Annotated in this window: 50 protein-coding genes (2 of these 50 only partly in view); 23 read left to right on the top strand and 27 right to left on the bottom strand. The window is 61.8% G+C overall.

The genetic code is table 11. From position 1 onward, the window contains the following. From ACZYR5_RS07060 to ACZYR5_RS07040, 5 genes are all read left to right on the top strand, one after another. Positions 1 to 833: the 3' portion of a FecR domain-containing protein gene (locus ACZYR5_RS07060; RefSeq protein ID WP_489088574.1), read on the top strand. Its footprint begins 151 nt before the window's first position; the window shows 833 of its 984 coding nt (coding positions 152-984); its start codon lies beyond the left edge, outside the window; its stop codon occupies positions 831 to 833. Between the two features lie 219 nt (positions 834 to 1,052). Further along, positions 1,053 to 3,479 carry a TonB-dependent siderophore receptor gene (locus ACZYR5_RS07055; protein ID WP_489088575.1) on the top strand — a complete coding sequence of 809 codons (2,427 nt, stop codon included), beginning with the start codon at positions 1,053 to 1,055 and terminating at the stop codon, positions 3,477 to 3,479. Positions 3,480 to 3,551: 72 nt separating this feature from the next. Then, entirely contained in the window at positions 3,552 to 4,682 is a 1,131-nt protein-coding gene (locus ACZYR5_RS07050; protein WP_489088576.1) for a PepSY-associated TM helix domain-containing protein, read from the top strand. Further along, positions 4,679 to 4,858, top strand: coding sequence for a hypothetical protein (locus ACZYR5_RS07045; protein WP_027617117.1), 180 nt, complete (start codon positions 4,679 to 4,681; stop codon positions 4,856 to 4,858). Before ACZYR5_RS07050 ends, ACZYR5_RS07045 begins: the two co-directional genes overlap by 4 nt. A gap of 239 nt (positions 4,859 to 5,097) precedes the next feature. Next, positions 5,098 to 5,727 carry a glutathione S-transferase gene (locus ACZYR5_RS07040; RefSeq protein ID WP_489088577.1) on the top strand — a complete coding sequence of 210 codons (630 nt, stop codon included), beginning with the start codon at positions 5,098 to 5,100 and terminating at the stop codon, positions 5,725 to 5,727. A 123-nt stretch (positions 5,728 to 5,850) separates the two neighbouring features. Here ACZYR5_RS07040 and creD read toward each other — a convergent pair whose 3' ends face one another. The 3 genes from creD to creB all read right to left on the bottom strand — a co-directional run bounded on the left by creD (position 5,851) and on the right by creB (position 9,393). Continuing rightward, positions 5,851 to 7,203, bottom strand: a complete 1,353-nt coding sequence (gene creD / locus ACZYR5_RS07035; RefSeq protein WP_489088578.1) for a cell envelope integrity protein CreD — start codon at positions 7,201 to 7,203, stop codon at positions 5,851 to 5,853. Between the two features lie 88 nt (positions 7,204 to 7,291). Continuing rightward, on the bottom strand, positions 7,292 to 8,713 hold the full coding sequence (gene creC / locus ACZYR5_RS07030; protein ID WP_489088579.1) for a two-component system sensor histidine kinase CreC: 1,422 nt from the start codon (positions 8,711 to 8,713) through the stop codon (positions 7,292 to 7,294). Next, entirely contained in the window at positions 8,713 to 9,393 is a 681-nt protein-coding gene (creB, locus tag ACZYR5_RS07025; protein ID WP_489088580.1) for a two-component system response regulator CreB, read from the bottom strand. Before creB ends, creC begins: the two co-directional genes overlap by 1 nt. Before the next feature lie 179 nt (positions 9,394 to 9,572). Between creB and ACZYR5_RS07020 the strand changes: the two genes are divergently transcribed. Beyond that, positions 9,573 to 10,613 carry an RHS repeat-associated core domain-containing protein gene (locus tag ACZYR5_RS07020; RefSeq protein WP_489088581.1) on the top strand — a complete coding sequence of 347 codons (1,041 nt, stop codon included), beginning with the start codon at positions 9,573 to 9,575 and terminating at the stop codon, positions 10,611 to 10,613. Positions 10,614 to 10,714: 101 nt separating this feature from the next. On the opposite strand, the gene rloA2 is transcribed toward ACZYR5_RS07020, so the two are convergent. Then, the gene (gene rloA2 / locus ACZYR5_RS07015; protein ID WP_489088582.1) at positions 10,715 to 11,218 is read right to left on the bottom strand and encodes a retropepsin-like aspartic peptidase RloA2; all 504 of its coding nucleotides are present in this window, start codon (positions 11,216 to 11,218) and stop codon (positions 10,715 to 10,717) included. Between the two features lie 311 nt (positions 11,219 to 11,529). Here rloA2 and yihG point away from each other — a divergent pair, with 311 nt between their 5' ends. Continuing rightward, positions 11,530 to 12,417 (top strand): 1-acylglycerol-3-phosphate O-acyltransferase, YihG family, encoded by an 888-nt coding sequence (gene yihG, locus ACZYR5_RS07010; RefSeq protein WP_489088583.1) that lies wholly within the window; start codon positions 11,530 to 11,532, stop codon positions 12,415 to 12,417. Positions 12,418 to 12,423: 6 nt separating this feature from the next. Here the strand turns inward: yihG and ACZYR5_RS07005 are convergent, their stop codons facing one another. Next, positions 12,424 to 12,969: a DUF2780 domain-containing protein gene (locus ACZYR5_RS07005; protein ID WP_489088584.1), complete on the bottom strand. Its 546-nt coding sequence runs from the start codon at positions 12,967 to 12,969 to the stop codon at positions 12,424 to 12,426. Between the two features lie 517 nt (positions 12,970 to 13,486). Here ACZYR5_RS07005 and ACZYR5_RS07000 point away from each other — a divergent pair. From ACZYR5_RS07000 to ACZYR5_RS06990, 3 genes are all read left to right on the top strand, one after another. Next, positions 13,487 to 13,759 (top strand): hypothetical protein, encoded by a 273-nt coding sequence (locus tag ACZYR5_RS07000; RefSeq protein ID WP_489088585.1) that lies wholly within the window; start codon positions 13,487 to 13,489, stop codon positions 13,757 to 13,759. Positions 13,760 to 13,865: 106 nt separating this feature from the next. Beyond that, entirely contained in the window at positions 13,866 to 14,888 is a 1,023-nt protein-coding gene (locus ACZYR5_RS06995; RefSeq protein WP_489088586.1) for an RHS repeat-associated core domain-containing protein, read from the top strand. 317 nt (positions 14,889 to 15,205) lie between these two features. Next, complete coding sequence (locus ACZYR5_RS06990) at positions 15,206 to 16,279, top strand: RHS repeat-associated core domain-containing protein (RefSeq protein ID WP_489088587.1); 1,074 nt, start codon at positions 15,206 to 15,208, stop codon at positions 16,277 to 16,279. Positions 16,280 to 16,333: 54 nt separating this feature from the next. Here ACZYR5_RS06990 and fdhA read toward each other — a convergent pair whose 3' ends face one another. From fdhA to ACZYR5_RS06950, 8 genes are all read right to left on the bottom strand, one after another. Then, the gene (gene fdhA / locus ACZYR5_RS06985; protein WP_489088588.1) at positions 16,334 to 17,533 is read right to left on the bottom strand and encodes a formaldehyde dehydrogenase, glutathione-independent; all 1,200 of its coding nucleotides are present in this window, start codon (positions 17,531 to 17,533) and stop codon (positions 16,334 to 16,336) included. Between the two features lie 196 nt (positions 17,534 to 17,729). Beyond that, positions 17,730 to 18,587 (bottom strand): formyltetrahydrofolate deformylase, encoded by an 858-nt coding sequence (gene purU, locus ACZYR5_RS06980; protein WP_489088589.1) that lies wholly within the window; start codon positions 18,585 to 18,587, stop codon positions 17,730 to 17,732. A 129-nt stretch (positions 18,588 to 18,716) separates the two neighbouring features. Continuing rightward, positions 18,717 to 19,349 carry a sarcosine oxidase subunit gamma gene (locus tag ACZYR5_RS06975; RefSeq protein WP_489088590.1) on the bottom strand — a complete coding sequence of 211 codons (633 nt, stop codon included), beginning with the start codon at positions 19,347 to 19,349 and terminating at the stop codon, positions 18,717 to 18,719. 147 nt (positions 19,350 to 19,496) lie between these two features. After that, on the bottom strand, positions 19,497 to 22,514 hold the full coding sequence (locus ACZYR5_RS06970) for a sarcosine oxidase subunit alpha (protein WP_489088591.1): 3,018 nt from the start codon (positions 22,512 to 22,514) through the stop codon (positions 19,497 to 19,499). Next, complete coding sequence (locus ACZYR5_RS06965) at positions 22,511 to 22,840, bottom strand: sarcosine oxidase subunit delta (RefSeq protein ID WP_489088592.1); 330 nt, start codon at positions 22,838 to 22,840, stop codon at positions 22,511 to 22,513. Before ACZYR5_RS06965 ends, ACZYR5_RS06970 begins: the two co-directional genes overlap by 4 nt. Positions 22,841 to 22,854: 14 nt before the next feature. Then, entirely contained in the window at positions 22,855 to 24,105 is a 1,251-nt protein-coding gene (locus tag ACZYR5_RS06960; RefSeq protein ID WP_003206307.1) for a sarcosine oxidase subunit beta, read from the bottom strand. 22 nt (positions 24,106 to 24,127) lie between these two features. Beyond that, on the bottom strand, positions 24,128 to 25,381 hold the full coding sequence (locus ACZYR5_RS06955; RefSeq protein WP_027617101.1) for a serine hydroxymethyltransferase: 1,254 nt from the start codon (positions 25,379 to 25,381) through the stop codon (positions 24,128 to 24,130). A gap of 320 nt (positions 25,382 to 25,701) precedes the next feature. Continuing rightward, positions 25,702 to 26,418: a TraX family protein gene (locus ACZYR5_RS06950; RefSeq protein ID WP_489088593.1), complete on the bottom strand. Its 717-nt coding sequence runs from the start codon at positions 26,416 to 26,418 to the stop codon at positions 25,702 to 25,704. 127 nt (positions 26,419 to 26,545) lie between these two features. Between ACZYR5_RS06950 and ACZYR5_RS06945 the strand changes: the two genes are divergently transcribed. Next, positions 26,546 to 27,586, top strand: a complete 1,041-nt coding sequence (locus ACZYR5_RS06945; protein ID WP_489088594.1) for a threonine aldolase family protein — start codon at positions 26,546 to 26,548, stop codon at positions 27,584 to 27,586. Positions 27,587 to 27,769: 183 nt separating this feature from the next. Further along, complete coding sequence (locus ACZYR5_RS06940) at positions 27,770 to 28,594, top strand: SDR family oxidoreductase (protein WP_489088595.1); 825 nt, start codon at positions 27,770 to 27,772, stop codon at positions 28,592 to 28,594. A 131-nt stretch (positions 28,595 to 28,725) separates the two neighbouring features. On the opposite strand, the gene gbcB is transcribed toward ACZYR5_RS06940, so the two are convergent. After that, positions 28,726 to 29,826, bottom strand: coding sequence for a glycine-betaine demethylase subunit GbcB (gene gbcB / locus ACZYR5_RS06935; protein WP_489088596.1), 1,101 nt, complete (start codon positions 29,824 to 29,826; stop codon positions 28,726 to 28,728). Between the two features lie 296 nt (positions 29,827 to 30,122). Between gbcB and gbcA the strand changes: the two genes are divergently transcribed. Beyond that, the gene (gbcA, locus tag ACZYR5_RS06930; protein ID WP_489088597.1) at positions 30,123 to 31,418 is read left to right on the top strand and encodes a glycine-betaine demethylase subunit GbcA; all 1,296 of its coding nucleotides are present in this window, start codon (positions 30,123 to 30,125) and stop codon (positions 31,416 to 31,418) included. A gap of 642 nt (positions 31,419 to 32,060) precedes the next feature. Here the strand turns inward: gbcA and ACZYR5_RS06925 are convergent. From ACZYR5_RS06925 to ACZYR5_RS06895, 7 genes are all read right to left on the bottom strand, one after another. After that, on the bottom strand, positions 32,061 to 32,990 hold the full coding sequence (locus ACZYR5_RS06925; protein WP_489088598.1) for an RHS repeat-associated core domain-containing protein: 930 nt from the start codon (positions 32,988 to 32,990) through the stop codon (positions 32,061 to 32,063). Between the two features lie 109 nt (positions 32,991 to 33,099). Beyond that, positions 33,100 to 33,870 (bottom strand): electron transfer flavoprotein subunit beta, encoded by a 771-nt coding sequence (gene etfB / locus ACZYR5_RS06920; protein WP_489088599.1) that lies wholly within the window; start codon positions 33,868 to 33,870, stop codon positions 33,100 to 33,102. Between the two features lie 15 nt (positions 33,871 to 33,885). Then, the gene (etfA, locus tag ACZYR5_RS06915; RefSeq protein WP_489088600.1) at positions 33,886 to 35,106 is read right to left on the bottom strand and encodes an electron transfer flavoprotein subunit alpha; all 1,221 of its coding nucleotides are present in this window, start codon (positions 35,104 to 35,106) and stop codon (positions 33,886 to 33,888) included. Further along, positions 35,106 to 37,049, bottom strand: coding sequence for a dimethylglycine demethylation protein DgcB (gene dgcB / locus ACZYR5_RS06910; protein ID WP_489088601.1), 1,944 nt, complete (start codon positions 37,047 to 37,049; stop codon positions 35,106 to 35,108). The genes etfA and dgcB overlap by 1 nt, the downstream gene beginning before the upstream one ends. A gap of 166 nt (positions 37,050 to 37,215) precedes the next feature. Next, positions 37,216 to 39,276, bottom strand: a complete 2,061-nt coding sequence (gene dgcA / locus ACZYR5_RS06905; protein ID WP_489088602.1) for a dimethylglycine demethylation protein DgcA — start codon at positions 39,274 to 39,276, stop codon at positions 37,216 to 37,218. 15 nt (positions 39,277 to 39,291) lie between these two features. After that, positions 39,292 to 39,822 carry a DUF5943 domain-containing protein gene (locus tag ACZYR5_RS06900; protein WP_027617090.1) on the bottom strand — a complete coding sequence of 177 codons (531 nt, stop codon included), beginning with the start codon at positions 39,820 to 39,822 and terminating at the stop codon, positions 39,292 to 39,294. Positions 39,823 to 39,900: 78 nt separating this feature from the next. Further along, positions 39,901 to 40,878 (bottom strand): dipeptidase, encoded by a 978-nt coding sequence (locus tag ACZYR5_RS06895; RefSeq protein ID WP_060542339.1) that lies wholly within the window; start codon positions 40,876 to 40,878, stop codon positions 39,901 to 39,903. Between the two features lie 232 nt (positions 40,879 to 41,110). Between ACZYR5_RS06895 and ACZYR5_RS06890 the strand changes: the two genes are divergently transcribed. Next, the gene (locus ACZYR5_RS06890) at positions 41,111 to 41,509 is read left to right on the top strand and encodes a lysozyme inhibitor LprI family protein (RefSeq protein ID WP_489088603.1); all 399 of its coding nucleotides are present in this window, start codon (positions 41,111 to 41,113) and stop codon (positions 41,507 to 41,509) included. A gap of 21 nt (positions 41,510 to 41,530) precedes the next feature. Here ACZYR5_RS06890 and ACZYR5_RS06885 read toward each other — a convergent pair whose 3' ends face one another. From ACZYR5_RS06885 to ACZYR5_RS06875, 3 genes are read right to left on the bottom strand one after another with little or no spacing between them, the layout of a single operon-like run. Continuing rightward, the gene (locus ACZYR5_RS06885) at positions 41,531 to 41,869 is read right to left on the bottom strand and encodes a hydroxyisourate hydrolase (protein ID WP_489088604.1); all 339 of its coding nucleotides are present in this window, start codon (positions 41,867 to 41,869) and stop codon (positions 41,531 to 41,533) included. 8 nt (positions 41,870 to 41,877) lie between these two features. Further along, positions 41,878 to 42,387, bottom strand: coding sequence for a nucleoside deaminase (locus ACZYR5_RS06880; protein ID WP_489088605.1), 510 nt, complete (start codon positions 42,385 to 42,387; stop codon positions 41,878 to 41,880). A gap of 59 nt (positions 42,388 to 42,446) precedes the next feature. Then, complete coding sequence (locus ACZYR5_RS06875; RefSeq protein WP_489088606.1) at positions 42,447 to 43,784, bottom strand: nucleobase:cation symporter-2 family protein; 1,338 nt, start codon at positions 43,782 to 43,784, stop codon at positions 42,447 to 42,449. 152 nt (positions 43,785 to 43,936) lie between these two features. On the opposite strand from ACZYR5_RS06875, the gene ACZYR5_RS06870 reads away from it, so the two are divergent. Then, positions 43,937 to 44,851, top strand: a complete 915-nt coding sequence (locus ACZYR5_RS06870) for a LysR family transcriptional regulator (protein WP_489088607.1) — start codon at positions 43,937 to 43,939, stop codon at positions 44,849 to 44,851. A 31-nt stretch (positions 44,852 to 44,882) separates the two neighbouring features. Next, positions 44,883 to 45,299: a DUF3010 family protein gene (locus ACZYR5_RS06865; RefSeq protein WP_489088608.1), complete on the top strand. Its 417-nt coding sequence runs from the start codon at positions 44,883 to 44,885 to the stop codon at positions 45,297 to 45,299. Positions 45,300 to 45,875: 576 nt separating this feature from the next. Here ACZYR5_RS06865 and ACZYR5_RS06860 read toward each other — a convergent pair. Next, complete coding sequence (locus ACZYR5_RS06860) at positions 45,876 to 46,820, bottom strand: GlxA family transcriptional regulator (RefSeq protein WP_489088609.1); 945 nt, start codon at positions 46,818 to 46,820, stop codon at positions 45,876 to 45,878. Positions 46,821 to 47,022: 202 nt separating this feature from the next. Between ACZYR5_RS06860 and ACZYR5_RS06855 the strand changes: the two genes are divergently transcribed. The 6 genes from ACZYR5_RS06855 to ACZYR5_RS06830 all read left to right on the top strand — a co-directional run bounded on the left by ACZYR5_RS06855 (position 47,023) and on the right by ACZYR5_RS06830 (position 52,510). Next, the gene (locus ACZYR5_RS06855; protein ID WP_489088610.1) at positions 47,023 to 47,967 is read left to right on the top strand and encodes a choline ABC transporter substrate-binding protein; all 945 of its coding nucleotides are present in this window, start codon (positions 47,023 to 47,025) and stop codon (positions 47,965 to 47,967) included. Positions 47,968 to 48,042: 75 nt separating this feature from the next. Next, positions 48,043 to 48,930, top strand: a complete 888-nt coding sequence (gene cdhC, locus ACZYR5_RS06850) for a 3-dehydrocarnitine:acetyl-CoA trimethylamine transferase CdhC (protein ID WP_027617084.1) — start codon at positions 48,043 to 48,045, stop codon at positions 48,928 to 48,930. Positions 48,931 to 49,069: 139 nt separating this feature from the next. Further along, positions 49,070 to 50,035 (top strand): L-carnitine dehydrogenase, encoded by a 966-nt coding sequence (locus ACZYR5_RS06845; protein ID WP_489088611.1) that lies wholly within the window; start codon positions 49,070 to 49,072, stop codon positions 50,033 to 50,035. A gap of 147 nt (positions 50,036 to 50,182) precedes the next feature. Next, positions 50,183 to 50,659 carry a thioesterase family protein gene (locus ACZYR5_RS06840; RefSeq protein ID WP_489088612.1) on the top strand — a complete coding sequence of 159 codons (477 nt, stop codon included), beginning with the start codon at positions 50,183 to 50,185 and terminating at the stop codon, positions 50,657 to 50,659. A 24-nt stretch (positions 50,660 to 50,683) separates the two neighbouring features. Next, a complete protein-coding gene (locus ACZYR5_RS06835; protein ID WP_489088613.1) occupies positions 50,684 to 51,847 on the top strand; it encodes a gamma-butyrobetaine dioxygenase in 1,164 nt (387 codons plus the stop codon). 396 nt (positions 51,848 to 52,243) lie between these two features. After that, on the top strand, positions 52,244 to 52,510 hold the full coding sequence (locus ACZYR5_RS06830) for a hypothetical protein (protein WP_489088614.1): 267 nt from the start codon (positions 52,244 to 52,246) through the stop codon (positions 52,508 to 52,510). Between the two features lie 96 nt (positions 52,511 to 52,606). On the opposite strand, the gene gbdR is transcribed toward ACZYR5_RS06830, so the two are convergent. Continuing rightward, positions 52,607 to 53,710, bottom strand: coding sequence for a choline metabolism transcriptional regulator GbdR (gbdR, locus tag ACZYR5_RS06825; protein ID WP_027617079.1), 1,104 nt, complete (start codon positions 53,708 to 53,710; stop codon positions 52,607 to 52,609). A 545-nt stretch (positions 53,711 to 54,255) separates the two neighbouring features. Next, positions 54,256 to 55,632 (bottom strand): L-serine ammonia-lyase, encoded by a 1,377-nt coding sequence (locus ACZYR5_RS06820; RefSeq protein WP_489088615.1) that lies wholly within the window; start codon positions 55,630 to 55,632, stop codon positions 54,256 to 54,258. A 437-nt stretch (positions 55,633 to 56,069) separates the two neighbouring features. Between ACZYR5_RS06820 and ACZYR5_RS06815 the strand changes: the two genes are divergently transcribed. Next, positions 56,070 to 56,533 carry the beginning of a choline ABC transporter substrate-binding protein gene (locus tag ACZYR5_RS06815; RefSeq protein WP_027617077.1) on the top strand. 478 nt of this gene lie beyond the right edge of the window, so 464 of the gene's 942 nt are visible here — the first part of the coding sequence; the start codon lies at positions 56,070 to 56,072; the stop codon falls past the right edge of the window.

Raw genomic sequence — 56,533 nt, 5'->3', positions numbered from 1 at the left:
GGCGCCAACTGGGCATGCTCGACCAGCGCTTCAACGTGGCCAGTGGCCCGGCCCGGGTCGCCCTGTTGCAATCGCGCGAAAGTATCCGTCGTCGCATACGAAAAATCGGCAGTGGCGCAGCCAGCGTGATGCTGGCACTGGGCGTGGCACTGTTCGCCGGCGAGCGCTACCTGCCGATCGGCTATTGGCTGGCCGACCAGCGCACCGCCACCGGCGAACAACGCACCCTGCGCCTGACGGATGGCACGCTGATCAACCTCAATACCCATAGCGCGCTGGATGTGCGCTTCGATGAGAAAGAACGGCGGATCGTCCTCCAGGAAGGCGAAATTCTGATCGAGACCGGGCACAACGACGCCCGGCCGTTCATCGTCGAGACCCGCGACGGGCACCTGCGCGCCCTCGGCACCCGCTTCCTGGTCAAGCGTGAAGACCAGGGCACGCGCTTGAGCGTGTTGCAGTCGGCGGTGGCCGCGCGTCCCGAAACCCGTTCTGACGAGCAGATTCTCAAGCAGGGCCAGCAAGTGCTGATGCGTGCCGACGGCCTCGGTCCGCTGCTGGCGATCAACCCCGGCGCGGACGCCTGGACCCGCGGCATGCTGGTGGTGGACAACGCGCGCCTGGAAGACCTGGTCGCCGAACTCGCCCGCTACCGCCCCGGCCACCTGGGCGTGGCGCCAGAAGTCGCCAACCTGCGCATCACCGGCAGCTTCCCGCTGCACAACACCGACCTGGCACTGACCACCCTGCTGCCGACCCTGCCGGTGCAGATCGAAAAACATACACAGTGGTGGGTGACGGTGGGCGCCAGGACCAGCGCGCAGGCTGAATAAAAGGCCTCTTCGCTGGCAAGCCCGCTCCTACAGGACCGCGTCGTACATTCACCGCCGAATCTGTAGGAGCCGGCTTGCCGGCGAAGAGGCCATCTGCCACAGCGCAATCTGCTGCATCCTTTTCGCGAAATAAAAATTATTTTCATCCAGCCCTATCACTTTTCCAGTTTCGTTCGGCACACAGGCAATTGAGAAATATTTCCATTCAGGAGCCGCCGTATGTCACGCTCGCTAAACACCTTGTTGCGCCCCAGTCTGCTGGCCCTGGCCATTGCCTTCGGCACCCCGCTGACCAGCACCCTGCTGGTGGCCGCCGAGCAGACGTCCAGTGTGCGTGCCTACAACCTGCCCGCCGCGCCGCTGGCCACCACCCTCAACCAGATCGCCAGCCAGGCCGGCCTCGCGCTGAGCCTCAACCCGTCGCTGGCGGCCGGTAAAACTTCCGCCCCGGTTATCGGCCAGTACGATGCAGCCGGCGCCCTGAGCCAGGCCCTGCGCGGCACCGGCCTGCAACTGGAACAAAGCAGCGCCGGTACCTACAGCCTGGTGGCGGTGCCCGAGGGTGTGCTGGCGCTGCCGGAAACCGCGGTGATCGGCGTAGAAAACAGCGAAACCGCCTGGGGCCCGGTCGATGGCTACCTCGCCACCCGCACCGCCGCCGGCACCAAGACTGACACCTCGCTGCTCGAAGCACCGCGCTCGATCTCCGTGGCAACCCGCCAGCAAATGGACGACCGTGCCGTACAAAACCTGGATGACGCCGTGCGCTACATGCCCGGTATCGTCGCCAGCAGTTACGGCAGCGACACCCGTGCCGACTGGCTGCGGGTGCGTGGCTTCGAGCCAACCCAGTTCCTCGACGGCCTGCCGCTGCCCAAAGGCGTCTACGCCAACCCGAAAATGGAAACCTGGAACCTCGACCGCATCGCCCTGCTGCGCGGTCCTGCCTCCTCGGTATACGGCCAGACCCCACCGGGCGGCCTGCTGGACATGGTCAGCCGCCGTCCCAGTGAAGAAGCCAGCAGCGAAGTGCAGGTCCAGTACGGTAGCGACAACCATCGCCAGATCAACTTCGCCAGCACCGGCAAGATCGACGACGAGGGTCAGTTCCTCTACGGCTTCAGCGGCGTGGTGCGCGACAGCGACACGCAGATCGACGACGTTCCCGACAAGCGCTACAACATCGCGCCCAGCCTGACCTGGAACATCGATCCCGACACCAAGCTGACTTTCCTCTCGCAATTCACCCGCGACGACACAGGTATCACCAGCCAGTTTCTGCCGATCCAGGGCACCAAGATCGACATGCCGTTCGGCGATATCTCCCACAGCAAAAACCTCGGCGATCCCGAGTGGGAATACTACGACCGTACCTACTACGCACTGGGTTATGCCTTCGAACATCGCCTGAACGATGTCTGGCAATTCCGTCAGAACCTGCGCTACACCAAGTCGGATCTTTCCTTCCAGGCCATCACTGTCGGTTCCTACCCGTTCACTGAGGTGGATGACGCAGGCAACGTCGGGCGTACCACCACCAGCACCGACGAAGACATCAGCCAGTTCGCCGTGGACAACAACTTCCAGGCCGACTTCGACACCGGCGAGATCCGCCACACCGTGCTGCTGGGCCTCGACCACCAGCGCACCAACACTAACTACACCTCGATCTTCGGCAGCGCACCGCCAATCAATGTCAACGACCCGGCCCACGGCCTGCCGATCACCCGGCCGCCGCGCTCCAGTGCGTTCTATGACTACAACCAGAAGACCTACCAGACCGGCCTCTACGTCCAGGACCAGATGGCCCTCGATCAATGGCGCCTGACCCTCGGCGGACGTGAAGACTGGGTCCATACCGGCACCCAATACTTCAACAAGAACGACGCGACCAACACCGATCGCAACAAGAATTTCAGCGGCAACGCGGCGATCAGCTACGTCTTCGACAATGGTTTTGTGCCGTACCTGTCCTACGCCGAATCGTTCCAGCCGGCGAGCAACGCCAGCACCTCGCCGGACGACTCGTTCAAACCCACCGAAGGCAAGCAGTGGGAACTGGGTATCAAGTACCAGCCACCGGGCACCAACACCCTGTTGAGCGCGGCGGTGTATGACCTGACCCAGAAAAACGTCGACGTCACCACCAACGTCGGCGGCGTCAACATCACCAGCCAGACCGGTGAAGTGAAAGTGAAGGGCCTGGAGCTGGAGGCTGTCTCCGACGTCACCGAAAACCTCAAAGTGATTGCCGCCTACACCCTGGCCAAATCCGAAGTCCAGGAGGGCATCTACAAAGGCAATCGCCTGCAACTGATGCCGAACCAGCAAGCCTCGCTGTGGGCCGACTACACCTGGCACAGCGGTGCCCTCGACGGCTTCGGCGTGGGTGGTGGCGCGCGCTACACCGGCAACACCTACGGCGACCAGGCCAACACCTGGCTGGGCAAGGCCGACGCCTACACCGTGTTCGACGCCGCCGTGCACTTCGACCTCGGTCGCCTGGACAACAGCCTCAAGGGGGCCTCGGTCGCGCTCAACGCCACCAACGTGTTCGACAAGGACTACATCTCCACCTGCGACAGCTTCTATTGCTACTACGGTGACGAGCGCAGCGTCGTCGCCAGCGCCACCTACAAGTGGTAATCCACTGACGTCATCAGCGTCACGACCGGGCCGCCCTCAATAGGCGGCTTTGGTCTTTTCAAAGGCCATGAGATGAAAAGCAAAACCATCCGCTGCTGGTCCCTGATCCACACCTGGACCAGCCTGATCTGCACTCTGTTCCTGTTGCTGCTGGCCCTGACCGGCCTGCCGCTGATCTTCCATCACGAGATCGATCACCTGCTCGGCGATGCCCCTGAGCTTCGGCAGATGCCCGCCGACACCCCGCACCTCGACCTGCAGCAGTTGGTGGCCAAGGCCGAGGCTCATCGTCCCGGCGAAGTCATGCAGTACTTTGGCTGGGATGAAGACGAGCGCAATGGCGTGATCGCGATCATGGCCAAAACCGCCGGCACCGAGCCCAACCTGTCCCACACCTTCATGCTCGACGCGCGCACCGGCGAGGCCGTGGAAATGCCCTCGGCCAACGGCGGCCTGATGATGGTCATGCTGCGCCTGCACGTCGACATGTTCGCCGGCCTGCCCGGCAAGTTGCTGCTGGCGTTCATGGGCCTGTTGTTCGTCATTGCGATTGTCTCGGGGACGGTGCTGTACCTGCCGTTCATGCGTCGCCTGGACTTCGGCACCGTGCGCCAGGACAAATCCACCCGCCTGCGCTGGCTCGACCTGCACAACCTGATAGGCGTAGTGACCTTGACCTGGGCCCTGGTGGTTGGCGTCACCGGGGTCATCAGCGCCTGCGCCGACCTGCTGATCGCCGCCTGGCGCAACGACGCCCTGAGCGCGATGATCGAACCCTATCGCGATGCGCCGCCGCTGACCCAGTTGGCTCCCGCCAGCCATCTGCTCGACATCGCCAAGCGGGCCACGCCGGAGATGACGCCGGACTTCATCGCCTTCCCCGGCACCCGCTTCTCCAGCGAGCACCACTACGCGGTGTTCATGAAAGGCAGCACCCACCTGACCTCGCACCTGCTGACCCCGGTGCTGATCGACGCCACCACCCTCGACGTCACCGCCATCGCCGAACGGCCGTGGTACATGGACGCCATGGGCATGTCGCAGCCGCTGCATTTCGGCGACTACGGCGGCATGCCGATGAAGATCCTCTGGGCGGCGCTGGATGTGCTGACCATCATTGTCCTCGGCAGTGGTGTGTACCTGTGGATCGTGCGGCGCAAGGCGGCGAAACCGCTGACAGTCAAAGCGCAGGCCCCGGCATGAGACCGCGCCAGTCGAACTTCTGGAAAGTCTTCACCACCCCGCTGGTCATCGCCCTGCTCAGCGCCGCCGGGCTGTTTTCGGCACTGCTGGGTGACGGCATCTGGGATGGCCTGAGTTGGCTAGGATTGGGTGTGCCGGCGGTGTTGGGGTTGCGCGGGTTGTTGCGCCGACGCTGATCTGTGTGGCTGATGACCCCTTCGCGAGCAAGCTCGCTCCTACAGGGGGATGAGGGTGGTTACAGAATCCGGGATCTACCCGGATCTGTAGGAGCTGGCTTGCCAGCGAAGCGGACACCAAGGCCCACCTGGCACACCATCGCCCCGACAGTTTTGATCGCTGTCAAACACCCCCTCGCCAGCCACCCCGCAACTGTTTACCCTACCCCTCTGCTCCCCGATGACCGCCGAGGAATGCCATGTCCACGCCCAGCATGACCCTGTTCCACAACCCCGCCTCGCCCTTCGTGCGCAAAGTGATGGTGCTGCTGCACGAGACCGGGCAGACCGACCGTGTCGCCCTGCAACTCAGCCAACTGAGCCCGGTCAGCCCCGATGCCGTACTGAACCAGGACAACCCGCTGGGCAAGATCCCGGCCCTGCGCCTGGCCGACGGCAACGTGCTGTACGACAGCCGGGTGATCCTCGACTACCTCGACCAGCAGCACGTCGGCAACCCGCTGATCCCCGCCGAAGGCGCGGCCCGCTGGCGGCGCCTGACCCTCGCGGCACTGGCCGACGGGATCATGGACGCGGCGGTGATGGTGCGCTACGAACTGGCCCTGCGCGCTCCGGAAAAACACTGGCCGGAGTGGCTCGACGCCCAGCGCGAAAAAATCCGCCGCGCCCTCGCGGTGCTGGAAGCCGAGGCCATCGCCGAACTGACCTGCCACTTCGACGTCGCCGCCATCAGCGTCGCCTGCGCCCTGGGCTACCTCGACCTGCGCCACCCCGACCTCAACTGGCGCGACGCCCAACCACAACTGGCGGCCTGGTATTCCGAGGTCAGCCAGCGGCCGTCGATGCTGGCGACGGTGCCGAAGGTCTAACCCTCCGGGTGCAGCGCGGCGTGTCGGGCAACGGCACGCCGCGCTGCGCCACCAGCCAGCCGCTGATTTGCAGCAGCAGTCTTTCTACCTGCACCCGCTCCTCACGCAAGCCCAACGACCGGCTCATGCTGCCACCTGCGACTTGCTCGTCTTGCCCACCCCATACCAATCCAGACGACGGGTCAGCACCATGAACACACCGAGCAACCCGAACAGCAGCAACGAGCCCATTAACAGCGCGTAATCCTCGGCGCTCAGCAGGCCATACAACAAGCCGTACAACGCCGCCAATCCCGCGGAAAAACCCAGGCCGTGGGCCACGCTGCGCAGCACATGGCAGACATAAAAGCCAATCAGTAGCACGCAGGCGCTGGCCGACAACAGGTAGGCCAGAGCGAAACCCAAGTGCTCGGACAGCGATAACAACAGCAAGTAAAAGAACGCCAACGCCACACCTACCAGGGCGTATTGCACCGGATGCACCGCCAGGCTCTTCAGAACTTCGAAGAGGAAGAAGCCAGCGAAGGTCAGAACGATAAACAACAGCGCATATTTGATCGCCCGGTCGCTCTTGAGGTACTGGTCCACCGGGTCGATGAAGCTCACGCCAAAACTGCGGCCCCTGAATGCTTCACAGCGGGCGAAGGCCACGCAGTTATCCAGCGCCTCTTGCAGGTTGGTGGAGAAGAACGAAGTCTGCCATTGCGCAGTAAAACCCTCGGCAGTGATCTCGCGCTGGGCCGGTAAGTAGTTGCCGATGAAACTTGGATGGGGCCAGTTGGCAGCCAAACTGACCTGGCTGGTTTTGCCCACCGGGGTCACCTGCAATTGCCCGGTGCCCTGCAACCGCAGGTCGAAGGCAAACGGCAACTCCGTGACCTTGCTCGCATCCAGCGCCGGCAACGTCACGTGCACCCCTTCCCCCAGCCAACCCACCTGACTGCCCGGGACGAAGTCCAAACGCTGGGTCCCGAATTCAAGCTGCAAGGCATTTTCGATGCCGCGGATATCGCTGATGCCGACGGCCAGATAGGGCCTGTCGAATTGATAGTCAGCGAAGTCCTGGCGGATCCCCAGTTGTTCGGGGATCGAGAAGTGCCCGCTGATACGGTTGTCGGCATGAAACAACCGTGCTTCATAAATGCCCCGGGCGCGCAGCTCGGTGCTGACATTGCCATTGAGTTCGAAGCGCTCCGGCAGGAAGTACAGCCGCCCACTTTCCTCGCTCGGCTCCTGATAGCGCTCATTGGTTTTTTCGTTGAGTTTCCAGATACGCACGGTCTTGCGGTACGGCACCACCAGCAACGGCCCGCTCAATTGCTGGCTGTAGCTGGAGCTGCGCGCGATGTCGTCGAGCACGCCATCGCGCAACTGCTGACGGTCGCTGATCACCCCGCCGATCATCAACAGCGGGATCAGCAACAACAGAATCAATAGGGCAATGGCCCCGAGTTTTATAGCCAGGCTGCGGTTCATATGGGCTCTCCCTGTTCGAATGAGGGAGAGTCTGGCGGCGCTGTGTGGAGGCTTTATGCAGACAGTGTGCAGAGTCTGTGGAGAAGCTTCAGGCGGGCAGTCGCAACGTCACTTCGACGCCGCCTGCGACGTTGCCGATCTGCAAACCACCGCCGTGCAGTTGCAGCACTTCCTCGACGAAATTCAGCCCCAGCCCGGTGCTTTTGCGTCCACTGTCCGGGCGCGGCAGCGAATAGAAGCGCTCACTCAGACGCGTCAGGGCATAGTCGGGAATCGGCTCAGCCTGGTTGAACAGACTGAATTCGATCTGCTCGCCGCGCCGCTCCGCCGTGAAGCGCAACACGCCTTGAGATGGGCAGAAATCCAGGGCGTTTTCCAGCAGATTGGCCAGCGCCTGGCGCAGCAGAAAAGCCTCACCCAGCAGGTTGAGGTCGGGGGCGATCTGCCGCTCGATGCGCAACTGTTTGCGCTCGATGCGCGCGTGCTGGGCGTCGAGCAACTCGTCCACCAGGGCTGCCAGCGGCACCATCACTCGTTCTTCCAAACCCTGGCGTTGCTCGACCTGAGCAAGGTTCAACAGCCGTTCGATCAACTGCTGCATTCGCGCACTTTCGCCGTCGATATTGCTGATGAAACGCTGGCGCTGGCTGGTCGGCATCTCCTCCTGCAGCAGCTCGGCGGCGCCGCGAATTGCCGCCAGCGGACTTTTCAATTCGTGGGTCAGGGTGTGCACGTAGCGCTCGACGTAGGCCTTGCCTTCCAGTTGCGTGCGCATGTGCTCCACCGCCGTCGCCAGTTGCTCCAGCTCGCCGCCGCGATAATGCGGCAGCTCGGCGCGATGGCCGTCACTGACCGTCTGGGCGTAAGCAGTCAGGCGGCGCAATGCGCGGCTCAGCCACCAGGACAGCAGCGCGCCGAACAGCAAGCCCAAGCCGATCAACCCGGCGCCGTAAACCAACAAGCGGCGCTCGGTGCGGTCGACATAGGGCTGCAACGAGCTGTTGGGCTTGGCCACGGTGACGGCGCCAATGATCTGCCCGTTGTCACGAATCGGCGCGCCGACGTGCATCACTGACGAAGCCGGGTCGTCCGGATCGCTGCGAGTCGAGCGCGCGCCGTATTCGCCGCGCAAGGTCAGGTACACATCGTTCCAGCGCGAGTAATCCTGGCCCACGGCCGTGGCGCTGGAATCGAGCACGACAATGCCCTGGGCGTCGGTCACGTAGATGCGATGATTGACCTGATTTTTCGCCAGGCCCCAGATGCTCGCCGCCGGCTGTCGCTCACCATAGGCCTTGAGCAGTTCGGGCCAGCGATTCTGATTGAGAGTGCCGGCCTTGAAATCGTCGCGCAGTATTTCCGCCATCAGGTTGGCGGTATCCACCAGGGTCTCTTCGGTGGACTGCCGCACGCCGGGGCGGATTTCTTCCATCACCGTGTTCAACACGAAGTAACCGGTGAGGCCGACGAACAGCAGGTAGACCAGGAAGATGCGAATCGCCAGAGGCATCAGCTGTGGCTCGGACTGTGGCTGTAGCCCAGGCCGCGATGGGTCTGGATCGGCTCGACGTTGGCCGCCACCAACCGCAACTTGGCGCGCACACTCTTGATGTGACTGTCGATGCTGCGCTCGTAACCGGCATCGCGGGCGACCCCCAGCGCATCGAGCAATTGCTCGCGGCTGAATACCCGCTCGGGTTGCTCGAGCAAGCACTGCAACAGGCGAAATTCGTGACGGGTCAGGTTCAGTGGCTGGCCGCGATAGGTAATCAGCACCCGGTCACTGTCGATCACGAACAAGGCGCTGCTGGACTCGATCCCCGGACGCGGCGCCATGCGCTTGAGAATGGCCCGCACCCGGGCCGCGACTTCCCGTGGGCTGAAGGGTTTGACCACATAATCGTCAGCACCGATTTCCAGGCCCACCACCCGGTCGATCTCGGCATCGCGGGCACTCAGGAACAGCACCGGCACTTCACTGAACCGGCGCAACTGGCGACAGGTTTCAAAGCCGCTGATGTCCGGCAGGCCGATGTCGAGAATGATCAAATCCGCCGGCTTCGTTCGCTGCAGGTCAAGCGCCGACAGGCCCAGGCTCGTCCAGGTGGTGGTGAAGCCTTCGCCCTGCAAAGCGAAAATCAGGGTGTCGGCAATCGCCGCTTCGTCTTCGACAATCAGGATATGAGGCATGGCATACGGGCCCGGTGGAGAGGTGGGCGAACGGTGCCCCAGGTGGGGGGCGGCGTCAATCGGGCAAATCTGAAATGGCGGCTCGGTCTGTAATACCTAGCAGTTCTGCTAGTAGGCAAAGGCTGACAAAGCGCCGATGCTTGAGGCAATGCCACTGGCCCCTGCACGGAGCGTTGCCCATGCCTGACTCACCCAAGAGTACCGAGCTGTGCCGCTATCACTACGACCCTCTGGACCGCCAGAGCGGCTGTACGATAGTTCAGCAACCCGCCCTCCAGCGCTTTCTTTGCAAGAATCGCCTGGCCACGGAAATGCAGGGCGCTGCACGCTGGAGCATCTTCCAGCACGACGACCAATTGCTGGCTCAGCAACATCGTCTAGGCACGGACGCGACCACCACCTTGCTGGCAACCAATCAACCGCGCTCCGTACTCAATGCCCTGGAGGGCAATCGACTCAACCCTATCGCCTATTCGGCCTACGGCCATCGTCCGGCGCTCAATGGTTTGCTCAACTTGCTCGGGTTCAATGGCGAAAACCCCGACCCGGTGACCAGGCATTATCACTTGGGCAATGGCTATCGGCAGTTCAATCCGATATTGATGCGGTTTAACAGCCCGGATGGTTTGAGTCCATTTGGAGAGGGCGGGATTAACGCCTACGGGTATTGTGGGGGAGATCCTGTTAATGGAGTCGATCCATCGGGGCATGTTAAGGGTTTTTGGAACAAGTTGTTGTTTTGGCGCACATCCAAAAAACCAACTCAAGCACCAGCGTCACCCATGATTACTCGGACACGCCTTAATCGAGAATCTAACCTGTACACCGCTGGCCCAACACGCGACCCCAGCGCTCCCTCGCTTGCAGACTTTCCCAGTGCCCCCCCGCGTTCAGTCATGAGGAGTGGTTCGTATGAGAGTCTCGACCGGATCGCGCCACCTAAACGTCCTCCCCAATGGAAAAGAGATGGGTTTGCGTCAAAGGAAGACTGGAAAGCTTACTGGGCTGATAAACCAACATTGAATTCTAAAGGCGCACTCAAAGTACCCTTCGAAACGAAACCCGCCGCCCCTGCTAAAAAACCGCTCACCGAAGAAGCAAGAAAACGATACGGCAAATATGAATCAGCAAAGCGCCTTGCACGCCACAGTCACAACGATTCAAAGGTCGATAAAATTAGAAATGGACTGGTAGCCGACGGCTACGACTACTTATTTTAAGAGTTGAGTGATGATAGGCAGTCGCCGATCACCTTGTTCGGCGGCTGCAGCCATTGTCAGCCGTCAACCGCCGAGCCGGATTCGGCCCTCGCTCTGTCCACTCAACACTCCGGCTTATCCGCCGTAAACCGCCGCGCCGGATTCACCGCCGCGCCAAACTCGCGCAGCGCCTTGGCGCCAATCAACAGCGGGTAGTTGAAGCTGCTGCGGTCAGTCAGGTTGACCTCGACCGTGCGCTTGACGTCGCCCAGGCACAGTTCCAGGTCGACCACCGGGCGCTTGCTCGGTGCGACCACTTCTTCGTCCTGGTCCTCTTCGGAGCGGGTCTTGATCTTGCTGATCCGCGCGATCTTGTGTTCGTAGACCTTGTTGCTCGCGTCCTTGGTGGCCAGGCGGAAGCGCACCCAATCCTCGCCATCGCGGGTGAAGGTCTCGATGTCCTTGGCCGACAGCGAAGCCGTAAGGGCGCCGGTGTCCATCTTGGCCTTGAGCACCTCGCCGCCGATTTCCGGCAACTTGATGTATTCGTAGCGGCCATACAGGGTCGGCTCGGCGGCCATCACCGGGAGGGCCAGGAGGGATAACAGTGCGAGAACGGATTTCACGTGGTGGATTCCCTGAAAGTAGGACAGCGGGATTTTAGACCGTCCGAAATGGATTGGTTCGTTCTTTGGATCGCATCGTCGGAACGCCGCCCGGAGCAGGCTCGCTCCTACAGGTGATCCGCAACACACACGGATTGACTGTAGGAGCGAGCCTGCTCGCGAAGAGGCCGGCACATTCACCACAGCCACCCAACCCATGAACATCACCCCAACATACCCCCCAACCTGTGAAACATTCGTCAGCCCGCTGATTTGGCCTAATCACCGAAGCTGCTTATCATGACCCGTCCACCCGCTTGCAAGAGTTCCCTATGCGCCGCCTGCTCACCGGCTGTTTCGTCACCCTGCTGCTGTTGCTCAACACCCTGGTCCTGATCGGTCCGTTACTGGTGTTTGCCCTGCTCAAATTGATCCTGCCCGGCCGTGGTCGCGATGTCGCCAGCGGCGCAGTGATGTGGATCGCCGAAACCTGGGCGGAAATCGACAAGCTGATTTTTGCCCTGTGCATTCCCACCCAGTGGGACATCCGTGGCGGTGAAGGCCTGCAGGTCGACACCTCGTACCTGGTGGTCAGCAACCATCAGTCGTGGGTCGACATTCCGGCGCTGATCCAGACCCTCAACCGGCGCACGCCGTTCTTCAAGTTCTTCCTGAAAAAGGAACTGATCTGGGTGCCCTTCCTCGGCCTGGCCTGGTGGGCGCTGGATTACCCGTTCATGAAGCGCTACAGCAAGGCCTTCCTGCAAAAGCACCCGCACCTGCAAGGCAAGGACCTGGAAATCACCAAGGCCGCCTGCGAGCTGTTCAAGCGCCAACCGGTGACGGTGGTCAATTACCTCGAAGGCACGCGCTTCACCCTGGCCAAGCGCGACCAGCAGCAGTCGCCGTTCACGCATTTGCTCAAACCCAAGGCGGGTGGCGTGGCGTTTGTGTTGGCGGCGATGGGTGAGCAGCTGGACGCCATGCTCGACGTCACCGTGGTTTATCCACAGGCGAAGATTCCGGGGTTCTGGGAGTTGATCAGCGGCGCGGTGCCCCGGGTGATCATCGACATCAAGACCCGCGAGCTGGACCCGGCGCTGTGGCAGGGCGATTACGAAAGCGATCCGGCGTTTCGCCAACGTCTCCAGAACTGGGTCAACCAGCTCTGGAGCGAGAAAGACGCACGCATCGACGCCTTGCGCGCCGAGCGTGACTGAGGCGAATTACACGCCCCAGATGCTGCCCAGGCTGGTCAACAGGTTGCCGGCGACGCCTTGGTTACCCAGGTACTGCAGGAGGATCGGGGCAAACTGGCCGACCATGCCGCTGTCCATGCCCAGGGCGCTGAAGGCGGTGTTCAGGTCATTGGTGTCCTTGACGTTGCCCAGGGCGTTTTCCAGGCCGGCGGCCTTGCCCGACGATCCGAGCAGGCCGGCCAGTTGGCCAAGGTTGCCACTGCCACCGGAGAGCTTGTCGATGCCCGGTACGCTCTTGGCCAGTTCGGCGTAGTCATTGGCGCTCAGCTTGTTTTTCGCCAGGCCGAGCATCGCGCTGGTGCCTCCGATGGCTTGCCCCGGCTCAACGTTCAGCGCTGTCAGGGCGCTCAACAGTTCGGCGGTCTGCGGCGTCGGTGCGACGGCTGCCGCCTTGTCGCCACCTTGCATACCGGCGACTGCACCCGCCACGTCGTTGAGGCTGAAGCCGGCAAACACCGGGCCGGCCGCCACGGTCATTAGCGAAGCCAAAACAAAACCGCGTGCAATTTTCATCAAAAAACTCCTGAACCGGAAAATGCCCTGGAACGGGCGTAAAGCTGGCATTTTGACTCAAAAGCAGCGGGGATTGTTCCGCGATTAACGTAGGATTTCTGCCGGGTGGTTACCTCAGCACGGTATACGCAGTTCTTGTGATCGAACACAAACCCTGTGGGAGCTAGCCTGCTAGCGATGAGGCCATCTGCCACACCGCATTAACCTCATCGCCAGCAGGCTGGCTCCCACAGTTTTTGCATGCTTCAGCGCATTTGCGAACGACGTAAATCCACTGTAGGAGCGAGCCTGCTCGCGATGATCGCCAACCAAAACGCGCCCATCCTGAATACACCCGGCGGCCTCAGGTTCTTCGCGAGCAAGCTCGCTCCCACAGTGTTCAGCGTTTGTCTGACAGGTTTTGGCGCCCCTGCTCCTTGCTGCTCCCCGCAAGGGCGACTCGGGTTTGGCGACTCGGAAATACAACGGTGAAAGCTCCATGCACTTATGCAACGGACTCATACCGGAGACATCATCCATGAACCGCTACCAACCCATCACCGGCATCGACTGCACCCCCGCCGCCCGGCTCATCGACACCCTGGCGCCCCTCGACGTCCTCCACGAAAACGCCGCCCAGCGCATCCGCACCGTCACCCAATGGCTGGAACATCTTGCCGCTGACGCACATCGCAGCAACGATACGATGGTCCCTCGCGACATCGCCCAATTGCTGGCCATAACCCTGCGCGACGGTTGCGACCTGCTCGATGTCATCGGCCGCCGCTTGCAAGCCAGCCCCACGCCCTGACGCCGTTTCGGCATGGGTCAGGACTAGCAGTTCTGTCAGTAGGCAGAAGCATCGGGTTGGTCCAGAGTAAACCCTGCATCGTCACCTCGCTCAGGGAGCTCATCCGATGTCCAATCAACCCAAAACCCTGCTGGGCCAATATCACTACTCAGCCCTGGATACACTCTCCACGTGCACGTTGGGCGAACAGCCCAGCAGCCAGCGCTTCTACCTCAAGCAGCGCCTGGTTACGGAAATCCAGGGTGCGCTGCGGCACTCGGTGATGCAGCATGAGGGTCAACTGCTGGCTCAACAGCAACACCAGGCCGGCACGCTACACACCCACCTGCTCGCCACCGACCAGCAACGCTCGGTACTGGCCCTGCTCGATGCCACGCGCCACCACCTGGTCTATTCATCCTACGGCCATCGCGCGCCGGAAAACGGCCTGCTCAGCTTGCTCGGCTTCAACGGCGAACGGCCGGACCCGCTGACCGGATGCTATTTATTGGGCAATGGGTATCGGGCATTCAACCCGGTGTTGATGCGGTTCAATAGCCCTGACTATTTAAGCCCGTTCGGGAAGGGTGGGTTGAACGCTTATGGATACTGCGCGGGTGATCCGGTGAATCATACAGATCCGTCGGGTCACATTAAACTATTCGGTCTATTAATCAAAAAAATGGGGGCTTTTCTAGGAATGACAAAACAACCTCGAAATACATCCAGCCCCGCTTTTTCAGGAATGGCAAAACAACCTGGCAATACAGCTCGGGTCGACGATAACTATTATCAAATGGATGGCTACATTGCAGCCAGAGATGAAAAGCTTTTTTCCAACGATTTACGCTTAAAACAATACAAGGAATTAAGACAACACATAAAAAACGACCATCCAATTCCGGAAGAACAGGTGAGTGAACGATTCAAGAGGTTCAACTCAAGCGTCTCAAGATCAATATCCCCTTCTGACCCCCCCCTTTACGATGCGCCTTTCAAGATCTCCAAGCGCAAATCAGACGGATCTATTCAGATTTACCTATCAGGCCCTAGCAGGTCAATCAATAGTGGTCAGCCACCCGCTCATCGGTCTTCCCCCCCTCAAACTTTCATGAGCGATATTAGGAACACTATTTATTATCCCGACTAAAATGAGTGAGTTTGCATCGCCTTTTCCGTCATGCAAAGGCCTTACGTCATACCCAAAAGCTCGTACGGAACAATCATCAACTGCTTAGGTGCGCACGCATTAAACTTGCCCCCGCACTTCCGGCGCTTGGTCCGGGCTGAAAATCCTGCGCGACGGTTGCGACCTGCTCGATGTCATCGGCCGCCGCTTGCAAGCCAACCCCACATCATAACGCCGTTTCGGCATGGGGCAGGACTAGCAGTTCTGTCAGTAGGCAGATACGCCTTATTGGTCCAGAGTAAACCCTGCATCGTCACCTCGCTCAGGGAGCTCATCCGATGTCCAATCAACCCAAAACCCTGCTGGGCCAATATCACTACTCAGCCCTGGATACACTCTCCACGTGCACGTTGGGCGAACAGCCCAGCAGCCAGCGCTTCTACCTCAAGCAGCGCCTGGTTACGGAAATCCAGGGTGCGCTGCGGCACTCGGTGATGCAGCATGAGGGTCAACTGCTGGCTCAACAGCAACACCAGGCCGGCACGCTACACACCCACCTGCTCGCCACCGACCAGCAACGCTCGGTACTGGCCCTGCTCGATGCCACGCGCGGCCATCAACTTGCCTATTCACCCTACGGTCATCGTGCCCCGGAGAACGCCTTGCTCAGCCTGCTCGGCTTTAACGGCGAACAGCCCGATCCGCTGACTGGGTGTTATTTGCTGGGTAATGGGTATCGGGCGTTCAGTCCGGTGTTGATGCGGTTTCATTGTCCGGACAGTTGGAGTCCTTTCGGGCGGGGCGGGTTGAATGCCTATGGGTATTGCGTGGGTGATCCGGTGAATCGCCAGGATCCTAACGGGCACTCCAATTTTTTAATGAGCGCCTTCAAGGGAGCGATGAATAGGTTAGGCCTCAGACAGCCCACGCCCCCTACAGCCCAGCCCTTCAATTACGCACCGAGTCCTCAGAACGGAGCAGCGGCCCTGACTCCAGTCGCAGATCGGTCACCCCCACCTTCATACTGGGAGGCTACTCAACGGGACGTCGCTGGCTCATCAGTTGCAAATTCCAGGCAAACTTCCCAGCGCCAACTGAACGTCATAATTAGGGTGAAAGTCCCGGCAAATTATGCTTTCAGAGACCTTCCACGCGCTCCAGGGGGGGCCCACTCACGCGACACAATAGTCACCAACAGCATTGTTATGCCACGGCCCATCTTGGATAGATCAGGAACCGTAAATCCTCACTTCAACATTCTGCCCAATCCAGAGCCTGGTAGCCGAGCGGGCCTACGCTCATATTCCCAAGTTATTGCTGAGGACCGGTATGCGACCCAGTTCCAAAATGCCGAGCGAATTAGGAGCGTCGATAGCCCGAGAAACAATGATCCGAATGCCTTTTTATATTGAATCAAAAACATAAAAAAGGGCGACACCAGTCGCCCTCTTCATTCATCGCTCGACTTACGCCGCACTAAACATCTTATGCGGATCAATCACAAACTTCTTCGGCACGCCGGCATCGAACTCGCCGTACCCTTCCGGCGCCTGATCCAGGCTGATCACCTGCACGCCCACCACTTCGGCGATGTTGATGCGGTCCCACATGATCGCCTGCATCAGCTGGCGGTTGTACTTCATCACCGGGGTCTGGCCGGTGTGGAAGCTGTGGGATTTGGCCCAGCCCAGGCCAAAGCGGATGCTCAGGCTGCCCATTTTCGCCGCGGCATCGACCGCGCCCGGGTCTTCGGTGACGTACAGGCCGGGGATGCCGATTTTGCCCGCTACACGGACCACGCCCATCAGCGAGTTGAGTACCGTGGCCGGTGCTTCGTGCTTCACGCCGTCGTGGCCGTGACCACGGGCTTCGAAGCCGACGCAGTCGACGGCGCAATCGACTTCAGGCTCACCGAGCAGCTCGGCGATCTGTTCGTGCAGCGGGGCGTCTTTGGACAGGTCGACGATTTCAAAACCCTGGGCCTTGGCATGGGCCAGGCGGATGGTGTTGACGTCCCCGATGATCACCACCGCAGCGCCGAGCAGGCGTGCCGAGGCGGCAGCGGCCAGGCCGACCGGACCGGCGCCAGCGATGTACACGGTGCTGCCCGGGCCGACACCGGCGGTGACGGCACCGTGGTAACCGGTGGGGAGGATGTCGGAGAGGCAGGTCAGGTCGCGGATTTTCTCCATGGCCTTGTCGCGATCCGGCAGTTTCAACAGGTTGAAGTCAGCGTACGGCACCAGCACGTACTCGGCCTGGCCGCCGGTCCAGTCGCCCATGTCGACGTAGCCGTAAGCGCCACCGGCACGCGCCGGGTTGACGGTCAGGCAGACGCCGGTGTGTTGCTCTTTGCAGGAACGGCAGCGCCCGCATGCAACGTTGAATGGCACCGACACCAGGTCGCCGATTTTCAGGTTTTCGACGTCACTGCCCTTCTCGATCACTTCACCGGTGATCTCGTGACCCAGCACCAGGCCGGTCTGGGCGGTAGTACGGCCGCGCACCATGTGCTGGTCGGAACCACAGATATTGGTGGAGACCACACGCAGGATCACACCGTGCTCGATCTTCCTGCCGCGTGGATCCTGCATTTTCGGATAGTCGATTTTCTGTACTTCGACCTTGCCCGCGCCGAGATACACCACACCACGATTGCCAGACATGCTTTCACCTCGCTGTTGTTTTTATGGAACCGCGTCACCCAAAAGGGGCAACGCGTTAAGTGCTCGGGTACAGATGCTGTTTCTTGGGTTGCCTGTCAGGGCCCTTTCGCTAGCAGGCTAGCTCCTACAGTGGATTGGGGGTGGCAGCAGATTTGTGAACATCCCCTGTGGGAGCCAGCCTGCTGGCGATAACAATCTAAAGAACGACCGTGCGATTGGCGTTCAAGAACACCCGTCGCTCAATGTGATAACCAACGGCCCGCGCCAACGTCAGGCCTTCAATATCCCGTCCCTTGGCAATCAAATCCTCGGGGTAGTGACTATGATCCACCACCTCGACACCCTGGGCGATGATCGGGCCTTCATCGAGGTCGTTGTTGATGTAGTGCGCCGTGGCACCCACCAGTTTCACCCCCTTGTTGTAGGCCTGGTGATACGGCTTGGCGCCCTTGAAGCCGGGCAGCAGCGAGTGGTGGATATTGATCGCCCGGCCGTCGAGCTTGCGGCACAGTTCCGGCGACAGCACTTGCATGTAGCGTGCAAGGATCACCAGTTCGGCGCCGGACTCCTCGATCACCTGCAACACCTGGCGCTCTTGCGACGGCTTGTCGTTGGGGTCGAGGGGGAAATGGTAGTAGGGAATCTGGTGCCAGTCGGCCAGCGGCTTGAGATCCGGATGGTTGGAGACCACGGCGGCGACGTCCATCGACAATTGGCCGATGCGTTGGCGGTAGAGCAAGTCGTTGAGGCAGTGATCAGCCTTGGAGACCATGATCACCACTTTCGGCCGGTAATGGGGTGGCGTCAGTTCGAAGATCATGCCGAAGCTGGCCCCTCGTGCGGCCAGGCCGGCACGGAATGATTGCTCGTCGAAACCGTCGGGCTGACGGAATTCCACGCGAATGAAAAAGCGCCCGGAAAGGCGGTCATCGAAGGAGTGGTGTTCGGTGACGTAGCAACCCTGTTCGAACAGAAAGCGCGTCACCGCGTCCACCGTGCCGAGCACGCTGGGGCAGTCGGCGGTGAGGATCCATGTGTCTGGGGCGCGGCTCATAGTGCGGGGACTCCTGTTCGTTTATTGGATTCTTCGCTGGCAAGCCAGCTCCTACAGGGACGATGTGAACCGCCAATCAATGCGGCGACACGGTCCACTGTAGGAGCTGGCTTGCCAGCGAAGGCAATCTCAGGCCTGCACGCTCAAGCCGTATTCAGCCGACGCATCCTGCAGCCACAACCACCAGTAATCGGAGAAGCTGCGGCGGATCAGCAGTTCCCAGGTGTCTTCGGCGGTGTGGCGGATCACCAGTTGCGACTTGGCGAACACCGTGCCCACCGCCTTGCCCACCGGGAAGTTGTTGGGATGTACATCGTAGCTGGTGGATTTCATCAGCACCTGGCGCACGTTCGGACCGCTCAGTTCGAGGATCTGCTGGCCGCCGCTGACGTTGACGATCTGGATGTGCAACTCGCCCAGCGCCTCGCGCAGTTTTTGCTCGGCGGCGAATTCTTCACCGCTCGGCACGATCAGCAGCCACTCATCCGGGCCCATCCATTGCAGGCTGGTGTCGCCCTTGACGATGACGCACAGGGCGCCCGGCAATTCGATGCCCAGGGCCTTGTGCACGCCAGCGGCGAAGGCCGCGTCGTGGCCGTCGCCACGAATGGTCAGGTGGCCAAGGAGTTTTTTCTCACGCACGATCACGCCGGCGTTCTTGCGGCCCTTGCCGACCAGGCTGGCGAGGTCGGCATGGTGCAGCGACGACTCGGCCTTGGCGCCGGTGGTTGGGCGTTGTTGGTAAACATTGGCTGCGGTCATAAGGCACCCTTTTTGAATTCTGTTAGCCCTGTGGAGACTGTTCTGGCGCCTTCGCTGGCAAGCCAGCTCCTACAGGGGTTACGCGATCTCCTGTAGGAGCTGGCTTGCCAGCGAAGGCGGCAGCCGGCACCCCACAGGACCCGAGCCTTAAACGTTCTGGCGTTCACCTTTCGGATCGAAGAACACCGAAGAAACGATTTCCGCCTCGATCACGCTGCCATCGGCCAACGGTGCGAACACGCGCTCGCCGAGGCGCTTGAGGCCGCCTTTGACCACGCCCATGGCAAACGAATAGCCGAGGGAGTTGTGGGCGTAGCTGGAGGTCACGTGACCGACCATGGTCATCGGGATCGCCTGCTTGGTGTTGAACACCAGCTGCGCACCTTCCGGCAGCCACTTGGTCGGGTCGATCGGCTTGAGCCCGACCAACTGTTTGCGCTGGTCACGCACGCAGTCTTCACGGTTCATGCCGCGCCAGCCAATCCACGAGAACGGTTTGGTGCGACCGACGCACCAGCCCATGTTCAGGTCGTCCGGGGTCATCGAACTGTCGGTGTCCTGGCCGACGATGATGAAGCCCTTCTCGGCCCGCAGCACGTGCATGGTCTCGGTGCCGTACGGGGTCAGGTTGTACTTCTTGCCGGCCTCGACGATTTTCTCCAGCACGCCCATCGCATAGTCGGCCTGCACGTTGACTTCGTACGACAGTTCGCCAGTGAACGAAATCCGGAACACCCGCGCCGGCACGCCGCCCACCAGGCCTTCCTTCCAGGTCATGAACGGGAAGCCGTCCTTGTCCAGGTCGATGTCGGTGACTTCGCTGAGCAGCTTGCGGCTGTTCGGCCCGGACAGGGTCATGGTCGCCCAGTGGTCGGTGACCGAGGTGAAGTACACCTTGAGGTCCGGCCATTCGGTCTGGTGGTAGATCTCCAGCCACTGCAGCACGCGCGCTGCGCCGCCGGTGGTGGTGGTCATGACGAAGTGGTTGTCGGCGAGGCACGCCGTCACCCCGTCGTCGAAGACCATGCCGTCTTCCTTGCACATCAGGCCGTAACGCGCCTTGCCCACGTCGAGCTTGGTCCAGGCGTTGGTGTAGACGCGGTTGAGGAACTCGCGAGCGTCCGGACCCTGGATGTCGATTTTGCCCAGGGTCGAGGCGTCCAGCAGGCCGACGCTTTCACGCACTGCCAGGCACTCACGCTTGACCGCCGCTTGCAGGTCTTCGCCGTTGCGCGGGAAGTACCACGGACGTTTCCACTGGCCGACGTCTTCGAACTCGGCACCGTTCTTCACGTGCCAGTGATGCAGCGCGGTGTAGCGCACGGGCTCGAAGATGTGCCCGCAGTGACGGCCGGCCACAGCACCGAAGGTCACCGGGGTGTAGTTCGGGCGGAACATGGTGGTGCCCATCTGCGGGATGGTCACGTTCAGCGAGCGAGCAGCGATGGCCAGGCCGTTGACGTTGCCCAACTTGCCCTGGTCGGTGCCGAAGCCCAGCGCGGTGTAGCGCTTGACGTGCTCGACCGATTCGAAGCCTTCGCGGGTCGCCAGTTCGATGGCGGCGGCGGTGACGTCGTTCTGCAGGTCGACGAATTGCTTCGGCGCCCGTGCGGTGTTCTTTTCATGGGGCACCTGGAACAGCGCCAGGGTCGGCTCTTCGTGACGGCTCAGGGCTTTTGGCAACACCCCTTCGACCGACTGGAAGCCCGCTTCAGAGGCTGCACGAACGCCGCCTTCGAAACCGTCGGCCAGTGAATCGCCGAGGCCGTAGACACCGTTGATACCACCCACGCACACGCGTTTCTGCGGTGCTTCACCCGGCACGAAACCGAGAATGTCTTCCCGCCAGATTGGCTTGCCACCGAGGTGCGAAGCCAGGTGCACCACCGGGCTGTAGCCGCCGGAACTGGCAACCAGGTCGCATTCCAGCCACTCGCCGGGGCTGGTCACGGTGTGAGCCTTGACGTCGATCGCGGCGACGCGAGCAGCGGTCACGTGCTTGCTGCCACGGGCCTCGATCACGGCACTGCCGGTAAGGATGCGGATGCCCTTGGCGCGTGCTTCTTCCACCAGCGCGCCACGCGGATTGCTGCGGGCGTCGGCGATTGCCACCACTTGCAGGCTGGCGTCGAGCCAATCCAGGGCAACGCGGTAGGCGTGGTCGTTGTTGGTCGACAGCACCAGCTTTTTGCCCGGTGCCACGCCGTAACGGCGCACGTAAGTCGAGACCGCACCGGCGAGCATGTTGCCCGGCACGTCGTTGTTGCCATAGACCAGCGGACGCTCGTGAGCACCGGTCGCCAGGACCACGCGCTTGGCGCGAACCCGGTGGATGCGCTGGCGCACCTGGCCGATTGGCGCACGGTCGCCGAGGTGGTCGGTGAGGCGCTCGTGAATGGTCAGGAAGTTGTGGTCGTGGTAGCCGTTGACCGTGGCGCGCGGCAACAGCAGCACGTCCGGGGTGTCTTTCAACTCAGCGATGACACTGGCGACCCAGTCGATGGCCGGCTTGCCGTCGAGGCTTTCACGGGAATCCAGCAGGCTGCCGCCGAACTCTTCCTGTTCATCGGCAAGGATCACCCGCGCACCGCTGCGTGCAGCGGCCAGGGCTGCGGCCAGGCCGGCAGGACCGGCACCGACGATCAGTACGTCGCAGTGCTGGTTCATGTAGTCGTAGGTGTCCGGATCGTTCTCGGTCGGCGAGCGACCCAGGCCGGCGGCCTTGCGGATGTACTTCTCGTACGTCATCCAGAACGATTGCGGGTACATGAAGGTTTTGTAGTAGAAACCCGGCGGCATCAGCTTGCCGCCGACCTTGCCGAGAATCCCCATCATGTCGTTGTTGACGCTCGGCCAGCCGTTGGTGCTGGTGGCAACCAGACCCTGGTACAGCGCCTGTTGCGTGGCGCGCACGTTGGGAATCTGGGTGGCTTCGGTGGCGCCGATCTGCAGCACGGCGTTCGGCTCTTCGGAGCCAGCGGCGAAGATCCCGCGAGGACGGGAATACTTGAAGCTGCGACCGATGATATCCACGCCGTTGGCCAGCAATGCAGCGGCCAGCGAGTCGCCTTCGAAGCCTTTGTAGCTCTGGCCGTTGAAGGTGAAGCTCAGCACTTTGTTGCGGTCGATCCGTCCACCGTTGGACAGGCGATTGATCTGGCTCATACCTTCGCTCCCAGAGCCTGCGCGGCCGCTTTCGGACTTTCAGTCTTGTCGGTGAACTGCGGCTTGCTGCCGATCTTGTAGGTTTCGAGAATCTCGTAGGTCACGGTGTCGCGGGTGACGTTGAAATACTGACGGCAGCCGGCAACGTGATCCCACAACTCGTGGTGCAGACCACGGGGGTTGTCACGGAAGAACAGGTAGTCGCCCCACTCCTCGTCGGTGCAGCTGTTCGGGTCCAGCGGGCGCGGAATGTGCGCCTGGCCGGATGCGTGGAATTCCTCTTCGGAGCGCAGTTCGCCGCAGTGAGGACAGAAGATATGCAACATGGAAGAGTCTCCTGTTAGTGGGCGACGGCAGCAGCGCCGTGTTCGTCGATGAGGGCGCCGTTGTGGAAACGGTCGATGGAAAACGGTGCGGCCAATGGGTGCATTTCACCCTTGGCCAGACTGGCGGCAAACACGTTGCCCGAGCCCGGCGTGGCCTTGAAGCCACCGGTGCCCCAACCGCAGTTGAAGAACATGTTCGGCACCGGGGTTTTCGAGATGATCGGGCAGGCGTCCGGCGTGGTGTCGACGATGCCGCCCCACTGGCGGTTCATGCGCACTCGCGAGAGCACCGGGAACATTTCGACGATGGCCTGGATGGTGTGCTCGATCACCGGGTACGAACCGCGCTGGCCGTAGCCGTTGTAGCCGTCGATGCCGGCGCCGATCACCAGGTCGCCCTTGTCGGACTGGCTGATGTAACCGTGCACGGCGTTGGACATGATCACGCTGTCGATGATCGGCTTGATCGGCTCCGACACCAGCGCTTGCAGCGGGTGGGATTCGATCGGCAGACGGAAACCGGCGAGCTTGGCCATGTGCCCGGAGTTACCGGCCGTGACCACGCCGACGCGCTTGGCGCCGATGAAGCCCTTGTTGGTTTCGACACCGATACACACGCCGTTTTCCTTGCGGAAACCGATCACTTCGGTCTGCTGGATCAGGTCCACGCCGAGGGCGTCAGCAGCCCGGGCAAAGCCCCAGGCCACGGCATCGTGACGGGCCACGCCGCCGCGACGCTGGACGGTGGCGCCCATCACCGGGTAACGGGTGTTTTTCGAGCAGTCGAGGTACGGAATCTCGTCGGCCACTTGTTTGGCGTTGAGCAGTTCGCCGTCGACGCCGTTGAGGCGGTTGGCGCTGACCCGACGCTCGGAGTCACGAATGTCCTGCAGGGTGTGGCACAGGTTGTAGACGCCGCGCTGGGAGAACATCACGTTGTAGTTGAGGTCCTGGGACAGGCCTTCCCACAGTTTCATCGCGTGTTCGTACAGGTGCGCCGACTCGTCCCACAGGTAGTTGGAGCGAACGATGGTGGTGTTGCGCGCGGTGTTACCGCCGCCCAGCCAGCCTTTCTCGACCACGGCCACGTTGGTGATGCCGTGCTCTTTGGCCAGGTAGTAGGCGGTCGCCAGGCCATGCCCGCCACCGCCGACGATGACCACGTCGTAGACTTTTTTCGGGGTCGGCGTGCGCCACATGCGCTGCCAGTTTTCGTGGTGGCTGAGTGAGTGTTTGAAGAGGCCGAAGCCCGAGTAGCGTTGCATAGTCATTTACTCCAAGACCGACTCAGCGATAAACCGGGAAGTCTGCACACAGGGCCGCGACATGCTTGGCGACATTGGCCTCGACATCGGCATCGCCGAGGTTGTCGAGGATGTCGCAGATCCAGCCGGCCAGTTCCGTGCACTGCGCAACCTTGAAGCCGCGGGTGGTCACCGCCGGGGTGCCGATGCGCAGGCCCGAGGTGACGAATGGCGACTGTGGATCGTTCGGCACGGCGTTCTTGTTCACGGTGATGTGGGCGCGACCCAGTGCAGCGTCCGCCTCTTTGCCGGTGAGGCCCTGACGGATCAGGCTGACCAGGAACAGGTGGTTGTCGGTACCGCCGGACACTACATCGTAGCCACGTTTGATGAAGACGCTCGCCATCGCCTGGGCGTTGTCGATCACTTGTTGCTGGTAGGCCTTGAAGCCAGGTTCCAGCGCTTCCTTGAAGCACACGGCCTTGCCGGCGATCACGTGCATCAGCGGGCCGCCCTGGGCACCGGGGAATACGGCAGCGTTGAGTTTTTTCTCGATTTCTTCGTTGGCCTTGGCCAGGATCAGCCCGCCACGCGGACCACGCAGGGTCTTGTGGGTGGTGGTGGTGACCACGTCGGCAAACGGAATCGGGTTCGGGTACAGGCCAGCAGCGACCAGACCGGCAACGTGGGCCATGTCGACGAACAGCAGTGCGCCGACCTTGTCGGCGATCTGCCGGAAGCGCGGGAAGTCGAGGGTCTTGGAGTAGGCGGAGAAGCCGGCCACGATCATCTTCGGCTGGCACTCGACGGCCAGGCGCTCGACTTCGTCGTAATCGATCAGCCCGGTGTCGGTGTTGATCCCGTACTGCACGGCGTTATACAGCTTGCCCGAGGACGACACTTTGGCGCCGTGGGTCAGGTGACCGCCGTGGGCCAGGCTCATGCCGAGGATGGTGTCGCCGGCTTGCAGCAGGGCCAGGTACACCGCGCTGTTGGCCGACGAACCGGAGTGCGGCTGGACGTTGGCGTAGTCGGCACCGAACAGTTGCTTGGCGCGCTCGATGGCCAGGGCTTCGACCTTGTCGACGTGCTCGCAGCCACCGTAGTAGCGCTTGCCCGGGTAGCCTTCGGCGTATTTGTTGGTCAGGCCGCTGCCTTGCGCTTGCATGACGCGCTTGCTGGTGTAGTTCTCTGACGCGATCAGCTCGATGTGATCTTCCTGGCGTTGCTCCTCGGCATTCATCGCCGCCAGCAGTGCATCGTCGTAACCCTGGATCTGGTCTTGCTTGCTGAACATCGCGTCTCTCCCAGCGGCGGCGGTGCGCCATTCGTCTCGATAAGGCACGCGCCTTTCGGTGCTGCCCTTTGAGAGCGATGGTATGGCCGGCCAAGGGAGGTCAAATGCCTATGGGCGCCACGCAAAGGTGCGTTTACGACATGGCGTGAAATGACCGGCTGGAATGCCATCGCAAGTACACCCGATAACCCTTGTAGGAGCTGGCTTGTCGGGACGCCGCACCGCAGCGAAGGCGGTGGCACATTCAACACAGATGGCGGCTGCCCCACCGATATCGCTGGCAAGCCAGCTCCTACAGGGTTATGCATTTTTCCCAAGGGTTATGTGATGGCCTGTCGCACTGCGAGCAGAATCACAAAATGCACGGGATAAAGCCCATACGCCCATCGACGCATCGGCGGTGGTTTTACGTCCTTTACATGTCGCAAAAGGAACAGCCCCACCCCGGGCGCAATCAGGCAACTGACCACCGCCGCCATCGCCACGTGACTGCCCAACCGAATCGAGTAGTACAGCACCTGCCATTGATTGGCTGCCAGGCAGATCAACCCTGGCAGCAGGGCGAAATACCAGGGCCGGCGCAACACCAGCAACGTCGCCAGCGGCAGCAGCACACCGAACAAGCCGAACATCAGTTGCGACGAAAACACTGCCGCCAGCACCAATGCGCCGAGTGCCAGCCCACGCGCCTGCAGGGTCGGCGCCTGCCAACCACGCGCCACCAGCAGGCCCAGCACCAGGGTCGGCATCACATTCAGCGTGTCGGCATCGGCAATAAACAGCCGGTAGGGGATTTCACTCAGCGCGCTGAACAGCAGCAACCAACCCAGATAACGCCACGGCAGGCCGCCTGTCGTGGCCTGCCCGCGCGCCAGGTTGGCCGCCATCGCCAGGCAGAACCAGGGAAATGCCAGGCGCCCGGGCACGTACAGCCAATCGATGGCATAACCGATGTAGCGCAGGTGATCGAGCACCATGCACAACAGCGCCAGCCATTTCAGCAGATCGAGTGCACCATCGCGTTGCGTCGCGTGCATAATCACCCTTCGACAGTGGATCTTTCTGACAGACACGTCGCACGCGCCCCCGGATGATCTTCGGCCAGCGCAACTCTCATTGACCACGAGCGCTTCACCCCAAGCGCCTCGAACACGGAAGCCGGCCATGACCGATAAGAGCCAACAATTCGCCAGCGACAACTATTCCGGCATTTGCCCGGAAGCCTGGGCCGCCATGGAGCAGGCCAACCACGGCCATCAGCGCGCCTACGGCGATGATGAATGGACCGCCCGCGCCTCGGATCATTTCCGCAAACTGTTCGAAACCGACTGCGAAGTGTTCTTCGCCTTCAACGGCACCGCCGCCAACTCCCTGGCGCTGTCGTCACTGTGCCAGAGTTACCACAGCGTGATCTGCTCGGAAACCGCCCACGTCGAAACCGACGAATGCGGCGCGCCGGAGTTCTTCTCCAACGGCTCCAAGCTGCTGATCGCCGGCACCGAAAACGGCAAGTTGACCCCGGCTTCGATCCGCGAAATCGCCCTCAAGCGCCAGGACATCCACTACCCCAAGCCCCGCGTAGTGACCCTGACCCAGGCCACCGAAGTCGGCAGCGTCTACACCCCGGATGAAATCCGTGCCATCAGCGCCACCTGCAAAGAGCTGGGCCTGAACCTGCACATGGACGGCGCGCGCTTCTCCAACGCCTGCGCCTTCCTCGGCTGCTCGCCGGCCGACCTGACCTGGAAAGCCGGGGTCGACGTGCTGTGCTTCGGCGGCACGAAAAACGGCATGGCGGTGGGTGAGGCGATTCTGTTCTTCAACCAGAAGCTGGCCGAAGACTTCGACTACCGCTGCAAACAGGCCGGGCAACTGGCCTCGAAGATGCGCTTCCTCTCGGCACCCTGGGTCGGCATCCTGGAAAACGACGCCTGGCTCAAATACGCCCGCCACGCCAACCACTGCGCGCAGCTGCTGGCTGAGCTGGTCAGCGACATTCCCGGCGTCGAACTGATGTTCCCGGTCCAGGCCAACGGTGTGTTCCTGCAACTCTCGGAACCGGCGATTGCCGCGCTGACCGCCAAAGGCTGGCGCTTCTACACCTTCATCGGCAAAGGCGGCGCACGCTTCATGTGCTCGTGGGACACCGAGGAAGCGCGGGTGCGGGAATTGGCGGCGGATATTCGTGAGGTGATGGGGCACTGACCTCACCCAATCCACCCCTGTAGGAGCGAGCTTGCTCGCGAATGCGGTAGTTCAGCCAACATTGATGCTGGATCTGATTACGCCATCGCGAGCAAGCTCGCTCCTACACAGCACGCACCTGAAGACATCGTCTACATTGTCTGTCGAGCCTCGGCTCAGATAACAATAATCAGGAGCGCACGCATGTCCCTACAAGGCAAAACCCTGTTCATCACCGGCGCCAGCCGTGGCATTGGCCGCGAGATTGCCCTGCGCGCGGCGCGGGACGGGGCCAATATCGTGATCGCGGCCAAGAGCGCAGAACCCCACGCCAAACTGCCCGGGACCATTTTCAGTGTCGCCGAGGAAGTCGAAGCAGCCGGGGGCAAGGCGCTGGCCCTGCAGGTGGACGTGCGTGACGAGCTGGCGGTGCACGCAGCGCTGGCCAAGGCCGCTGAGCATTTCGGCGCCATTGATGGGCTGATCAACAACGCCGGGGCGATCAAGCTCACGGGCGTCCAGCACATCGAACTCAAGCGCTTCGACCTGATGCACCAGATCAACACCCGCGCCGTGCTGCTGTGCAGCCAGGCCGCCCTGCCCTATCTGAAAAAAACCGGCGGGCACATCCTCAACCTGTCGCCACCGCTCAATTTGGCCACCCAGTGGTTCGCCCAGTACAGCCCCTACACCGTGACCAAGTACGGCATGAGCATGCTGACCCTGGGCATGAGCGAGGAGTTCAAGAACTACGGGATCAGCGTCAACTCGCTATGGCCGCAAACCATGATCGCCACGGCGGCCATCGAGTTTCAGCTGGGCTCGCGGGAGTCGTTCAAACATGCGCGCACGCCGGCGATCATGGCTGATGCGGCGCATGTGATCCTGAGCAGCAGCGGGCGTCGCCTGACCGGGCGCTTGTTGATTGATGAGGAGATCTTGCGTGAGAACGGCGTGAGCGAGTTTGAGCATTATCGGTTTGAGCCGGGGAGCAAAGAAAAGCTTATGCCCGACCTGTTCGTTGACTGAAGAAACGCAACCTCTGTAGGAGCGAGCTTGCTCGCGAAGGACGTCAACGATGACGCGCATTGTCTGGATGTGCGCGGCGATCTCAGGTTCTTCGCGAGCAGGCTCGCTCCTACAGAGGGATATCGATTACCTCAATAATCAATCCGCACATCACCCTTCGGCACGCTGCAGCACGACAGGATGAAGCCTTCCGCTTCGTCTTCCTCGGTGATCCCGCCGTTGTGCTCCATCTCCACTTCGCCGCCCAGCTTGAGTACCTTGCAGGTGCCGCAGATGCCCATGCCACAGGCCTTGGGGATGAGCAAACCAACCTTGGCCGCCGCCGCATGCACGGTCTCGCCGGGGGCCACGCGAATGCTCTTGCCGGAGGAGGTGAACTCCACTTCGTGCAAATCCGCCGCATCCACTTCGGGCGCGTCGGCCGCCTGCTCGGCTTGCTCCACCGCATCGGCGCGAGCCTCGGGCGGGGTCGCGCCGAAGGATTCTTCGTGATAACGCTTCATGTCGAAACCGGCATTTTCCAGCAGGCGCTTGACCGCATTCATGTACGGCGTTGGGCCGCAGCAGAACACTTCGCGCTCGAGGAAGTCGGGCACCATCAGTTCCAGCATCTTGTGATTCAGGTACCCGCGATACCCCGCCCACGGCTCGCCCAGGCCGTGCTTCTCGCAGATCAGGTGCAGGCTGAAGTTATCGATCCGCGACGCCATGTGTTCCAGTTCGCGATGATAAATGATGTCTTTCGGCGAGCGGGCGCTGTGGATAAACGTCATGTCGACGTTGCCATTGGTGTCGTAGAACCAGCGGGCCATCGACATGCACGGGGTGATGCCGACGCCGCCGCTGAGGTACAGCACTTTCGGGCTGGGGAAGTCGATGGCGTTGAACAGCCCGACCGGCCCGTGTACCGCCAGCTCCTGGCCTTCGTGCAGGGTGTCGTGCAGCCAGTTGGAAACCTTGCCGCCGGGCACCCGCTTGATGGTCACCGAGAAGCTGTAGGGCACCGACGGCGAGCTGGAAATGGTGTACGAACGCATGATCGGCTGGCCTTCGATCTCCAGCTCCAGGGTGACGAACTGCCCCGGTTTGAAGAAGAACATGATCGGCTGGTCGGCCATGAAGCAGAAGGTGCGCACGTCCCAGGTTTCCTGGATGACTTTGACGCAACGGACAATGTGTCGGCCATTGGCCCAGGTCTGGGTGGTTACCGGGTTCAGGAAGCTGTTGGACATGCTGATCTCCACGGCCGACTGTCGGCCTCATGTTGGCGATTCTGCGTATAGCGCGAACCGCCCGTTTACCTATCTGCGACATTCACATGCTTATCGCGACCAGCCCCCAACCACCGGGGCTTGCGCGTCGGGAACAGATTGCACCATGTCGCCCATGGATAAGGTTCTGGCCCGCGCCGGCCCCACACTCGCCCCATACCAAGACACCACACTTACACCTTGCGTAGCATTCCACAGCAGTACACCTGATTAGCCACTTTCGCCGGCCACACAGAATGGCCTTGAGGATCACATCGATGGACGTCACCGCAAAAATCAGCCTGGGCGATCCGCTGGAACCCGCACGCAAGGCCACCGCGCAGATGCTTCAGGAACGCGAGCGCACCTTCTCGTTGCCGCAGCCGTTCTACAGTGACGAGCGCCTGTTCGATATCGACATGCAGGAGATCTTCCAGAAGGAGTGGTTGATCGCCGGCATGACCTGCGAGATCCCGACCAAGGGCAACTACCTGACCCTGCAGATCGGCAAGAACCCGATCATCGTGATTCGCGGCGCCGAGGGTGTGGTGCATGCCTTCCACAACGTCTGCCGGCACCGCGGTTCGCGTCTGTGTACCAGTGAGAAGGGCAAGGTCGCCAAGCTGGTCTGCCACTACCACCAGTGGACCTACGAACTCGACGGGCGCCTGCTGTTCGCCGGCACCGAGATGGGCGACGACTTCGACATGAAGCAGTACGGCCTCAAGCCGGTGAATGTGAAAACCGCCGGCGGCTACATCTTCGTCAGCCTGGCGGAAAATCCGCCTGCGATCGATGATTTCCTGTCGACGCTGAACCACTACATGGAACCCTACGACATGGAGAACACCAAGGTGGCAATTACCACCACCTTGATGGAAAAGGCCAACTGGAAACTGGTGCTGGAAAACAACCGCGAGTGCTACCACTGCAACGCCTCGCACCCGGAATTGCTGAAAACCCTGCTGGAGTGGGACGACGTCACCGACCCCCGCGCCGACCAGGCGTTCAAGGATCACGTGGCCGCCTCCGCCGCTGCCTGGGAGGCCGAGAAGATCCCGTACGCCCACGCCAGCTTCGGCCTGCGTAACCGCATCGTGCGCATGCCGCTGCTCAAGGGCACCGTGTCGATGACCATGGACGGCAAGCAAGGCTGCGCCAAGCTCATGGGCCGCATCAAGAACCCCGACCTCGGCTCGATGCGCATCCTGCACTTACCGCATTCGTGGAACCACTGCATGGGCGATCACATCATCGTCTTCACGGTGTGGCCGATCAGCGCCCAGGAGACCATGGTCACCACCAAGTGGATCGTCCACAAGGACGCCGTCGAAGGCGTGGACTACGACGTCGAGCGCATGCGCAAGGTGTGGGACGCCACCAACGACCAGGACCGTCGCCTGGCGGAAGAGAACCAGCGCGGCATCAACTCCACCGCCTACCAGCCTGGGCCTTACTCCAAGACCTATGAGTTTGGCGTGGTGAACTTTATCGATTGGTACAGTGGGCGGATGTTGCATAACCTGGGGGCGGAGCCGGCGCCGTATCTGAAGGGTGTTGCTGTCAGCAGCTAAGCTGTACGAATTTCGACCAATCACCTGTCCGGCCATGCCGGACAGGGCCTGCAACGATCCGCAAACAACTTATCCACACCTCCGCCCACAGCAAATGTGGGCAACTGTGGATCCTTCGATGATTTTTTCCACACAATGCCAATAAAAACCGTGACTTATTCAAATGAGCGGTTTTCACACGCAGCTGTATGTTTTTTGATCAATCCTCTTCAAGCCACGTTTTTAAAGGCCTATAGAGGATCGCGAACACCTTATCCACAGAACCGCCAACAGACTTTGGGGGCAAGTTGAGCAACGCGGCGACCTGGTGTGGAAAACTCACTCCAGGCTAGGAAAATTGTGGGTTCCAGAGGAAAAACACCTAGGAAATACGCAATCTGGTTAGTTATTGACCAAATCCTTGCAGGCCACGTTTTACATGGTCTACAGCCGACAGCAAACAACTTGTCCACAGAAGCGCCAACAGAGATTGGGGGCAAGTTTGAAAGCGTTGGACCTCTTGTTCACCGAAAAACCCTCGAAAAAACAACCACTCAAGGTGGTTGTTTTTCGTACAAGGGCTTGCAGGGCTTGCTGCGCATGGGGTGCAGCAAGGGGTGAACATGTTATCCACAGAAGCGCTCACAGGGATTGTGGGTAACCTCACCCACCAATACGTATATCGCTAGCCCGACGTGCAAGGATGAAACCGGATGCTGGGTTCGCGCCTGCAGAGGTGCGCGATAAACCATCCATTTCAATCGAAGTCTGCTGCAAAGGTAGATCTCTCGTAGCAGGCGCCGGAGGCGAGGTCGGAGCAGCAGTCGTCGAGGTTCTGGGTGGCGGCGGAGACCCAAGCATATTCCAGAAGTTATCTTTAACCCTTTTCCAAAGTTCGCCTTTTCTATAAAGCTCACGACCAGCTGAAAAAACTCTGTAGCCAATCCCGGCAGTAGACAACGTGATACCAGCGTTTGCTACAAAGGATCCGGACGCCACCCCTGCTAGCTGCATCGCAGCCCCTGTAAAATTCAGGGCTGCACCCGCGACGCTAACTTGAAAGCTGCGCAAAGTCCCGCCGACTGCTGGGGCCACCGTAAACGCGTTGGCGAGAAGTTCCAGATTGAGAGCAACTGACCAGGACCGTTGATAGGCCACACTGACCTCTAGAGCGGTGGAAAAGGCATTAATAGCGACATTGGCGGCGGCGCGCAGATACCTCCCCGTTGGATCGTTGAAGTTGATCGGATCGCCCTGGCAATACGCATAAGCATTGATCCCCCCCTTGCCAAACGGACTCAACCGATCCGGGCTATGAAACCTCATCAACACCGGGTTATAGACCCGATGCCCATTACCCAGGTGATACCAACCGGTAGAACGCTCGCGCAGTTGTCCATTGAAGCCAAGGCTGGCTCCAGGCGGACGCTGGCTGCTGGGCACGCCATAGGCGCTGTAGGCGAGCTGATTGGGGCCGGTGCGGTCGAGTTCGGCGAGGATGGATTGCTGCAGGTCGGTGGCCAGCAGCAGGGTGTGCAAGGCCGCCGGTGGAGTGACGGGGGAACGCGGGTGATTGGCAGAAAAGTTCATCATCTGGCCTCACATCGATCAAGGCGCCCCACAGGGCGTCTCGGATGCAGACCACGCTAGCAAACAGCGTCTGAAAGCAACACTAGCAGTTCTGCTAGTGTTGCCATCGCCGTCAGCGCACCACGCCTTCTTCGATCAGCAGCTTGAGAATCGCCTGGGCGCCCTCTTCGGCGCTGACACCCTTGAGCACCTGGCCCCCGCCGCCGCTGGCCTTGGCCGTGGCGGCTTTCATCCGATCTGCGCCGCTCTTGGCCTTGATCACCTTCAGGCGCTTGGGCCGCGGCTTGGCCGGTTGCAGGGTGGCGCTGGCGAGCAGTTCGTCGTCCAGCACTTCGACTTCATGGGCCTGCAGCACACCCCGACGCGCCGGGCCGTAGGCGCTCTGCCGAGGCTTGGGCGCGGCGTTGTCCACAGTTGCCAGAAACGGCAGGCGCACCTTCAGACGGCGTCGCTGGCCCCGTGGCAAGGCTTGCAGCACCAGGGCCGAGTTGCCGTCGATCGACTCGACCTCGGCCAGCCCCACCACCAGCGGCCAGCCGAGGTTTTCCGCAAGCAGGAACGGCAACATGCCCGAGCCTTCGCCGGTTTCCGCTTGGCTGCCGGTGAGCACCACCTGAGCACCTGCCCCACGCAGGTAGTCGGTCAGCGATGGCAAAGCATCGGCACCCGCCGGTTGCTCCAGCACATGCAACTGCTCCAGGCCCATGCCCAGGTAGGCGCGCAGCGCCGGTTCGGCGGTGTCGCCAGCGTGCAGCACTTGCAGGTTGTCGCCGGCCAGTTGCAGGCCGAGTTCGACCGCCCGCGCATCCTGATCGGCGCGACGCGGCCGGCCGGAGGTCGGGTGGGCGCCGATGGAGACCAGGCTGATGACTTTAGTACTCATGACCCCTTCCTTTCCTTAAGCCGCATCGCGCTTGGCGTCGTTGCGGTAAGCCGCCACCGCCGCGATCAAGGCGTGGAAAATTTCGCTGCTCTCGCCGATCACCGACAGGTCGGCGCGCTTGACCATGTCGCAGCCCGGATCGAGGTTGATCGCCACCACCTTGTCGCAGGCACCGATGCCCTGCAGGTGCTGGATCGCCCCGGAAATCCCCACCGCCACATACACGCGCGCGGTGACCCAGGTACCGGACGCGCCGACCTGCCGATCACGGGCCATGAAACCGTCGTCCACCGCCACCCGCGAGGCGCCTTCGGTAGCGCCCAGGGCCGCGGCGGTCTGATGGAACAGCTCCCAGTCCTTGACGCCGTTGCCGCCCGAGAAGATGAACTCGGCCTCGGCCATCGGAATCGCCCCCGGGTCCACCGCCACCGCGCCCAGATCCTCGATCCGCGACAGACTGCGCGCGACGCTTGTGGATAACTCCACCGGCAAGGCTTCGTGACGGGTTTCGCTGACCGGTTCGGCACATTCGACGGCGCCGAGGATCAAGCGCGCCAGTGGCCGCGCCAGGTCCTGCAAGCCCGCACCAGCACGGCCGATGCAGGCCTGATCCTTGACCTGCCAGACCCGGGTGGCCGGGCGTTCACCGAGGGCGGCGGCAAAGCGCCGACCCAGTTCGCCACCGCCACTGCGACTGTCGGGTAGCAGCCAGTGACGCGGGCTGAACTGGTTATCCACAGCCCGCAGGCCCTGGACCCGTTGCTCCGGTGCATAACCGTTGAATTCTTCGCCTTCCAGCGTCAGCACGTGGTCGACACCGGCGGTAGCGAAGGTGGTTTCCTTGTGCTCGCCAAACAGCACCACCAGCACCGCGCCGTCGTTGCCGGCCAATTGATGAGCCAGGCCCAGCAGGTCGCGGTCGTGGCTGCTCAAGCGGCCGCCGACCATGTCCGGCACCACGCAGATGTAGAACGCCGGGGCTGGCACCTGATGCAACGGCAATTGCACCTCGGCCGCCGCCGTGCGCTTGACCGTGCCGCCTTGCTGGGCGCCGCTGCGGTCAATGCGCTTGAGGCCGTTGGGGCCGATAAAACCCATGCCATGGGGGTTCTTGCGGATCACTCCGTTCGGCCCCATCCAGCTGTGTTGCGCCGGCTGCATGGCCGCGTGCAGCGGGTGCAGGCGGTTGCGGGCGATCCATTCGGCTCGCGGATCGCGACGGATAATCTCGCTCATCAATGCACCTCCGCAGGTTCGCGCTTGGTCGGTGCCTTGGCGGGGGCGGCGTCCTCAAGCAACGCATCGGCCACCAGCTCGGCAATGTCCTTGATCAAGGGTCGCGGTTCGACCACCCCTTCGAGCATCGCCGTGCACTGTGGACAACCCACCGCCACCAGCTCGGCACCGGTCTCGCGGATGTCTTCCATGCGCATGTCGGGGATCCGTTGTTTGCCCGGAATGTCGGTGATCGGCGCACCGCCACCGCCGCCACAGCAGCGCGAGCGGAAACCGGAGCGTTGCATTTCCTTGACCTCGATCCCAAGGGCGCGCAGCACCTGGCGCGGCGCCTCGTATTCGCCGTTGTAGCGGCCGAGGTAGCACGGGTCGTGGTAGGTCACGCTGTCGCCTTTGTGCTGGCCGAGATTGAGTGCGCCGGCATCGATGATTTCCGCCATGTAGGTGCTGTGGTGCTGCACCAGGTAGTTGCCGTCGAAGGCGCCGTACTCGTTTTTCAGCACATGGAAACTGTGCGGGTCGCAGGTGACGATGCGGTTGAAGCGGTACTTGGCCAGGGTCTGGATATTGCGATTGGCGAGCATCTGGAAGGTCGCTTCGTCGCCCAGGCGTCGGGCGACGTCACCGCTGTCGCGCTCTTCGAGACCGAGCACGGCAAAGTCGATTTTTGCTGCTTTCAACACTTTGACGAAGGCGCGCAAGGTACGCTGGTTGCGCATGTCGAAGGCGCCGTCGCCGACCCAGAACAGCACGTCGGTGGCTTTCTTTTCGCTCATGAGATTGAGGTTCAAGTCCGCCGCCCAGTTCATCCGCCCGCCCGGGGCAAAGCCGCCCGGGTTGTCGGTGGCGATCAGGTTTTCCAGGACTTCGGCGCCCTTGTTTGGCGTCGCGCCTTTTTCCAGGGTCAGATGGCGGCGCATGTCGACGATGGCATCGACGTGCTCGATCATCATCGGGCATTCCTCGACGCAGGCGCGGCAGGTGGTGCACGACCACAGGGTCTCGGCGTCCACCAGGCCGTTGACGATTGGCTGGTGCGGATTGCCGGCGTGTTCGCCGATGGCTTTTCCAGGATACGGGCTGCCGGCGAACTTGGCGTCGGAGCCACCGGCCAGGCCGACCACCATGTCCTGAATCAGTTTTTTCGGGTTCAGCGGTTGGCCGGCGGCGAACGCCGGGCACGCCGCTTCGCATTTACCGCACTGCACGCAGGCGTCGAAGCCGAGCAGTTGGTTCCAGGTAAAATCCTTGGGCTTTTCCACGCCCAAGGGGGCTTGAGGGTCGTTCAGGTCAAGCGGTTTAAGACCCGTTGAACGACCACCGCCAAAACGTTCGGCACGACGGTGCCAGGCCAGGTGCAAGGCACCGGCGAAGGCGTGCTTCATCGGCCCGCCCCAGGTCATGCCGAAGAACAACTCGGACACGCCCCACAGCACGCCAATGCCGAGAATCGCCGCCAGTAGCCAGCCGCCAAAATGCTCCGGAAGAATCCCCGCCACCGGCAAGGTCAGCACGAAGAACGACGCCGAGAACGCCAGCAGGCTTTTCGGCAAGCGCATCCACGGGCCTTTCGACAGGCGCGCAGGCGGATTGCGCCGACGCAGGTAGACGAAGATTGCGCCAACGAACATCACCACCGTCATCAGCAACAGGGCGTAGCCGAGCCAGCGGTTATGCAGGCCGAAGCCGTGGACGATGATCGCCAGGACGATCGACGCCACCGCGCCACCGGCTGTGGCTACGTGGGTATTGGCGATGTATTTGTCGCGGGCGACCACGTGGTGCAGGTCGACCATGTAGCGCTTGGGCATGGCCAGCAGGCCACCGAGCAGGTCGACCTTCGAGGCTCGGCCACGGCGCCACATATTCACCCGCCGCAGCGCGCCCAGGACACCAAGGCCCAGGGCGGCGAACAACAGGATTGGAAGAAGGGTGTTCAACATTGGTGTTGCTCCCAAAGATCTCGGGCTTAACAACTTGGATGTCTTGCCGGATACCCTGTAGGAGCGAGCCTGCTCGCGAAAAACCTGAGAACGCCGCGTTAAATCAGACTCTGCGCGTCATCGTTCACGTCCATCGCGAGCAGGCTCGCTCCTACAGGTAGCGTGCTTAGAAATCCTTGCACAGGCGCAGGGCGTCGTAGATGGCGGCGTGAACGTTACGCTGGGCCACGCAGTCGCCGATGCGGAACAGCAAGTAGCCGTCGCCGGCCTCGCTCAGGCATGGCTGCGGCTTGATCGCGAACAGCGCTTCGACGTCGACCTGGCCCTTGTTGCGCGAGCCTTCCTTGAGCGCGTAGTAGATCTGCTCGTCGGGACGCACGCCGTTTTCCACCACCACCTGGTCGACCACCCGCTCCTCTTTGGCGCCGGTGTATTCGTTCTCCAGCACCGCCACCAGCTTGTCGCCTTCGCGGTAGACCTTTTCCAGCATCATGTCGCCGGTCATGATCACTTCTTTCGGGTACATGCTGCGGTAGTAGGTCGGGAACGACGTACCGCCGATGGCCACGCCCGGCTTGATGTCGTCGGTGACGATCTCGACCTGGCTGCCTTTGTCTGCCAGGAAGTCGGCCACCGACATCCCGGTGAACTCGCAGATGGTGTCGTAGACCAGCACGTTCTTGCCCGGCGCCACTTTGCCGTCGAGCACGTCCCAGCTGCTGACCACCAGGCCTTCGTTCGCGCCCCAGTGTTCGTTCTGCTCGAGGAACGGATGACCGCCAACGGCGAGCACTACCACATCCGGACGCAGGTCCATGATGGTCGGCGCATCCGCCGCCACGCCCAGGCGCAGATCGACTTTCAGGCGCGCCAGTTCCAGTTGATACCAACGGGTGATACCGGCGATCTGGTCGCGCTGCGGCGCTTTAGAGGCCGTGGTGATCTGGCCGCCAATGAATTCTTTCTTCTCGAACAGGGTCACGTCGTGGCCACGTTCGGCGGCGACGCGTGCAGCTTCCATCCCGGCCGGACCGGCACCGACAACCACCACCTTGCGCTTGGCGCCGGTGGTTTTCTCGATGATGTGCGGCACGCCCATGTATTCACGGGAGGTCGCGGCGTTCTGGATGCACAACACGTCCAGGCCCTGGTACTGGCGGTCGATGCAGTAGTTGGCACCCACGCACTGCTTGATCTGATCGATCTGGCCCATCTTGATCTTGGCGATCAGGTGCGGGTCGGCGATGTGCGCACGGGTCATGCCGACCATGTCGACGTAGCCGCCTTCGAGAATCCGCGTGGCCTGGTTCGGGTCCTTGATGTTCTGTGCGTGCAGCACCGGGACCTTGACCACTTCCTTGATCCCGGCAGCCAGGTGCAGGAACGGCTCCGGTGGATAACTCATGTTGGGGATAACGTTGGCCAGGGTGTTGTGGGTGTCGCAACCCGAGCCGACCACACCGATGAAATCGAGCATGCCGGTGTCGTCGTAGTACTTGGCGATCTGCTTCATGTCTTCATGGGACAGACCGTCCGGGTGGAACTCGTCACCGCACAGGCGGATGCCCACGCAGAAATCGTCGCCCACCTCGGCACGTACCGCCTTGAGCACTTCGAGGCCGAACTTCATGCGGCCTTCGAAGGTACCGCCCCATTCGTCGGTACGCTTGTTGACCCGCGGGCTCCAGAACTGGTCGATCATGTGCTGGTGCACCGCCGACAGTTCCACACCATCGAGACCACCGGCCTTGGCCCGGCGCGCGGCCTGGGCGTAGTTGCCGATCACCCGCCAGATTTCTTCCGGCTCGATGGTCTTGCAAGTGGCGCGGTGTACCGGTTCACGGATACCGGACGGCGACATCAGGGTCGGCCAGTTGAAGCCGTCCCAACGCGAGCGACGGCCCATGTGGGTAATCTGGATCATGATCTTGGCGCCATGCTTGTGCATGGCGTCGGCGAGGTTCTGGAAGTGCGGGATGATCCGGTCGGTGGACAGGTTCACCGAGCTCCACCACTCCTGCGGGCTGTCGATGGCCACCACCGAGGAGCCGCCGCAAATCGCCAGGCCGATCCCGCCCTTGGCTTTCTCTTCGTAGTACTTCACGTAACGGTCGGTGGTCATACCGCCGTCAGTGGCATAGACCTCGGCGTGCGCGGTGCTGAGCACGCGGTTGCGGATGGTCAGTTTGCCGATCTGGATCGGCTGGAACATTGCTTCGAAAGCCATGGCCGGGTCCTCGACTTACAACGGCTTGACGGTGAACAAGCCGTCTTCGTGACCCTCTTCGGAGCCACCGTAGACTTGTTCGGCCACAGTGCGGATCTGGCTGCCGCGCGCTTGCAGGATCTGGTCCATGGCCCCGGCAAACCAGCCGGTGAACATGTAGTCGACCTTGCGCCCGACCTTGCCGTACACATAGACGAATGCCGAGTGTTCGAGCTTGACGCTGGCGGTGCCTTTATCGAGGTCGATGTCCTGGATCTTGAACAGGCCCCAGCCGCGTTGCGACAGGCGCTTCATGTAGTGCTCGAACACCGCGACGCCCTCCAGGCCGTGACATTCAGCTTCTTTCTCGCACCAGTGCCAGGCGGATTTGTAGCCGGCCTTGTAGAGGATTTCAGCGTAGGCGTCGGCGCCCAGCACTTCCTCGATGCCCATGTGGTTGTTGACGAAGAAGTGCCTTGGCACGTACAGCATCGGCAGGGCATCGGAGGTCCAGACACCGGTCTCGCTGTCGACTTCGATAGGCAATTGCGGGGCGATCTTGGCCATGGAAACTCAACTCCAGAAAAATTGTGTTGTTGCCCGCTGCGCGCAGGGCAGCGGGAAAGGATTCAGCGGCGTGGCGGCTTATTCGCCCCAAACGTCCTTGAGAACATTCACCCAGTTCTCGCCCATGATCTTGCGCACCACCCGCTCCGGGTGACCGCGCTTGAGCAGGGTTTCGGTGAGGTTGGGGAACTCGCCCACGGTGCGGATGCCCAGCGGGTTGATGATCTTGCCGAAGCTGGTCAGGCGGCGGGCGTAGCCCTTGTCGTGGGTCAGGTATTCGAAGAAGTCCTGGCCATGGCCCTGGGTGAAGTCGGTGCCGATGCCGATGGCGTCTTCGCCGACGATGTTCATCACGTACTCGATGGCTTCGGCGTAGTCGTCGATGGTCGAGTCGATGCCCTTGGCGAGGAATGGCGCGAACATGGTCACGCCGACGAAACCGCCGTGGTCGGCGATGAACTTCAGCTCTTCATCGGACTTGTTGCGCGGGTGCTCCTTGAGCCCCGACGGCAGGCAGTGGGAGTAGCAGACCGGTTTTTTCGATTCGAGGATGACCTCTTCGGAGGTCTTGGAGCCGACGTGAGACAGGTCGCACATGACGCCGACGCGGTTCATCTCGGCGACGATCTCGCGACCGAAGCCCGACAGCCCGCCGTCACGCTCGTAGCAGCCGGTGCCCACCAGGTTCTGGGTGTTGTAGCACATCTGTACGATGCCAACGCCGAGCTGCTTGAACACCTCGACATAGCCGATCTGGTCTTCGAAGGCGTGGGCATTCTGGAAGCCGAAGAGGATGCCGGTCTTGCCCTGCTCCTTGGCCTTGCGGATGTCGGCGGTGGTGCGCACCGGCATCACCAGGTCGCTGTTCTCGCGAATCAGTTTCTGGCTGGCAGCGATGTTGTTGACGGTGGCCTGGAACCCTTCCCACACCGACACGGTGCAGTTGGCCGCGGTCAGGCCGCCTTTGCGCATGTCTTCAAACAGCTCTCGGTTCCACTTGGCAATGATCAGCCCGTCGATAACGATGCTGTCGGCGTGCAGTTCGGCTGGGCTCATCAGGCTGTCCCCTTATTGGCGATTCATGCGCCGAATCGTCTGCCGGCGCTTTGGGGCCAGCATATGCCTCGGTGCCGGGGCGCCCGGGTGCAAAAACGACAGGGGGTTTGCCGAAAGCGTCAATCCGCGACAAAGGGTCGGGATGCAGCTGATTTGCCCGGCTGTTCTTTAGTCGGCGCTTGCGCCAGAATCCGCGGCATCACTGGCTGTTTCACTGGATAGGACGGCGGCAATGAAATCGATCTTCCTCGCGTTGGCATTGATAGCGACCGGCGTACAGGCGGCTGAAGAGGCTGACAACACGCCGTGCGATGCGGTGGAAAACGACGTCCAGACCCTGGAATGCGCGACGTACAACAAAACCACCGCCGAGCAGTTGCTCAAGGAAAACTTTCAGGGTTTGTTGGAGCGGGTCCAGAGTCAGGCGAGCAACAAGGCGCAGGCGGCTGACGTTACGGCCAAGCTGCAAGCCGCCGAGCAGCTGTGGATCAAGTCCCGCGATGCCGACTGCGCCATTTCACCCTTCCCTGCTGCCCCCGGCAGCAAGGGTTTTACCATCGACCAGAACGATTGCCTGGCGAACAAGAACGACGAACGGTCAGAGTTCCTCGAGTCGATTGCGCAGGAGTGAGGCTGCGCAATCGCGTTCAACTCAGGCGCCGCCGCGAAAACACGAGACACCCCAGGCTGTCAGCTTAAACGGCAGGTGGTAGTGCTGGTTGCGGTCATCGAGGCCGAAGCGATAGACCAGTTCATCGAGAAACGGAATCGCCGGCAGCACTGCCCCCGAATCCCGATAGAACCGCGCCACCTGCAGACACACCTCATAGGGGCCCGGGGTGAAGGCTTCGGCCATCCATTGCAAGTCCGGCAGCAGCCCCTGGGCGTCGATCGCACCCTGGTACAGCGGCGCCTCGCCCAGGCGCCCGATGCTCACCTGCAAACCCTGCGCGACCTTGCCACTGGCAACATCGACGATATGGATCGACACCCCGCCGCTCATTTCCAGAAGCCCTGGTGCGCCTTCGCCGCCTCCTCTTCAAGCATCGGGCCGAAGGTCGGGATCTGCCGCTGACCACGGGCAAACACTTCGCGACACGGCAACGAGAACGTCGGGTTTTCCGGGTGATCACCGGTGAGACCGAGCAAGGCGTGCTCCGACAACGCGTAAACCACCCGGCCGATCCCCGTCCAGTAAATGGCCCCGGCGCACATGCAGCACGGCTCGGCACTGGTGTAGAGGGTGCATTGAGCCAATTCGGCCGGGCTCAACTTTTTCGCGGCCTGCGCCGCCGCGGCGAGTTCGGCGTGCTGGGTCGGATCGCCTTCCGGCGGCATGGAGTTATTGCCGGCGGCGGCGACCACATTGCCCTCGCCATCGGCCACCAGCGCGGCGAACGGATGTCGCCCGCGCCCCTTGGCCTCTTCTGCCAGTTCGATGGAGCGACGCAGCAGTTGCAGGTCGAGGTCGGTGATGCCAGCCGGTACAACAGCAGTAAAAGCAGTCATGGGATTTCCTTATAGTTTTTATCAGGCCCGTTCCCGGAGGGGTCGGGGCCAGGTTTTTTTCAGTCAGTGACTTCGGCGCCCTGTGCGAGTGATTCGCCTTGAGGGCGTTGCGGGTTGAGCAGAACGTTGAGGACGATCGCGGTGATCGCACCGAGGAAGATGCCGCTTTCGAGAATCAGCTTGAGGGTGCCGCTGGCATGCTCGAACAGCGCCGGAAACGACATCGGCAGGACCCCGACGCTGACCGACACGGCAACGATGATGCCGTTGCGCGTGCCTTCGAATGGCACCCGCGACAACTCCTGGATCCCAGCCACCGTGGTCATGCCAAACATGACGATGGCGCAGCCGCCGAGCACCGGTGTCGGCACCGCCGCAATCAGCGCGCCGAGTTTCGGGAACAAACCCATGAGCACCATGATTGCTCCCGCCGAGGCCACGACGTAGCGGCTCTTGACGTTGGAAAGGGCAATCAGTCCGGTGTTCTGGGTAAAGGCGTTATAGGGGAAGCTGTTGAACAGTCCGCCGAGCATGGTCGACAGGCCGTCGGCGCGGAACGCGTTGCCGAGGGTCTGCTGGGTCGTCGGTTTGCCGGTCAGTTTGCCGATGGCCAGGCAGTTGCCGGTGGTCTCGGCCATGATCACCAGCATCGCCAGGGTCATCACCAGAATCGGCATCAGCGAGAACTGCGGCATGCCGAACGCCATCGGCGGGCTCAGTTCGAACCAGGCGGCGCTGCCGACCTGGGCGAAGTGGGTCATGCCGCAAGCGGCAGCAATCAGGCTGCCCACCAGCAGGCCGATGAGCACGCTGAGGTTGCCGATGAAGCCGGAGAATTTGGCGTAGATCACCAGGGTCACCGCGACCGTCGCCAGGCCCAGCAACAGATTGGCCGGGGCACCGAAGTCTGCGGCATCGGGGTTGCCACCGCCGAGCCAGATCGCCGCGGCGGGCATCAGCGAAATGCCGATGATGGTGATCAGGCTGCCGATCACCACCGGGGGGAAAAACCGCAGCAAGCGACTGAAGATCGGCGCCAGGGCAATGGTGATGGCGCCCGCTGCGATGACCGCGCCGAACACCTCCGTCAGCCCGAACTCCTTGCCGATCATGATCATCGGCGCCAGGGCGATGAACGAGCAACCCTGGATCAACGGCAGGCGTGCGCCGAACTTCCAGAAACCCAGGGTCTGGATCATGGTCGCGATACCGGAGGTCAGCAGGTTGGCATTGATCAACGTCACCACCTGCGCCGAGGTCAGGCCCAGTGCACTGCCAAGAATCAGCGGCACCGCCACTGCACCGGCGTACATCACCAGTACGTGTTGCAAGCCAAATGTCACCAGTTGCCGGATCGGCAGGACTTCGTCCACCGGATGAACCTGTGAAGTGCTCATAGCGCATGTCTCCTGAGGTACTGATTTTTTGTTGTGGTCCTGCGGCATCCACAGGCTGGGTGACGTCGATCTGGATACTCTGTGCTTGTAAACGATGGAGCAAATGAGCAACCATCGTTTTTTCCGATGGACCTGACGATGAGGGCGCGTCGATGCAGTTCTCGCTGGATCAGTTGCAAATGTTCGTCCAGGCGGTGCACAGCGGCTCGTTTTCGGCGGCGGCGCGCAAGCTGGGCAAGACCCAGTCGACGGTCAGCGTGGCCATTGCCAACCTCGAAGCGGACCTCGGCGTGGAGCTGTTCGACCGCTCCAACCGCAGTCCGCTGCTGACCGCCGCCGGGCACAAGATGCTGCTGCAGGCGCAGGCCGTGCTGGAGCGCTGCCTGACTTTGCAGGCCCATGCCGATTGTTTGTCCGATGTGCAGGAGCCAAGCCTGGCGCTGGCCATTGAAACGCCCTACAACGCGCTGATGCCGGTGCTGCTGGAGTTCGAAAAGACCTTCCCTTATGTGGACCTGATCATTCGCCACCCGGTGTATGGCGACGTCAGCGAACTGGTCGCCAAGGGTCAGGCGGTGCTGGGGATTGCCTTTTCCCAGCCCGGCTATCCGGCGGAACTGGAGTTCCAGCAACTGGGCAAACTGATCATGCTGCACGTCTGCCACCCTGGCCACGCACTGGCACAACTGCGGTGCGTGAGCTTTGATGACTTGCACCAACATCGACGCCTGGCCTTCAGCGCGCACGCCGAGAAGCTACCCAGCAGCGAGTACCTGCGTTCCACGCGCATCTGGCAGGCAGAGAACTACCTGGCGTTGATGGACATGGTCCGCGCCGGCCTGGGCTGGGCGACGCTGCCCCGGCAGTTGATCCAGCGTGAACTGGCCAGCGGCGAACTGGTCGAATTGCAACTGGACGCCTATCCCAATACCGACTGGCACGTCGCCGTCGATTTGCTCTGGGCCAGGCAACGCCCCCTGGGCAAGGCCGGGCGCTGGCTGAAGACCCGCCTGCAACAATTCAAGGTCTCGGAGGTGGATCGACGTGGGCAGTCGACCACCCTGTAACACCCACTCTCACCGACTCAAAGGCGACTCCATGAAACTCTGCGGCATTGAAATCAAAGGCAGCGAAGCGATCATCGCCGTGGCCTCCCTCGACGGCTCCACCCTCGGCCACCTCGCTCTCACTACCAAGAAAATCGCGCTGGAGGACGATGAAGACGCCGCCAACGTCAAACTGTTCGCCGCGCAGGTGGCGTCCTTCGTGCGGGAAAATTCCATCGACCGCATTGCGATCAAGAAGCGCAGCAAGAAAGGCGAGTTCGCCGGTGGCCCGACCACCTTCAAGATCGAAGGAGTCCTGCAGTTGCTCGACGGCTGCGAGGTGACCCTGCTGTCGCCACAGACCATCACCGCCCAGGCCAAGAAACAGGGCGGTGAGCTGCCGGCGACGCTGAACAAGTATCAGCATGAGGCGTACAAGACGGCGTGTGCGGCACTGCTGAAGAAGTAACCAATCAACTGTAGGAGCTGGCTTGCCAGCGATGGCGACACCGCGGTGCGCCTGACACACCGCCTTCGCCGGCAAGCCGGCTCCTACAAAATCTGCGGCCGGTCACAAGATCTGCATTCACTGCAAAACCTGTGGGAGCTGGCTTGCCAGCGATGGCGACACCGCGGTGCGCCTGACACACCGCCTTCGCCGGCAAACCGGCTCCTACAAAATCTGCGGCTGGTCACAAGATCTGCATTCACCGCAGAATCTGTAGGAGCTGGCTTGCCAGCGATGGCGACACCGCGGTGTGCCTGACACACCGCCTTCGCCGGCAAGCCGGCTCCTACAAAATCTGCGGCCGGTCACAAGATCTGCATTCACCGCAGAATCTGTAGGAGCTGGCTTGCCAGCGATTCAGACACCTCGGTGTGTCAGGCACACCGCCTTCGCCGGCAAGCCGGCTCCTACAAAATCTGCGGCTGGTCACAAGATCTGCATTCACCGCAAACCTGTAGGAGCTGGCTTGCCAGCGATGGCGACACCGCGGTGCGCCTGACACACCGCCTTCGCCGGCAAGCCGGCTCCTACAGAATTCTAGGCCTGCGCAGTCCGTCGATCTTCCCGCGGACAGCGGGCAAACCTGGCCCGATAGCTGCGGGTGAAATACGACGGTGATTCAAACCCGCAAGCAATGCTCACTTCCAGCACGCTCATGTCAGTCTGGCGCAGCAGTTGCCGGGCTTTTTCCAGGCGCAGGCGCAGGTAGAAGTTGCTTGGGGTGTCGTTGAGGTGCAGGCGGAACAGGCGCTCCAGCTGGCGGCGAGTGACCTTGATCGAGTCCGCCAACTGCAGAGTGGTCAGCGGCGGCTCGCTGTGCTGTTCCATCTCGCCGATCACCTGCACCAGCTTCTTGTTGCTGATGCCGTAGCGCGTGGCGACCTGCATGCGCTGGTGGTCCTTGCGCGGGCGGATGCGCCCGAGGACGAATTGCTCGCTGACCTGGATTGCCAGCTCCGGGCCGTGGGCCTGGGCGATCAAATCCAGCATCAGATCGATGGACGCCGTACCGCCGGCCGAGGTGATGCGCCGGCGGTCGATTTCAAACAGTTCCTGGGTCACGCTCAACTGCGGATAGGATTCCTTGAAGGCTTCAATCGCCTCCCAGTGCAGGGTGACGCGATGGCCGTCCAGCAAGCCGGTCTCGGCGAGCACTACGCTGCCGGTGTCGATGCCGCCGAGGGTCACCCCGTCGTGATCGAGTCGGCGCAGCCAGTGCGCCAGCGCCGGGTCGAGGAACTTCAGCGGCTCGAAGCCGGCAACCACTAATAAGGTCGCCCCCTTCTTCAAAGGCTCCAGCGCCGCATCGGCGTTGAGCGACATGCCGTTACTGGCCAACACCGGCCCACCGTCCGCGCTCAGCACATGCCAGCGGTACAGCTCGCCGCGAAAGCGATTGGCCACGCGCAGCGGCTCGATCGCGGAAATGAAGCCAATGGCGGAAAAGCCCGGCATCAGCAGAAAGTAGAAATCCTGAGACATGCAACGCACTCGACTGACAGGGAGGACGGGTAGCGTGCTGACGGTGATACGCCACTTGCCGGCGACACACAAGAGCGGTGGTCGCTGCAGTGCAAGAGCTGGTCGCCGCAGTGCGTTTTCTGCGAGGGTGAGCTGCGTAACGTGGCATCACCGGCGCGACAGACGCCGGAACCGACAATAACGAACTGCCGAGGATCCCACCATGAAACGACTGATCAGCAGCTGTGTTCTTGCACTCAGCGGTACCGCTTTCCTCAGTTCCGGCGCCATGGCCGCCGACCCCGCCGCGTGCCAGAACGTACGCATGGGCGTGGTGAACTGGACCGACGTGATTGCCACCAGTGCCATGACCCAGGTCCTGCTCGACGGCCTCGGCTACAAGACCAAACAAACCAGCGCTTCCCAGCAAATCATCTTCGCCGGCATCCGCGACCAGCGCCTGGACCTGTTCCTCGGCTACTGGAATCCGCTGATGACCCAGACCATCACCCCGTTCGTCGACGCCAAGCAGGTCACCGTCCTCGAAGAACCAAGCCTCAAGGACGCCCGCGCCACACTGGCAGTGCCCACCTACCTGGCCGACAAGGGCCTGAAGACTTTCGCCGACATCGCCAGATTCGAGAAAGAACTGGGCGGCAAGATCTACGGCATCGAACCCGGCTCCGGCGCCAATACCCAGATCAAGGCGATGATCGCCAAGAACCAGTTCGGCCTCGGCAAATTCCAGCTGGTGGAATCCAGTGAGGCCGGCATGTTGGCCGCCGTGGATCGCGCCGTGCGGCGCAAGGAAGCCGTGGTGTTCTTCGGCTGGGCGCCGCACCCGATGAACGTCAACGTGCAGATGACCTACCTCACCGGCAGCGACGACGCCCTCGGCCCGAATGAAGGCAAGGCCACGGTGTGGACTGTCACCGCACCGACCTACGCCGAGAAGTGCCCGAACATCGGCCGCCTGCTGACCAACCTGACGTTCACCGCCGAAGACGAGAGCCGGATGATGCAGCCGCTGCTCGATCACAAGGACGCACTCGAATCGGCCCGCCAGTGGCTCCAGGATCACCCGCAGGACAAGGCGCGCTGGCTCGAAGGGGTGACTACCTTCGACGGCAAGCCGGCGGCCGAGAACCTGCAGCTGACCAGCCAATAACCATCGCCCGAATCACCGCTTCGCAGCCCGCCACGGGCTGCGAACAGAACCCTCACGCCTGAAGGAAACCGCACCATGAACCACGACGTCATCATCACCTGCGCACTCACCGGTGCTGGCGACACGACCGCCAAGAGCCCGCACGTGCCGGTCACCCCGAAACAGATCGCCGCGGCTGCGGTGGAAGCGGCCAAGGCCGGCGCGACGGTGGTCCACTGCCATGTGCGCAACCCGCAAACCGGCAAGTTCAGCCGCGATGTGGCGCTGTACCGCGAGGTGATGGAGCGCATCCGCGAGGCGGACGTCGACATTATCGTCAACCTCACCGCAGGCATGGGTGGCGACCTGGAAATCGGCGCCGGCGAGAACCCCATGGAGTTCGGCCCCAACACCGACCTGGTCGGGCCGCTGACCCGCCTGGCCCATGTCGAGGAACTGCTGCCGGAAATCTGCACCCTGGACTGCGGCACCCTGAATTTCGGCGACGGCGACACCATCTACGTGTCGACCCCGGCCCAACTGCGTGCGGGGGCCAAACGCATCCAGGAGTTGGGCGTAAAGGCCGAGCTGGAAATCTTCGACACCGGGCACCTGTGGTTCGCCAAACAGATGATCAAGGAAGGCCTGCTCGACGACCCGCTGTTCCAGCTGTGCCTGGGCATCCCGTGGGGCGCACCGGCCGATACCACCACCATGAAGGCGATGGTCGACAACCTGCCGGCCAACGCGGTGTGGGCCGGCTTCGGCATCGGTCGCATGCAGATGCCGATGGCCGCGCAGGCGGTGCTGCTGGGCGGCAACGTGCGGGTCGGGCTGGAAGACAACATCTGGCTGGACAAGGGCGTGCTGGCGACCAACGGCCAACTGGTCGAGCGCGCCAGTGAAATCCTCAGCCGCCTCGGCGCCCGCGTCCTGACCCCGGCGGAAGGACGCAAGAAGATGGGGCTGAAACAGCGCGGTTAAGCCGTTATTCACAACCCTGTAGGAGCCGGCTTGCCGGCGAAGAGGGCGGTACATTCGCCGCATCTTCTGCGGTGCTGCAATCGCCTTCGCCGGCAAGCCGGCTCCTACAGGAGATCATCGAACCCTTCAGGAAATCACCATGAGCTTTATCACCGAAATCAAAACCTTCGCTGCCCTGGGCAGCGGTGTCATCGGCAGCGGCTGGGTTTCCCGCGCCCTCGCCCATGGCCTGGATGTAGTGGCCTGGGACCCGGCACCCGGGGCCGAGGCGGCGCTGCGCAAACGCGTGGCCAATGCCTGGGGCGCACTGGAACAACAGGGCCTGGCACCCGGTGCGTCACAGGATCGCCTGCGCTTCGTCGCCACCATCGAGGAGTGCGTGCGCGACGCCGACTTCATCCAGGAAAGCGCGCCGGAACGCCTCGAACTGAAACTCGAACTGCACAGCAAAATCAGCGCGGCCGCCAAGCCCAATGCGCTGATCGGCTCCAGCACCTCGGGCCTGTTGCCCAGCGAGTTCTACGAGAGCGCCACGCACCCGGAGCGCTGCGTGGTCGGTCACCCGTTCAACCCGGTGTACCTGCTGCCGTTGGTCGAGGTGGTCGGCGGCAAGCACACCGCGCCCGAAGCGGTGCAGGCGGCGATGCAGGTCTATGAATCCCTGGGCATGCGCCCATTGCATGTGCGCAAGGAAGTGCCGGGTTTCATTGCCGACCGTCTGCTGGAAGCGCTGTGGCGCGAGGCATTGCACCTGGTCAACGACGGCGTGGCCACCACCGGTGAGATCGACGACGCGATTCGCTTCGGCGCCGGGCTGCGCTGGTCGTTCATGGGCACCTTCCTCACCTACACCCTGGCCGGCGGCGATGCCGGCATGCGTCACTTCATGGCGCAGTTCGGCCCCGCCCTGCAACTGCCCTGGACCTACCTGCCGGCCCCGGAATTGACCGAGAAACTGATCGACGATGTGGTCGACGGCACCAGTCAGCAACTGGGCCAGCACAGCATTTCGGCGCTGGAGCGCTATCGTGATGATTGCCTGCTGGCGGTGCTGGAGGCGGTGAAGAGCACCAAAGAGAAGCATGGGATGGCTTTCGCCGACTAAACACCGTATGCCTTTGTAGGAGCTGGCTCCCGCTTGCGGCTTGCCAGCGAAAGCGGTGTACCTGTCACACCGTGTCGCCCCATTCGCCGGCAAGCCGCAAGCGGGAGCCAGCTCCTACAGGTACTCATGACTTCAGGATTTGATGACATGCCCACCCTCACCACCTACCAAACCACCATCATCCCCGACTGGGTCGACTACAACGGCCATCTGCGCGATGCCTTTTACCTGCTGATTTTCAGCTACGCCACCGACGCCCTGATGGACCGCCTGGGCATGGACAGCAACAGCCGCGAAGCCACCGGCCATTCGCTGTTCACCCTGGAACTGCACCTCAACTACCTGCACGAAGTGAAGCTCGACACCGAGGTCGAAGTGCACACCCAGATCATCGGCCACGACAGCAAACGCCTGCACCTCTACCACAGCCTGCACCGCGTCGGTGAGCCACAGGAACTGGCCGGCAACGAACAGATGCTGCTGCACGTCGACCTCGCCGGGCCACGTTCCGCGCCTTTCACTGCAGCGACCCTGGAGCGCCTGCAAGGGATCATCGCCGAGCAGACCGATTTGCCCGTTCCCGCTTATATCGGCCGGGTCATTGCCCTGCCACCCGCCCGTTAATCCCACCCATCCCAAGGAGCCGTCATGAACACCGCTGCCGCCGTTGCCGATTTCCGTACTTACCCGTTGATCAGCGCGCTCAATGGCGTGCAGAACCTCACCGACCGCGTGCTGATCGAGTGGGCCGATCGCCGGATCAGCCCGTTCCACCACGTCTGGCTGCGGGACAATTGCCCGTGTGCCGATTGCGTCTACAGCGTCACTCGCGAACAGCTGTTCGAGATCGTCGACGCTGCGCCGGACCTGGCGCCAAACGCGGCCTATATCGACACCGACGGCTGCCTGCGCATCGATTGGCAGGACGGCCATCTCAGCCATTTCGACGCCGGTTGGCTGCGCGCCCACGCCTATGACAACGAATCGCGCGGCGAACGACTGGCGGCCAAGCCCCGCGCGCACTTATGGCACAGCGATCTGCAGATACCGGCGTTCGATTACGCGGCACTGATGCATGACGACCGGGCCCTGTTGCATTGGCTGCTGGCGGTGCGCGACACCGGCCTGACCCAGGTCCGTGGCGTGCCCACTGAACCGGGTTCGTTGAAGCTGATCGCACAGCGTATTTCGTTTATCCGCGAGAGCAATTTCGGCGTGTTGTTCAACGTGCAATCCAAAGCCGATGCCGACAGCAATGCCTACACTGCCTTCAACCTGCCGCTGCACACCGACCTGCCGACCCGCGAGCTGCAACCCGGCCTGCAATTCCTGCATTGCCTGGTGAATGACGCCGAGGGTGGCGAAAGTATTTTCGTCGACGGTTTTGCGATTGCCGAGGCGTTGCGCGAGGAGGATCCCGAGGCCTTCCGCAGCCTGTGTGAAATTGCGGTGGAGTTTCGCAACAAGGACCGCCACAGCGACTACCGCTGCCTGGCGCCGATCATTGCCCTGGATGCGCTGGGACGGGTCACGGAAATACGCATGGCGAACTTTCTGCGCGGGGCGTTCGACACATCGGTGGAGCAGATGCCCAAGCTGTATCGGGCCTATCGGCGGTTCATCGGCATGACCCGCGAGCCGCGCTTTCGCCTGATCCAGCGGCTCAACCCCGGTGAGCTATGGTGCTTCGACAACCGCCGCACCCTGCACGCCCGCAACGCCTTCGACCCCGCCACCGGCGCCCGGCATTTCCAGGGCTGCTACGTGGATCGCGATGAGTTGTTGTCGCGGATTCTGGTGTTGCAACGCTAGACCGCGTCATCGTTGATCGCCTGTAGGAGCGAGCTTGCTCGCGAAGGACGCTAACGATGACGCGGCATCCTGAATGTACGCGGTGCCCTCAGGTTTTTCGCTGGCAAGCCAGCTCCTACAAATAGAGGCGTGCACGAATTCACAGACAAAAAAAGCCCCGATACAAGCCGTGACAGGATCGGGGCACAAAGTACTGTTGAGGAGCCGTTGCGCGAGGGTGACCAAACCTTCGTGTAGCGAGCTGAGGCCAGTGTGCCCACTCCGCCGCAGGCCAAGTTAGCCGAAAACGACATGCTCATAGCCAATGTGGACACTGCGACAAATCGCCCTTGCCCCCATCACCCGTGCCTACCAGAATCGAGTCACCCCATTGTTCCCGGAAGAAGGATTCGCGTCATGATGCACGCCGATTTGATTGATCAGGAAGACCTGTTGGGCCAGCTCAAGGCATTGGGTTTTCAGGTGCCCGTCGGCGCCACGGCCGAGCAGGCCTGCGAATGCGCAGTGAGGGGGCTGGACAATGCCCGGGCGTATGAACTGCGCAAGATGGTCAAGGAAATCTACACCAGCAGTGCCACTATCCTGCCAGCCGTGCGCCAGGCGATCGACAAGCAGCTGTTGCCAGCCTTGGCCGAATTCCAGCAAAGCCACACCAGCCGATAAAGCTTCGCGGGCAAGCCCGCTCCTACAGGATTTTATAGATCCCTGTAGGAGCGAGCCTGTCGAATCGTCGCACCATCGCGAAAAGGTCTCTGCGGTCTAGAGCCTTACACTGGCAAACGTCGACTCATTGCGCGCCTGACTCAGCGCCGACATCGGCCCCGACAGCGGCGCCAATACCAGGGCTTGTGGAATCGGCATCATCGCCACCTGTTGGGTGGTGTTGGAGCCGACGCGCTCGTCGCGCGGTGGAATGCCGAAGTATTCGCGGTAGCACTTGGAGAAGTGCGGCGTGGAGACGAAGCCGCAGACCGATGCCACTTCGATGATCGACATCGGCGTCTGCTTGAGCAACTGCCGGGCGCGGATCAGCCGCAGCTTGAGGTAGTAACGCGACGGCGAGCAGTGCAGGTATTTCTGGAACAGCCGCTCGAGTTGGCGACGGGACACGGCGACGTAAACCGCCAGTTCATCAAGGTCGATCGGCTCTTCGAGGTTGGCTTCCATCAGCGCGACGATTTCCTGCAGCTTCGGCTGGTTGGTGCCGAGCATGTGCTTGAGCGGCACGCGCTGGTGATCCTGTTCGTTGCGGATGCGCTCGTAGACAAACATCTCCGAAATCGCGGCCGACAGTTCGCGGCCGTGATCGCGGCTGATCAGGTGCAGCATCATGTCCAGGGGCGCGGTGCCGCCGGAGCTGGTGAAGCGGTTGCGGTCGAGGGTGAACAGGCGTGTGCTCATCGCGACCCGGGGAAAGGCTTCCTGCATCGCAGCCAGGCATTCCCAATGCACGCTGCAGTCGAAACCGTCGAGCAGACCGGCGCAAGCCAGGGCCCAACTGCCGGTGCAGACTGCGCCGAGGCGACGCGACTGGCGCGCCTGGCTTTGCAGCCATGACACGTGTTCACGGGTCACGGTGCGTTGGATGCCGATACCGCCGCAGACAATGATGGTGTCCATCGCGGGTGCTTTGTGCATGGAGGCGTCAGGGGTGATCTGCAGACCATCACTGGCCCAGACCTGGCCGCCGTCAACGGTGAGGGTGGTCCAGCGATACAGCTCGCGACCGGACAACTGGTTGGCCATGCGCAGTGGCTCGACTGCTGAAGCCAGGGAAATCAGCGTGAAATTGTCCAGCAGCAGAAAGCCGATGGATTGAGGCGCACGGTTCTGGGGTTGGGCCCCTGAGTTGAACGACGTCATCGCGGTATCTCCTCACACAAAGCGGGTGATGGCCTCAGGCGGAGGCTCTTGTTATGGCCATCGTTCTCGAGTGGGAGACGGGCTTTGTAATGACAGAGCAATTGCCATGCCTAAAATTGAATGGCCAATCAATAACTCCTGAAAACGACATCGGAGTGTGTCTGTATATGACATGTAGCGGATGGGGATTCGGGGCTTGGCACGGCCGTGCAACGGCACGGTTCAAGGGGCTGTGAGCAAATCGGTAGCACTTGTGGGAACTGGGTTGCGAGCGATCAGCCAAGAGTGTCACCGCTGGCACGGGTGACGGGCGGTAGCAGCGCGCGAAGAGCCCCCTGCTTTCGATGGGGCATTTATCTGAGAGCGACGCGCTAAAAGGTGGCGGGATGGGCGATGGGTGATCAGTTTACGGGCAGTTTTGACTGGTCTGGCGTATCGCGACGGTGCGACGACTCGACAGGCTCGCTCCTACAGGTTCTGTGAACACCACATACCACTGTAGGAGCGAGCCTGCTCGCGATGTACGATGACGCGGTATCAAGGACTCAACACTCCACAGCACTCACCGCCAACCCCCCACGCGATGTCTCCTTATATTTGTCATGCATATCCGCCCCGGTATCACGCATGGTGCGGATCACCCGATCCAGGGAGATGAAGTGTTGGCCGTCCCCACGCAAGGCCATCTGCGCGGCGTTGATCGCCTTCACCGCCGCAATCGCGTTGCGCTCGATGCACGGCACCTGCACCAACCCGCCGACCGGATCGCAGGTCAGGCCGAGGTTGTGTTCCAGGCCAATCTCCGCGGCATTGCACAACTGCTCCGGCGTCGCCCCGAGAATCTCCGCCAGCCCCGCTGCCGCCATGGCGCAGGCCGAACCCACTTCGCCCTGGCAACCGACTTCGGCACCGGAGATCGACGCGTTCTTTTTACACAGGATGCCCACCGCCGCCGCGCCCAGCAGGTAGTCGACCACGTTGGCGTCGGTCACTGCCTCGCTGAATTTCATGAAGTAATGCAGCACCGCCGGGATGATCCCCGCAGCGCCGTTGGTGGGTGCCGTGACCATGCGCCCGCCCGCGGCGTTTTCTTCGTTGACCGCCAGGGCAAACAGGTTGACCCACTCCATGGCACTCAAGGTCGAGCCGATCACGTTGGGCTTGTTCAGCTCTTGCAGACTGCGGTGCAGCTTGGCCGCACGGCGCCGCACATTGAGCCCGCCCGGCAGGATGCCTTCGTGCTTGAGGCCATGCTCGACGCAATCCTGCATGGCCCGCCAGAGCTTCATCAGGCCGCTGCGGATTTCCTCTTCGCTGCGCCAGACCTTCTCGTTGGCCAGCATCAACTCGGCCACCCGCAGGTTGTGCTTCTGGCACAGCTCCAGCAGCTCGGCGGCGCTGGAAAAATCGTAGGGCAAGACGGTGCTGTCCAGGTCCACCACACCGCTGGAGGCCTGGGCCTCATCGACGACAAAACCGCCGCCGACTGAATAGTAGGTATCGCGATGGATTTCGCCGTTTTCATCAAATACCACCAGGGTCATGGCATTCGGGTGGAACGGCAGGTTCTCGTCGATCAGGCGCATGTCCCGCGACCAGATAAAAGGCACCGGCAAACGACCGTCGAGCAGCAGGGTGTCGGTTTCCCGCAGGGTGTCGATGCGAATGCCAATTTGCGACGGATCGATCGCGTCCGGCCATTCCCCCATCAAGCCCATGATCACCGCGTTGTCGCTGCCGTGACCGATGCCGGTGGCCGACAACGAGCCATACAGCTGCACCTCGACACGCCGCACTTGCTCCAGCAACTGCTTCTCACGCAGCGCCTCGACGAACAGCGCGCCGGCGCGCATCGGCCCTACGGTGTGCGAGCTGGAGGGACCGATGCCGATTTTGAACAGGTCGAAAACGCTGATAGCCATGACGTACGAGACTCCTCGATGAGCAGGTTCCAGGCCGCAAAGCGCCCGGTGACGGAGCTGCTACGCTCAAGCAGCGACCCGTGCATATGGCCGCATCATCGGGCTTTTGCCCGGTCGCTCAACGTCTGACACCGACGCACTCATGCCCACTAACGCCGCAGGCCGCAAGCGACACATTGCGGCGGTTTTTTTTGCGGTTCAGCGGGCAACAACGGTCGGAAAAAAGCTGTAAACGACCTCGCTGACACTGGATGCGACCATCCCTGTACTGGATACGACGCACCCTGTAGGCGTCAGATTTTCGCTGGTCCATGATCAGTTACGACTCGATTGCGAAGCGCCGTGGCAGAGCTGTCTTCATCGCCACCAACCGCAACACTACCCAGTGCGGCTGTCCTGTCGGAACACCGCCAAAAAAACATCCAGGAGTCCACCCCATGAAAGGTAACCCGTTGTTGTTGGCCGCCCTACTGAGTCTTCCCGTGCTGGCGCAGGCCGCGGAGCCGGCTCAATGCAGCACCGTCAACTTCTCCGATGTCGGCTGGACCGACATCACGGCGACCACCGCGACCACCAGCGTCGTGCTCAACGCCCTCGGCTACAAAACCAAGACCACCATGATTTCCGTACCTGTGACCTACAAGTCGCTGGCCGACGGCAAGAACATGGACGTGTTCCTGGGGAACTGGATGCCGACCATGGAAAACGACATCAAGGCCTACCGCGATGCCGGCACCGTGGAGACCGTGCGTACCAACCTCAAGGGCGCCAAGTACACCCTCGCCGTCCCCCAGGCGCTGTACGACAAAGGGCTGCATGACTTCGCCGACATTGCCAAATTCAAGAAAGAACTCGACGGCAAGATCTACGGCATCGAGCCCGGCAACGACGGCAACCGCCT

This window comes from Pseudomonas sp. F007, assembly GCF_057814275.1.
Note: the sequence above shows the minus strand (reverse complement) of the source record. Positions and strands in the feature narration are given on the sequence as shown.

What these genes read in the sequence shown, in the direction of transcription:
- ACZYR5_RS07055 (WP_489088575.1), top strand. Translation starts at nt 1,053, where the DNA reads ATGTCACGCTCGCTAAACACCTTGTTGCGCCCCAGTCTGCTGGCCCTG.
- ACZYR5_RS07050 (WP_489088576.1), top strand. Translation starts at nt 3,552, where the DNA reads ATGAAAAGCAAAACCATCCGCTGCTGGTCCCTGATCCACACCTGGACC.
- ACZYR5_RS07045 (WP_027617117.1), top strand. Translation starts at nt 4,679, where the DNA reads ATGAGACCGCGCCAGTCGAACTTCTGGAAAGTCTTCACCACCCCGCTG.
- ACZYR5_RS07040 (WP_489088577.1), top strand. Translation starts at nt 5,098, where the DNA reads ATGTCCACGCCCAGCATGACCCTGTTCCACAACCCCGCCTCGCCCTTC.
- creD (WP_489088578.1), bottom strand. Translation starts at nt 7,203, where the DNA reads ATGAACCGCAGCCTGGCTATAAAACTCGGGGCCATTGCCCTATTGATT.
- creC (WP_489088579.1), bottom strand. Translation starts at nt 8,713, where the DNA reads ATGCCTCTGGCGATTCGCATCTTCCTGGTCTACCTGCTGTTCGTCGGC.
- creB (WP_489088580.1), bottom strand. Translation starts at nt 9,393, where the DNA reads ATGCCTCATATCCTGATTGTCGAAGACGAAGCGGCGATTGCCGACACC.
- ACZYR5_RS07020 (WP_489088581.1), top strand. Translation starts at nt 9,573, where the DNA reads ATGCCTGACTCACCCAAGAGTACCGAGCTGTGCCGCTATCACTACGAC.
- yihG (WP_489088583.1), top strand. Translation starts at nt 11,530, where the DNA reads ATGCGCCGCCTGCTCACCGGCTGTTTCGTCACCCTGCTGCTGTTGCTC.
- ACZYR5_RS07005 (WP_489088584.1), bottom strand. Translation starts at nt 12,969, where the DNA reads ATGAAAATTGCACGCGGTTTTGTTTTGGCTTCGCTAATGACCGTGGCG.
- ACZYR5_RS07000 (WP_489088585.1), top strand. Translation starts at nt 13,487, where the DNA reads ATGAACCGCTACCAACCCATCACCGGCATCGACTGCACCCCCGCCGCC.
- ACZYR5_RS06995 (WP_489088586.1), top strand. Translation starts at nt 13,866, where the DNA reads ATGTCCAATCAACCCAAAACCCTGCTGGGCCAATATCACTACTCAGCC.
- ACZYR5_RS06990 (WP_489088587.1), top strand. Translation starts at nt 15,206, where the DNA reads ATGTCCAATCAACCCAAAACCCTGCTGGGCCAATATCACTACTCAGCC.
- fdhA (WP_489088588.1), bottom strand. Translation starts at nt 17,533, where the DNA reads ATGTCTGGCAATCGTGGTGTGGTGTATCTCGGCGCGGGCAAGGTCGAA.
- purU (WP_489088589.1), bottom strand. Translation starts at nt 18,587, where the DNA reads ATGAGCCGCGCCCCAGACACATGGATCCTCACCGCCGACTGCCCCAGC.
- ACZYR5_RS06975 (WP_489088590.1), bottom strand. Translation starts at nt 19,349, where the DNA reads ATGACCGCAGCCAATGTTTACCAACAACGCCCAACCACCGGCGCCAAG.
- ACZYR5_RS06970 (WP_489088591.1), bottom strand. Translation starts at nt 22,514, where the DNA reads ATGAGCCAGATCAATCGCCTGTCCAACGGTGGACGGATCGACCGCAAC.
- ACZYR5_RS06965 (WP_489088592.1), bottom strand. Translation starts at nt 22,840, where the DNA reads ATGTTGCATATCTTCTGTCCTCACTGCGGCGAACTGCGCTCCGAAGAG.
- ACZYR5_RS06960 (WP_003206307.1), bottom strand. Translation starts at nt 24,105, where the DNA reads ATGCAACGCTACTCGGGCTTCGGCCTCTTCAAACACTCACTCAGCCAC.
- ACZYR5_RS06955 (WP_027617101.1), bottom strand. Translation starts at nt 25,381, where the DNA reads ATGTTCAGCAAGCAAGACCAGATCCAGGGTTACGACGATGCACTGCTG.
- ACZYR5_RS06950 (WP_489088593.1), bottom strand. Translation starts at nt 26,418, where the DNA reads ATGCACGCGACGCAACGCGATGGTGCACTCGATCTGCTGAAATGGCTG.
- ACZYR5_RS06945 (WP_489088594.1), top strand. Translation starts at nt 26,546, where the DNA reads ATGACCGATAAGAGCCAACAATTCGCCAGCGACAACTATTCCGGCATT.
- ACZYR5_RS06940 (WP_489088595.1), top strand. Translation starts at nt 27,770, where the DNA reads ATGTCCCTACAAGGCAAAACCCTGTTCATCACCGGCGCCAGCCGTGGC.
- gbcB (WP_489088596.1), bottom strand. Translation starts at nt 29,826, where the DNA reads ATGTCCAACAGCTTCCTGAACCCGGTAACCACCCAGACCTGGGCCAAT.
- gbcA (WP_489088597.1), top strand. Translation starts at nt 30,123, where the DNA reads ATGGACGTCACCGCAAAAATCAGCCTGGGCGATCCGCTGGAACCCGCA.
- ACZYR5_RS06925 (WP_489088598.1), bottom strand. Translation starts at nt 32,990, where the DNA reads ATGATGAACTTTTCTGCCAATCACCCGCGTTCCCCCGTCACTCCACCG.
- etfB (WP_489088599.1), bottom strand. Translation starts at nt 33,870, where the DNA reads ATGAGTACTAAAGTCATCAGCCTGGTCTCCATCGGCGCCCACCCGACC.
- etfA (WP_489088600.1), bottom strand. Translation starts at nt 35,106, where the DNA reads ATGAGCGAGATTATCCGTCGCGATCCGCGAGCCGAATGGATCGCCCGC.
- dgcB (WP_489088601.1), bottom strand. Translation starts at nt 37,049, where the DNA reads ATGTTGAACACCCTTCTTCCAATCCTGTTGTTCGCCGCCCTGGGCCTT.
- dgcA (WP_489088602.1), bottom strand. Translation starts at nt 39,276, where the DNA reads ATGGCTTTCGAAGCAATGTTCCAGCCGATCCAGATCGGCAAACTGACC.
- ACZYR5_RS06900 (WP_027617090.1), bottom strand. Translation starts at nt 39,822, where the DNA reads ATGGCCAAGATCGCCCCGCAATTGCCTATCGAAGTCGACAGCGAGACC.
- ACZYR5_RS06895 (WP_060542339.1), bottom strand. Translation starts at nt 40,878, where the DNA reads ATGAGCCCAGCCGAACTGCACGCCGACAGCATCGTTATCGACGGGCTG.
- ACZYR5_RS06890 (WP_489088603.1), top strand. Translation starts at nt 41,111, where the DNA reads ATGAAATCGATCTTCCTCGCGTTGGCATTGATAGCGACCGGCGTACAG.
- ACZYR5_RS06880 (WP_489088605.1), bottom strand. Translation starts at nt 42,387, where the DNA reads ATGACTGCTTTTACTGCTGTTGTACCGGCTGGCATCACCGACCTCGAC.
- ACZYR5_RS06875 (WP_489088606.1), bottom strand. Translation starts at nt 43,784, where the DNA reads ATGAGCACTTCACAGGTTCATCCGGTGGACGAAGTCCTGCCGATCCGG.
- ACZYR5_RS06870 (WP_489088607.1), top strand. Translation starts at nt 43,937, where the DNA reads ATGCAGTTCTCGCTGGATCAGTTGCAAATGTTCGTCCAGGCGGTGCAC.
- ACZYR5_RS06865 (WP_489088608.1), top strand. Translation starts at nt 44,883, where the DNA reads ATGAAACTCTGCGGCATTGAAATCAAAGGCAGCGAAGCGATCATCGCC.
- ACZYR5_RS06860 (WP_489088609.1), bottom strand. Translation starts at nt 46,820, where the DNA reads ATGTCTCAGGATTTCTACTTTCTGCTGATGCCGGGCTTTTCCGCCATT.
- ACZYR5_RS06855 (WP_489088610.1), top strand. Translation starts at nt 47,023, where the DNA reads ATGAAACGACTGATCAGCAGCTGTGTTCTTGCACTCAGCGGTACCGCT.
- cdhC (WP_027617084.1), top strand. Translation starts at nt 48,043, where the DNA reads ATGAACCACGACGTCATCATCACCTGCGCACTCACCGGTGCTGGCGAC.
- ACZYR5_RS06845 (WP_489088611.1), top strand. Translation starts at nt 49,070, where the DNA reads ATGAGCTTTATCACCGAAATCAAAACCTTCGCTGCCCTGGGCAGCGGT.
- ACZYR5_RS06840 (WP_489088612.1), top strand. Translation starts at nt 50,183, where the DNA reads ATGCCCACCCTCACCACCTACCAAACCACCATCATCCCCGACTGGGTC.
- ACZYR5_RS06835 (WP_489088613.1), top strand. Translation starts at nt 50,684, where the DNA reads ATGAACACCGCTGCCGCCGTTGCCGATTTCCGTACTTACCCGTTGATC.
- ACZYR5_RS06830 (WP_489088614.1), top strand. Translation starts at nt 52,244, where the DNA reads ATGATGCACGCCGATTTGATTGATCAGGAAGACCTGTTGGGCCAGCTC.
- gbdR (WP_027617079.1), bottom strand. Translation starts at nt 53,710, where the DNA reads ATGACGTCGTTCAACTCAGGGGCCCAACCCCAGAACCGTGCGCCTCAA.
- ACZYR5_RS06820 (WP_489088615.1), bottom strand. Translation starts at nt 55,632, where the DNA reads ATGGCTATCAGCGTTTTCGACCTGTTCAAAATCGGCATCGGTCCCTCC.